Below are 57671 nucleotides of genomic sequence, written 5' to 3' on the forward strand. Positions count from 1 at the left end.
GTTATCTCCATATCTTACGACATGGCTTGATTCTCTCGAAAGTGTTTTGATTTGTCTCACGTTATGGGGTCAGTCCCCTATAAGTCGTGGTTGTAAAGGTTCTTTTGTTGTATGGATTCGAGTTCAGGGCCAGATACGAATTAGCGCAATAACAGCCAGATGTACGGGATAAAAACTGCGCCACAACCAACGCGGTACCCGACGATAAAATCCGCTCTCCCCTGTGGCAAAACATACAATCAGAATACTGGACAGCAGACTAAAGTGCTGAATATTCGCATGGTGTACCATATCATACACAACATTCAAAACAAAATGGACAGCAATCATCATATATGAACGGGTGTATCGATAGATGAGAACAAGCAGCAGACCATAGGCTCCGTAATCCATCTGGCTGAGCTCCATGAACAAGGCTGTGAGGACGTACAGACCCGATACAGCCACCCAATGCTTCATGCGAGATGCAGCAGCCAGCGCGAGCAACGACGCCAGTAGCGTCCAGATCACATTGGGTCTATGCACATCAAACGCCAGCATGTAGGGCACCTGGGAGATCAGGGCCAGTCCGAGCAGGCGAAGCATGTAGCTCCGCATATTTCGGGTACGGGTATAGCCCATATAGAGGGCATACGCGTAGATTGGAAAAGCAAGCCTGCCGGCAATTCTCCAAGCCGGATCTGTCGGAAAAAACACAAGTCCGACATGGTCAATCAGCATCGTCAGCATGGCCAACCAGTACATATAAGGCCCCCTTATTCATGTTTTAGGTCTTTTCTTCCGTCAAATTCAGAATGGCGTTCATAATATCCGTTTTCGTAACCCGCCCTACTAGCCCCTGAATTGGAGCCGAGGAGGTACATGGCTCGTCCAAAACAGGAAGACAATTAATCTGATGCCGGATCAGTCTCGATATTGCTTCCAGTAAAGAATCTCCTGGAGCAAGCGTCGTCATTTGGGCCCGGCGGGTCATAGCCATGGTCACCGGGACAGTGTGAAGATCAGTATGTCCCAGCATGACCTTCAGCAAATCCTTGCGGGTAACGATACCAATGAGCTCCTGCTCCTCCCCCGTGACCATCAGAGTGCCTGTATTTTGTTGAAATAGCATTAACACCGCATCATAGGCGGTAGCATCACCTGATATCAAAATCGGGTCACTCAGTATATCTGCCACAGTCAGCTTTTTGAGCATACTGCCGATATGGCTATCATAGTTTGGATAACGCCCTGGCAAGTAGCCTACCTTTGGTTTGGCATCTACTAGCCCGAGCATAACGAGCAAAGCAAGGTCAGAACGCAAAGTCGGCCGCGATAGTCCCAGCTCTTCAGCAATTTTATCCCCTGTAACAGGCGCCAGACGCTGGACAATATCTACAATTTCCCGCTGTCTTTCTGACAGTTGAATAATGATTACCTCCTTATGGAATGGGGTAGTATACATTATTAATGAGCTTAGGTCGGTCAATTTCAGCATGTTTCGACAATTCATCAAATTTTAATCAAAGACCGCTTGTTTTCAAATTTAAAATGTGTCACAATTAAAAATGTAATACATACTAATTATAAGTTTAACGTGTGCAATATGCTACATTTAAATGAGCTAATGTACGCCATATGATATGTATTATGTACTATATAACCCTAAGGAGGAAAATCAAATGAAATTTTTCTTGGATACTGGTAACATTGAAGAAATCAAACGTATTGAACGTTTGGGTCTGGTTGATGGTGTAACAACGAACCCTTCCCTGATCGCTAAGGAAGGTCGAGTGTTCAAGGAAGTCATTCAGGAGATTTGCAGTATCGTTGAAGGTCCCGTAAGTGCTGAGGTAATTGGCCTGAAGGCTGAAGATATGCTCGCAGAAGCTTATGACATCGCAAAGTGGGCACCTAACGTGGTGATCAAGCTTCCTATGACCGAAGACGGTTTGTACGCTTGTAACGAGCTGACCAAGAACGGAATCAAAACGAATGTAACATTGATTTTCTCCGCAGCTCAAGGTTTGATGGCAGCCAAAGCTGGTGCTACTTTTATCAGCCCGTTTGTGGGACGTCTGGATGATATCGCCGTTGACGGCATGAAGCTGATCCGTGATCTGAGACAAATTTTGGACATTCATGGTTTGAAATCCGAAATCATCGCCGCTTCCATCCGCAACATTAAGCATGTAGAAGATGCTGCTCTATCTGGTGCACATATCGCCACCATTCCGGGTTCCCTGCTTCCTTCCCTGTGGAAACACCCACTGACAGACAGCGGTATCGAACGTTTCCTTAAGGATTGGGAAACCGTACCTAAAGCTTAATTCGCCAGTCATGGCAAACTATATTGTACTAAAACCCGAACAGCCCGTTTTTTACGGGCTGTTTTTTTGCTCTTTTTCCCGCATAGACAAGTAAAAGTAAAGTGGAAAAGGAATGTATGTTTACAAAACGCTGCACAACTTCTTTTGACAAAACAACTTGTTGTCCATATAATTGTTATAACAACTAATTAATTTCAAAGTATCCTGTGCGGAAAATTAGAAAGGAGTGTCATATGAATAATTTGCCTCCCGATTGCTCTATTGGGATGTTGCTTGGAATCACCCATCGCAAAATGAGTCAACAGCTCTCGCATCGGCTTAAACCTTATGATATTTCCCCAGAGCAATGGTCGGTTCTGTACCAAATCTATCAGGCCGAGGGTTTAAATCAGAAAGAAATTGCAGCTAAGGCTGTAAAGGACCAGCCCACCACGACTCGTATTATTGATTTGTTGGACAAGAAGGGCTGGGTACAGCGTGTGAACAGCCCACAGGATCGCCGGGCTTATTTGCTTCATTTGACTGAAGCAGGCCGACAGCTTGTGAAGGAGACTCTCCCCGTCGAACGAGATGCCAACCACGATTTTGTAAAAGGAATTTCCTCTGCAGATCTGAAGCAATTCCGCCAAACGCTTTTACAAATTCATATCAACATGACTGAATCAGAAAAACAAGGAGAGAACGATTAATATGCAACAAGGCAAGCAACCTCTTTGGACCAAGGAATTTTTCGTTCTTACGGTTTCCAATTTATTTTTGTTTCTGGAACTACAGATGATTGTATCTTCCATTCCTTCCTATGTGAAAAATGCATTCCATGCTACCTCCGTGCAGGTCAGTCTTGTTACGACTTTGTTCGCATTAAGTGCAATTGTCGCAAGACTTTTTTCTGCCCGTATGCTGGAAAAAGGACATCGCAGCGCCCTGATCTTCGTTGGACTGCTGTTTGCATTAGCAGGAACGTTGGGATACAGTGTTTCACCGACAATTGCGGTACTCCTGCTCATGCGTATGCTGTTTGGGATTGGCTTTGGTATGAGCAGCACTGCCTTTCCAACAATGGTCACTGACGTCATCCCTCCCAAACGTCTCGGTGAAGGAATGGGATTTTTTAGTCTGTCCACTAGTTTAGCCATGTCTATTGGGCCAACCATCGGTATTTCGATGCTGCAATACGGCAGTTTTAACCTGCTTGCCTATTCGACATCTGCTGTCATTGTTGTCATTTTCCCTCTAGCCTACTGGCTCATTCGCACACTGCCTAAGGGGCATGTCGAACCACCTATGGTCCCTTTGGAGGAAGGGCGCAAACCGGCATTCAACCGTAAATTGTGGATTCCCGCCTTGTTGAACATGTTGATGTCTATCACATATGGCGGGTTGCTCGGTTTTATGGCGCTCTATGGAGATGAAGCTAATCTGGCGCACCCGGCTTACTTTTTCCTGTTTAATGCGGTATCTGTACTGATCGTGCGCCCCTTCTCGGGCCGTATTTATGACAAAAAAGGGGCAAAGGCACTGCTCATCCCTGGTTCCCTGTTTCTCATTGGTGGTCTGATTCTGCTTTCTTACGCACACAGTGACGCCTTTATGTATCTGTCTGCTCTTTGCTACGGTATCGGGTTTGGTGTTATGCAGCCAACCTTGCAAACCTGGATGATTCAGGTCGTGTCACCTAAACAGAGGGGCATGGCAAACGGTATGTTTCTCAATTCCCTCGATTTTGGAGTCGCAGCCGGAGCACTTATACTTGGCGTTATCGCCAAAGCCAGTGATTATGCATGGATGTATCGTCTTTCGTCGCTGTTTGTTGTGCTGTTCTTGCTGATTTACGTCATTCAGATTATCGCAAGCCGCAAGCCTAAAACAAATGTCCCTCTGGAGGGGTAAGACTATTCTTTAAAATGAGTATCCATCTATATTTGCTCAAATATCAAAAGCACCCGTTACCATGGCTTTACATGGAAAACGGGTGCTTTTTTTATTTCAAAGCTTTTTCAATTGCAATTTATTTATATTTCGCAGGAGTTTTGTGTCTTAGCTTAGAAGAAAGAGGCTTTTCTCGAGACACGTATGTCATTCCCTCAGTCTTATGGCTACGATCACTGGATTTGCCCCCTGCGGGTTCATCCTGCTCTGGCTTGACCGCAAATAGCATAAGCAGAGCCGCAATCCCCCCCACTGCGGCCATGACGCCAAAAAGCAGACCATGCCCACTGCTGCCGATCAGCAAGGATACAACCGGAGGGCCTAAAGATACTCCGACAAAGCGCATACTGCTGTACAAGGAAGTGATGGTTCCGCGCTCTTCTTTTTCAATTCCCTTAGTAATCAGTGCATCCAAACAAGGGAGTGCGAGCCCAATACCACCGCCCCCTAGCGTAAACAGGCCAATCACAGCATAAATATGTTGAAAAAATCCGAGAATAGCAAAGCTGATCGTCAATATGGCCAAACCACCGAAACCGATCCATTTCATACGCTTTTTGTGCTTGCCAATAACCTTGCCACCTAAATAAGAGCACAGACAGAGGGAAATAAGCGGTATGGCTAGCACAAATCCCTTCCAGACGCCATGGAGGTTGTAACGACTTTCCAGTATGTCGGATAAGTAGAACAAGACGCCAAAAATGACGAACATACAAATACCGCCCATAGCAAAAATAGCATAGAGCCAGCGTCCCTTTTCGGCAAGCACCTGCTTCACATTCCCCACAAATTCTCGAAACCTAATCGGTTGGTTTTTACGCTTGGGTACATGGATCAGCCAAATGACCAAAATAAGCGAAATCAGACAGAGGCCCGGAATCACTGCCAATGGCAAAAACCATAGTACAGCTCCCAGCGCAGCACCAAGAATCGGACTTAATACTTTACCGAATGTGTTGTAGGTCTCGACTACCCCCAGGTTCTTGCTGGCTTCATCCTCGTTCTCATACAGATCGCCCACAAGTGGAATGACTATAGGAAAAGCCCCCGCCGCTCCCGCGCCCTGAAGTAGACGACCTGCAATAATGGTCCAGTAAGCTGCCAGGTCATGTAGCAGCCATGCTCCAACCGCAGAAATGCCCCCTCCAATCACAGTCAGAATCAGACAGGGAACAATCACCGCTTTACGGCCAAAACGGTCGGATAGATAGCCAGCAATCGGTATCAGTAAAATGGCCACCACCGCATACACTGTAATCAACATGCTAATCCGAAAGGAGCTTACATGTAGCTTACGTCCGATTTCCGGTAAAACCGGAATCAGCATGGAATTACCCAGCGTCATCATCAGCGGGATGGAACCTAATGCAACCAGATTCCCTTTATTTTGTTGCATCCCGTTACCACCTTTGCAAAAGTAATAACACAGCTGTCCAGATTCGTTCAACAGATGTTATTGTGTTTACATTGGTGGGAATTTATACGACTATACTTTAAAACCACCGACCCTTGCGTTCAGCAATTGCGACATATCCGCCAGAGTGTGAATGGACGATGCAATTTCCTCCATAGAAGCCAGTTGCTCTTCAGCCGCCGCACTGACGCTTTGGGTTCCTCCTGCCGTCTGCTCGGCTACTTCACGTATGCGTTCCGCCGCCTTCACCATTCGCTCTGATCCATCGGACATTTGTTCTACAGACCGATTAACACTGTGAATCTGCTCGCTGACCTGTTGAATGGAACTTCCAATCTGGCGAAATGCAGTTTCAGCGGATTGCATGACCTTTACGCCAGATTGCACTTCAACTGTTCCAGACTGCATGGTGGAAGCGACATGCCCAACATGCTCCTGAATGTTTTGCACAAACTGTGTGATTTCTGCTGCTGAAACCGATACCTGCTCGGACAATCTTTTTACCTCAGAGGCCACAACAGCAAATCCTTTGCCCTGTTCTCCCGCTCTTGCCGCTTCAATGGATGCGTTAAGCGCCAGCATTCCAGTCTGTTTGGCAAATCCGGTAATAACAGATCCGATCATGCCAATCTGCTCCGCCTGTTCACTAAGTGAACGTACAGCACGTGCAGAGCTGTCTACACTTTCGCTTACCTTCTCCATCTGACGCATAGCCTGACCTATCGATTGTTCCCCTGCTTCTGCATCTTTAGCGGCGGTATCAGACAATTCATATACCTGCTCGCTTGTGGCAGCAATCTGTTCCAGCTCGTAGGCAAGTTCTTTCATGGTATCTGTAGTTTGTGTAATATCATCGACCTGATGCTCCATGCCCGTCGCAAGCTCTTCCATTACACCGGAGGTATGACGATTGGCCTGATTCATTTCCTCAGTACTGACGTTAACACGCTCTGCGGTTACCGTTAATGTACGAGCCGTATCCTGAGCATCCACAATGATACTGCGGAACCCTTCAATAAGCTTGTTGTAGGAGCTCGCAATCATACCGATTTCGTCTTTGGACGTAATATCCAGTCGACTTCGCAAATCTCCTCCACCTTGAGACATTTGCAACAACTGCTCATTCATATGGTGTAATGGACGAATCGAACGAATCAAAACGATAGATTGAGCAATGCTGTAAATAATAACCAAAAGCCCTACAATGCTCGTAATCAAAGTTGTATTCGTCATCGTTTGGTGCGCCTGCTGTATTTTCACCGTTACCATATCTTCCTGCGCCTTGACAAATGCTACCACCTTGGTATCCAGTTGCTTACGCAAAACCCGTTCGTTTTCAAAATCATCGAGCAATTCAGAAAATGGAGGGAAAGCATCATCTCTTGTACTCTTATACCCCGCTGTAGTCAGTAGACTATGAACCTGATTCATATAGGTATTAATCCCTGTTTTGAGATCAGTCATCTTCTTCTTTGTATCCTCATTACCTGTATTGAGTAGAGCTTCTGTCTCCTGTAGCAACTTTGCAACTTCACTCTGCTTGTTTCCGATCTCGTTCCCATACTGTTCGTCACGAGTCAGCAAATATGCCCGCTCATCATTGGATATCCCGTTTAATAAAAATTGAAGAGACTTGGAGTTATACGCAATCGTCTCTTCACGATTCATAATATCTTTGTACTCGTTCTCACTATGTATACTTAAAATGTAATTGGTCAGCAGCATGGCAGCAATCACACTTGGGATCAGTATCGCGCTGAGAATCATTTTGGCCTTAATTGTTAAGTTCATGAATTGGTCCCCCAGTTGTTTCAAAATAAAATGTTCAACTTACTATATATCGTTTTATTGGTCTGTTTTTTTAAATGAAAGCGGAAAAGTGTATAGATTTTTAAATGTATTTGTGTCTATTAAGTGAACATATATATGTTTTTTAATATCAAAAAACAAAAAAATTCAAATTAGGTAAAAGATAAGAACTATTATCCGTTTGTACTTGTCGGATTCGGAAGATTAAAAATGATATACTATGTAATGGTATGCTAAAAGCCTCAAGGAGGAACTGCATGAAAAGTCTGGAGCTCAAACCGCTTATTCACGTACTTAACGAGTTGGAAACCCGCAGCTGTCTTATTGAGCAGCAGGGAAACATGATCATGGATTACTACCGTGAACCTCAAATTGCCAACCAACTCTATAAAATAAATTCCTGTACCAAGAGTGTGATTTCCGCATTAGTTAGTATTGCTATGGATCAACGACTGGTACCCAAACCAGAGACACCGATCCTCGAATTTTTCCCCCGGCTGGCCAAAGATAGTGACCCTCGAAAGCGTGATATTACGATTGAACACCTGCTGACGATGTCTGCTGGCTTTAACTGGACGGAATTTGGGGGACAAAATTCTTTTCCTACCATGAGCAAAACGTCCGATTGGGTGCAATTTGTGCTTTCACAGCCATTATCGGATTTACCAGGTACGCGAATGGAGTACAGCTCTGGCTGTTCTCAACTTTTGGCCACCTTGCTGCGTTCTGCCTCTGGACAAGCCGTTGCTGAATTTGCCGAGGAGCAATTATTCCAGCCGCTCGGTATCGATAACTATCATTGGGAAACCGATCCGCAAGGCACTCACACCGGAGGCTTCGGGCTGCATCTCAGACCGCTGGACATGCTCAAATTCGGACGCCTTTATCTGAACGAAGGAAGCTGGGAAGGACGGCAGATCATCCAGACGGAGACCGTCCGATATTCGACTCGTCCATTTCTTCCAGCCTCCAAACCACAAAAAGCATATTATGGCTGTCACTGGTGGGCTTCTTCCTTTTCTGATGAAGAGACTGGAACGGAAATAGACTATTTTTACGCACTAGGCTTTGGTGGGCAATATATTATTGTCGTCCCGTCCTATGACTTGGTAGTTGTCCTCACGGCTGATACATTTAAAAAGAAGCGGACTCCTGTGGATATTTTCCGGCAGTACCTTATACCACTACTACTTCAGCAGAATGCATAGGGTTTGATATCAAAGCTAAAGTTGAAGATATTATCGGAATGACACATCAAAAAGGGCCTGCCTGGTTTGTATCAGGCAAGCCTTTTTTTCGCAATATAATCGCTATATTATAATCTATCCATCTACAGATGGACTCCTGATCTAGCCCAAGTGAATAGTAAGCTCTTGTTGTCCGCTGGAGGCTGGTGTAATGATTACCCCCTGTTCTCCTGCCAGACTGCTGCCTTCCTCCACTTGAACATCCTTATGGATACCGCGCAGTACTAACGACCACGGTTTAACGGCACCTTCTGCCTTCACCGTAATGACAGAATCCTTACGGCTGGCAGTAACCGTGAGCTCTTCTTCGCCTGATGTATTCACGATAACCGAACGAGCCTGTTGCCCTTCGCCGAGCTCAAACAAATGAAGCGTCACTTGATCTGCATAATCATAATCCGGACGACGATCCTCATGACCGATGGCCAACAATGTGTTTGGCTTCACGAGCACAGGTAAGGTTGTAAAATCATGATGCTCGTTGACCCAACGACCACCAGACACGATTTCATTCGTTAACAAATTCGTCCATTGTCCCTCGGGTACATAATAGGTTACATTGCCTTCTTTATTAAAGATCGGGGCTACCAAAATGGAATCCCCCAGCATGTATTGTAAATCCAGCGTTGCACAGGTTGGGTCCTGCGGGAATTCCAATACCATAGCCCGCATCATCGGCAGTCCCCTCACCGAGGATTCCACAGCAGAAGCATACAGGTGTGGCATCAGTGAGCATTTGAGTTTGGTAAAGCTGCGCACCACGTCGACTGACTCTTCGTCAAACAGCCAAGGAACACGGTATGACACATTTCCGTGTAGACGGCTATGGGAGGATAACAATCCAAACTGTACCCACCGTTTGTATAAGTCCGGCGCAGCCGTTAGTTCAAAGCCGCTAATATCATGGCTCCAAAAGCCAAAGCCACTCAAACCAAGCGATAATCCGCCCCGCAAGGACTCTGCCATCGACTCATACGTGGACGAGCAGTCTCCGCCCCAGTGAACTGGGAACTGTTGTCCCCCGGCTGTGGCAGAACGTGCAAATAATGCGGCTTCATTTTTGCCCAGCTTTTCCTCCAGCACATCAAACACAGCTTTGTTGTACAAATGCGTATAGTAATTGTGCATTTTCATTGGATCAGAGCCATCATAATAAACTACATCTGTTGGAATACGCTCACCAAAGTCGGTTTTGAAGCAATCCACGCCTTGATCGATCAGCACCTTCAGCTTATCCTGATACCAGGCAACTGCAGCCGGGTTCGTGAAGTCAACCAGCCCCATCCCCGCCTGCCACATGTCCCATTGCCACACGCTGCCATCAGCTGTTTTGACCAAATAGCCATTCTCCATACCTTCATCGAACAAAATGGACTTTTCTGCAATATACGGATTGATCCATGCGCAAATTTTGAGTCCCTTAGCCTTCAATCTCTGCAACATACCTTCTGGGTCTGGGAACATATCTTGATCCCACTGGAAATCGCACCATTGGTATTCCTTCATCCAGAAGCAGTCAAAATGGAATACCGAGAGTGGCAGATCCCGTTCAGCCATCCCGTCGACAAAATGGTTTACTGTCGCTTCATCATAATCGGTCGTAAACGAAGTGGTCAGCCACAAACCAAAGGTCCAGGCCGGTGGCAATGCAGGTTTGCCTGTCAGCTTGGTATAATTGTCCAGTACCTCCTTAGGATTAGCTCCACCAATAATAAAATACTCTAACGATTCGCCAGCAACGCTAAACTGTACCTTCGAAACGTTTTCCGATGCAATCTCGTAAGATACCTTTTCCGGATGATTGACGAATACACCGTACCCTTTATTGGATAAATAAAATGGAATGTTTTTGTATGCTTGTTCACTGCTGGTCCCGCCATCTTCATTCCAAATATCAACGACCTGACCATTTTTCACAAATGGAGTGAAACGCTCTCCAAGGCCGTATACGTACTCCCCCATACCCAGCTCCAGCTGCTCCCGGAAAAATGGCTGGTCCTGCGGGTCTGTAATATAGCCGGGTCCCCGATGCCCACTGCCCGTGACTTTACGATCCTTGACATAGAAGCCTACGTCCCAGCTCTTTCCACGACCGACTCGCACACTCAGATCGCCGCTCTTCAGTACTGCTACGTCCTCACCCACCGTAATATCCACCTCTGTCGGCAAGGTGTGAATTTCAAAATCTGGTCCATGATGCACCCGTCCCTTATGGTGGTTCAGACGCACCCGAATAACATTCGGCATGGGAGAGCTGTAGGTCGCTTTCAGTAACGCTCCATTTAGCGTATCCCCTTTGTGCTCGATCCGGTGGGTTGCTGCATATACCGTCATGGAAGCATCGTCCGTCACGATATCACGGATGTCAGCAGGATTTTGTATTTCATAGCCCTTGCGAACCAACCAATAGCCATCAGTAAATTTCATCTGTCTCTTCCTCCATCTCGACTTTTATATTCCTTGTTCCCAAATCGCTGATTGGATTTTTTCGAAATCCTTACTATAATAATATTGATTTATGTAAGGGTTTACTTCTTTTATTTTGACGTTTAGTATCAATATTTTGATGTTTTCTATATAAATCAGTGTGCCGAAAGGAATCAGTGAAATGCAAAGGGAAATGTTAAGAGAAAACCGTATTCACGGCAATCCCATGTATCCAGTCAGCGTATATCCGAGCGTAGAGCAATTGAACGGAAATAGTATATTGGAGTCCCATTGGCATGAGGAAATGGAGTTTATCGTAGTAGAACAGGGGAGCGCTATATTTCAGACGGATATGGTCTATACGGAGGTTAGCGAAGGTGAAGCCCTTTTTGTACACAGTGGCGAGCTTCACGCTGGTTATTTACAAAAAAGTCCTCGCTGTGTATTTTCTGCGGTGGTGTTTCACCCGGATATGCTGCACAGCCGCACGCAAGATACAGTTCAGACGCAGTTTATTGAACCATTTATCAATAAAAAACTCGTCCCTCCCCCTCACATTCGCGGTGTGCAGCCTTGGGAGCAGGAGCTATTGACCGCGTTGAAACGTATTATCACTAGCCATGAACAGAATGCGCCTGCCCGTGAACTGGCGACCAAGGCGCAGCTCTATAGCATAATTGCCTGCCTGTTCCCGCACATGACTCCGGCTAGCGGAGAGGACGTGGTTATGGCGAGTCAACGCAACAAGGTCGAACGGATCAAAAAAGCACTGGCGTACATCAACAGCCATGCGCATGAGCCCATTCGTTTGCGAGAGATCTCAGATGAGGTTGGGATGAGTGAGGGACATTTCTGTCGTTTCTTCAAGCAGATGGTGCAGAAAAGTCCGGTTGAATATATCAACTATCAGCGGATTCAGAAGGCTTGCAGGTTGCTAGAGCAAAGTGACCGCAAAGTAGTTGATATTGCGCTGGATGTGGGATTTGAAAATCTAAGCTATTTTATTGCAACCTTTAAAAAATGGAACGGTCTGACTCCTTCGCTATACCGCAAGCAGCACGAAGCAGATCAGGCGCTTGCTGTCCTTTCTATAACAGACGGAAATTTATGATTTTGTTTTGAATAGCTGCGCGTAAAGTTACAAAAAGAAAGAACGAACAGAAGATCAAGTTCTCCGTTCGTTCTTTCTTTTGGTTATACATGTCCAATTCACCGAATAAGCAAATCATTTATTTTTTGGGCTTCATAAGTATAAGGACAATTTTTCTTCGTTTAATATAGTAGAATATATACCCCCCTACTCCTCCTAAAACAGAGGGAATTAACCAGCCTAATCCTACATCATATAACGGAAGAATTTGAGTAAAAAAGTCATTAATTACTTTAATTTTTATTCCAGCAGCATTCAAGCCGTCAAATAGACTAACAATGAAGGTTAATATTAAACTGCCTTGATATACTTCTGATTTTCCTTTAAACACGGAATGTAAAAATGTTAAAAATATTAGAGAAATCGCAATAGGATATATTGCAATTAACACTGGTGTTGAAACCTTAATGAGCTGTGTTAAACCTATATTGGCTACAATGGTACTAAATATGGATAACATGAGAGCAATTCTTTTATAAGAAACTTTCGGAAACAAGGTATGAAAAAAGGAAGAACAGGACGTAATAAGCCCTACGCTTGTCGTTAAACACGCTACTGTAATCATTAAGCCTAATAAAATGGAGCCGTAAGATCCAAAATAATAGGATGAAACCTTGGCTAACACCTCAGCACCATTTTCTAAAACACCCAGTTTTTCAACGCTAGAAGCTCCCATGTAGGCAAGAGACGTATAGATAAATGCTAAGAGGACAACCGCAATGGTTATCGATTTGGCACAAATAATCATCAGCTCTTTTTTGGCAGTAACTCCTCTTTCCTTAATTGCATTCACAATAATAATTCCAAAAATAAAGGCTACAAGAGCATCCAATGTTAAATAACCTTCTTGAAAGCCTTTGAAAAAGACGTGCGAAGTATAGCCTTCGGCAGGTGCTTGGAAGGCTCCTATGGGGTGAATAAGGGCTACGACCACCAGAATCCCAATGAATGTCAATTTAATGGGTGTTAAAAACTTTCCGATCACATCAATAATTTTTGTAGGGTTAAGTGATAACAAGCATGCAACCCCAAAAAAAAGAATGGTAAATACAAAAAGTGCGACAGGATGATCTGTATGGTTTGAAAAAAAAGGCTTGACTCCAATTTCAAACGACACACTACCGGTTCTTGGAATTGCATATAACGGGCCAATGGCTAGATAAAGAATCGTTGTAAAGACAATCCCGAATACAGGATGTACACGACTCGCTAAAGTTTGTAAATTGCTTTTGCCTGAAAAAACAAAGGCAGTGATGGCTAGTAACGGTAAGCCAACTCCGGTAACCAAGAAACCCGCATTGGCTATCCACACATTCTTTCCAGCCATTTGACCAAGCATAGGTGGGAAGATTAGATTCCCTGCACCAAAAAATAAGGCAAATAGCATCGATCCTATAATAATAATAAAGGACGAAGAAACACTTTTTGACATAATAAATCCTCCAACCATGAAATCACAACAGTTTGTTATCATTCATTTTCTTTTTATTTTGTGTAGTACATGCTCATAGGGTTATAGCAGCACCAAGTAGGGATAGCCATCCGCTAACCCTTCGCGATCGGTGTGAAACGTTATTCAAGATGTGGGGTTCGATAACTCATCATTACACAATACTCTATATACGTTCACGGTATCAAGTAACTTTGTACTTGCGAAAGAACCACTTCATCCCCTTGCTTTAGCAATTTATTGTGCTATCAGTATGACCATGTCAGCCAGACCTTAGAACAATTCTACTTCTTGCCGTGTTTCTCCTCCTACTAAATGAGCTCAATGAACTATAAAGAATTTTACACGTAGGACTTATTTCTTACAAGATGAGAAAAGTTATGTACAACCCAACCTGGCAATTGATTGCAATAAGCACAGGAAATCTTGGGAAAATGCCCTATGGATTCAATTCAATCCTCCTTACAATTAATAGTACAGACAATGCTTAATGACGTTGTCAACACATTGAGCAGCTACAATTTGAAGGGGTGCTTATACATGAGGAATTTGGCAAAACGCAACTACTGGTCTTTGAGCGTTTTTAACTTCGCTTATCTGTTTACATGGTCTGCCGCCATGTCTTTTTTTGTCATTTGGCTAGGACAAAGCCTGGGGATTTCAGAAACCTACACAGGGTTTTTATACGCGGCAAACTCTATCGTCGCCTTGATCATGCAACCCCTGTTTGGGTACTTATCCGACAAGCTGGGCTTGAGAAAACATCTGCTGTACATACTTTTTACGATTCTTTTGCTCGTCGGACCCTTCTTTATCTATGTGTACGGTCCATTGCTTCAAACACAGTTCGTCATTGGTGCCATTGTCGGCGCCCTATTTATCGGCCTGGTGTTTAATGCAGGTAACGGTGTCGTCGATTCCTATATGGACAAAGTGTCACGCAAATATGGGTTTGAATACGGACGAGTTCGTATGTGGGGCTCACTCGGATGGGCAGCTGCTACCTTTGTTGCGGGACGGGTCATCAATATTAATGTAAATCTGACCTTCTGGATTGCCTCCGTATCTGCCGTTGTTGCCATGATCTGCATCTTCCTGACCAAAGTCGAAATTTCCGGACAGGAGCAGCAGAAAACTGAATCGTTGAAGCTCATTGACGTACTGCATCTCGTACGCACCACAAAGTTCTGGTTTCTAATGCTATTCATGGTTGGCGTGACCCAAATTTATGAGGTATATGACCAGCAATTTGCCACCTATTTCGTATCTCAGTTCAGTTCTAAAGCAGAAGGAAATCAATTCCTTGGCGACTTAAGTGCTGTGCAAGTATTCCTGGAATTTGTGTTCCTGTTTGTTACCCCATGGTTTGTGAACAAAACGACTGCCAAATGGGCATTGATTATTGCCGGGACGATCATGTCGTTGCGTATTATCGGTTCTTCACTGCCGTTCGGTTCCATATGGGTGGCTGCGATGAAAATGATTCACTCTCTGGAGAAACCGCTGATTCTGGTCGCCATCTTCAAGTACATTACCGTCAACTTTGACCAGCGCTTATCGTCCACCATGTACCTGCTGTATTTGTTTATGGGCTCCCTGGTGGTATCTGTGTTCTCACCTATTGTCGGACATATGTATGAAGTTCTGAATTTCCCGATCACTTATGTTATTTTGGGTTCCATTGCCGGTCTGTTCACCATCATTTCCTGCTTTACGCTGACAGCTGACAAGAAAAATGGAGAACGGTACCTAGAGGAACGCCGTAAACAGGATCTGAAAAGATCTGCTAAAAAAGCTGAAGCCGTTCACTCGTAATCTAATGGTAACAGCGGTAGTCTAGGACTTGTTTTTCTCGTCCAAGGCTACCGCCAACTTACTTTAAATTTTGAATACAGACACCGTTTGATTCATCTCTTCCGCCCGCTTGGCAAGCATGTTAGCACCTGCAGACACTTCCTGCATGGAAGCAGTAGTTTCCTCGACTACGCTTGCGACTGTTTGAGTAGAATCGGCTGCACGTTCGGAGATTTCGGCAATTTTCTTCATAGATTCCACCATAGAAACGGTTCCTTCATTTACGGATCTTGCTTCTACAGCCGCAGTGTCTACCTCACCGCTCACTTCTTCAACGGCACCGACAATTTCAGAAAAGACGTTACCGACACCTTCGACAAGCATCATACCTTCATTTAGTGATTGAACACCTTCATTCATCGAGATGACAACTTCGTCTGTTCTTAATGCGATTTCGTTGACCAGAGAGGAAATCTTACCGGTTGCTTCACTTGCTTGTGCCGACAAATTGCGTACTTCATAAGCGACAACCGCAAATCCTTTTCCCTGCTCTCCCGCTCTTGCAGCTTCTATACTCGCATTGAGTGAAAGCAAGTTGGTTCGGGCTGCTATATCACTGATCATAGCTGTGATCTGTCTAATCTCCGCTGACTTTTCTCCTAGAATATTTACTACTTCAGCGGATTGAGTTACCTTGGTATGCACATCTCTTATTTGAGAGACAGTGGAAGACATTTGGGTTTTCCCGTTGTTTGCTTTTTCTTGTGCTTGGATTGTGAGATTAGCTACATTCACAAAGCGATTGGTTATGTTCTCTACACTTTTAGAAACACCTACCGTGTAATTCAGCGTTTCAGCAATATCTGCAAGCTGTGTCTGAGATCCCTCTGCGACTTGAGTGGCACTTATAGCTATCTGCTCGGTAGCAATGCTTGTCTGTTCTGCACTGGCTGTTAGCTGTTCAGCCGTAGAAGCAACCAGTAAGGAATTATCCACAACTTCCTTTAAAAGGTTGCGCAGTGAATCGCACATTTCATTAAAATCGGATGCCAATTCCCCGACCTCATCTTTGGATCGGACCCTAAGAGGTTCCACTTGCAGGTTCCCCCTCGTTACCAGCTTTATCTGTTCCGCTATCCTTAATATGGGCTTAGTGAACGATTGAGCCAGTAAAAAAGAACCGATAATTCCCAGGATCGTACATATGATAGTCAAAGAAATCATCAAAAGTCTACCTGAATGGTAAGATTGACTCGATTGATTAGCTGCCTCAGTGGCATACTGCTCATTAAGCACCTTCAGTTTATTTACATCGTCTAATGCCGCCTTATAAATAGAAGAATTTCCATGAACGATCATGTAGGCCATCACTTTGTCGTTTTCTTCCATGGCAGCGGAAACCACCTTTAGATGGCGAAGATACATTGCCCACTGACCATAAAAGTTGGTGAACAGTTCTTTTTCCTCCGCTGTAGAGGCTAAACTTTGATATTTATTTACACTCTTATCCATTGAAGCTGTAGCTTTGGTTAGTTCTTCTTGATAAGTGGTGCGAATAGCCTCATCCTCTTCGAGTATCAATCGAACAGTTAGTCTATCGATTTCTGTAATCTGCTTATCCATACCCTGAAGAAGAATAACCGCAGGTAAAGACCTGTTATTTACCTTATCAGAAGCCTCTCCCATTTCCGACATCTTAATGACGCCTATAACACTTGAAAGGGACAGTACGACAACCAGTATGAGAGCTGCACTAATTATTTTTTTCTTTAACGTTAATTTAAACATCCTTATCTTCCTTCCCGTGACTGGTCTCATATCATCCCCGCTGAGCTTTCCAGTATATGCGTATTTGGCGCAACAGCTCAGTCTTATCTATCTTTCCACTAATGTAGCTTTGGATAGATGCTCCTGTGATGGCCCCATGATCAGGTGGAAGTGTTGCCATAAACGGCAGCGTCTTTCCGCTCGACAAATATGACTTGATCGATTTACTCAAGGGATCGGTAGGCACCAAGTCAATACTCTTGAAGGCCGGTATAACATTGGCCTTGTTGACCAAAAGTTCCTGACCGGACTTTTCGTATACCAGCCAGTTTAAAAATTTCTTGGCTTCCTCTTGCTGCTGAGGCGTGGTAGCTGTGGAGTCGATGAATACATACTTTGTCACACCAACTGTGATCTTTGAATTGTTTGGATCATTCGTATTATCATTTAACGGAAGAGGCAAAAAACCGTATTCCTCATTTGCCGTATCATTGCTCTTTATTCCATTCCAAGCCCAGTTACCCATAAACCAAAGCCCTACCTTGCCCTCTCCCAAAGCTTTGGCTCCATCGTCATACGTACTGTCCAAAGGCGAGTGCTTATTGATGCTGTTATCCTTGAGCAGGTCTAAAGTTTGTACCCATCCAGACATTACACTGTTTTGGGACAAATCGATGGAGTTGTTCTGCATACCTTTAACAAACTCTGGAAAACCTTCGGGTTGAACAGAATAAGACAGAGCTAAAAGATGAGAGCCGAGAGACCAGTCCATTGGTGAAAGCATGACCGGTGCTACTCCCGACTGCTGAATCTTAGCCATTAATGAGTTAAGGCTGCTTCTACTTTGCACCGAAGAAGGATCAAAAGAACCCCCTGTTGCCTTGTCCAATACTTTTTTGTTATAGATTAATCCATAGCCTTCCACTGCAAATGGAAATCCCAGCACAGCATCGTTTTTCTTAACAGCGTCAAGTCCATTTTCTATCGTATCGGCTACCCACTTCTCTTTACTTAAATCAACGGCTTTATCCAGGAATGTCTGCGTGTCTCCCGGGTCAAGCATCGACATCGTTGCTGGACTTCCTGAGCCGTACATCGACATCAGCTTTTGATATGCAGACGTTCCCTCTGGAGCAGTAATAATTTCTAAAGATACTTCCGGATGCTCTTGATTGTATTGTTTTGCCACTTCTTCCAATTGGGTTTTTATTTCAGATTTGGAATTCAAAAATGTAATCTTAGTCGTCTGCTCTGATACTGGTGATGCTGAACAACCTATAAACATCAATAAACATGCTAGAGAAATCGCAACTTTTAGCTGTTTTCTCATTAACTTTCCCCCTAAAGATTTACTTTGTAAATTTTATGAACAATATTCAATGTTATCGACATAATTCCCCAGGGAGATTAGAAGTTTTTAGTTGGTAAATATCGGAAATCAGATTGAATAGTACAAACTGGTTGTTACGTTCAGTTAATGAATAGGAAAGCGCAACGAATTTTATCCAGTCGCGTCTGAATATGGTGAAAAGTTGCTACGCAACAAATTTATTTAAAAAAGGAGAAGTCATTTATGAACAAAGCATTCTTTGTTTTTTTTCTTGCTATCTTTTTATGTATTTCATCGTCCACTACATATGCAGCACAAAATCAAATCAAAATTGACGGTGTGGCTATTGCAACCGGTGCGAAGCCAGAAATGAAGAACAAACGTACAATGGTACCTTTACGTGTTATTAGCGAAAGTTTGGGGGCTAGCGTCGAGTGGTCCGATTCCGGGGTTATTCTCGCTAAGAGCGATATGAAAGTAAAATTAGCAATAAACAGAAGCATAGCGGAGAAAAACGGTAAAAAGATACTGCTTGATGTAAAACCATACGTGAAAAATAATCGCATATATGTTCCACTTCGTTTTATTGCAGAGGCGTTCGGATGTAAAGTCAATTACAGCAACCTTATAGTGACTATTACTACTGAACCATTGTTCATAAACGGTGTACAAGTAAAGGCAGTTCAACAGGAGTACCATATGATCATGGGCGGCGTAGTTCAGCAAATTCACGGCAATGCATATAACAAAACCATTTATAATATGTTTGCAAAAAACAAAGGTGAAAAGGTTGAAGCACCTGAAAACTATTCTTGGAGCTTCACTATTGACACTCTTGGGTCTTATTATAAAAATGCACAATACGATTTCTTAGACCAAAAGGGGAAAAGCTTAGCTCGTTTTGACGTGTATTCTTTAATCCAGTCCTTTCCATCCGAAGTTTTAGTCGGGTATCCCAAGTTTTTGATTCATGACGTATCCAAAGATGAGTGGTACTTGTTTAGCGATAGCGCAGCAAAATCTATTAATCAGTTAATTAATAATGCAACAAATAATGGATTTCTGAAGGTTATAAGTGATACCGTTGTATAATGCGATTTTGTCTTATTAGCGTCTTTAATAGAAAAAGGCGAATTCCCAGCTAATAGAAAAGCCTGGGAACTCGCCTTGTATAAATCCTATACAAGCTGAACTTTTTTACATAGTAAGGGAGTATGATGGGTTATTTGTCCATCTGTAGCATTTCGGACTCATAGGACTGAAATGCATTTTCCATCCCCATTACTACATCTTTAATCTTCATGTACCCTTTAGTATACGGCTCCGAATCACGAATTTCTTCCCACATATAGTGATATTGCTTCATATCCTCTGTTTCGCATACAACGAAATCTGTATAGTCCTTTCCAGGCAGCGCTTCTGCATCAAAAAAACGAACCTGTACATGCTCACTATATTTCTGAATGCGAGCCTGCAAGGCCCCCGCATGTTTTCGGCGTTCTTCCCTGGGTAGAGCCAACCAGGAAGGGTAGAATTCCAACAATACAATCATCATATAACGCATATGCCTATCTCCTTTTTTGTGAAGCTTGAATGGATTTACCGTTATTGTACGCCACTTGTCTGCCAAACCGCATTAACATAGGTTAATGCGGATCGCTGCGCAGCAAACGACTAAGTGAGACGGGGGATACGCCTATGTACGAAGCTATATGGTATTGTGCAACTCGTTTATCCAATCCGGGGTACTTGAGAAGAAAGGCGTTATAACGTTCCCTAGCTGAAAGATACAACAATTCACGTTCCCGTTCCTCTTTGCGAATGTATAGTCTCTCCACGCTGTTACGCACGAATCTTTCCCACATATGGCTTGTATCCATAAGCTCCTTCAGGACATGATATGGAATTTCAATAACAACCGAATCTTCCATGGCCTCAATCGTAAAAGTGGATGGTTTACCTTGAACCATAGCGCCATAAGAGGTTACATAATCATTTTCTGGTGAAAAACCAACATTATATTCTCTACCATCTGCCAAAGTATAAAACAACCGGAATAATCCCTCCGAACAAAAATAAGCATGTTTCACAGGTTCCCCTGTTTCAATAAGATATGTACCCTGCTGAACATGCCTCACACGGGTTTGCTCTACAAACCTGTTCCAATCCTGATCTATAATTGAGGCTTGATGAGCCATTTTTTCTAATGAACGATAATATAATTGCATCTGCTCACCACCCCACAAAACGTTGATTAAGGAATTAAAGATACCTTTCGGACTATATAAGAAAACAGGGGCTATCCCTCAGGTCTGGGTAGACCTGCAGGACAACCCCCAGCGACGTATTCTATCAGGCTTCCGTAGCATCCTCTTCCACGAAAAGAGACACCTTGCGTATACCGTCGGCTCCGATCACGACAAGTCCCTGATCCGACAGGCGGATTTCAGGGATTACGACCAGTGCGAGCAACGACAGTGTCATCAGCGCGTTGTTCAGCATGCAGCCGGATTGCTGAAGTGCCCGGCTGATACTTTCGGACTGCGCAGCCACCTCTGCAAACGGAGCTGGGGACATCAGCCCAGCGATTGGGAGCGGGAAGCGCGTATCACCCGAGGCGGATACAACCACCACGCCGCCACGCAGAGCAACGGCCTGCTTCGCCGCCTGGGTCATGAGCTCGTCATCATTACCAATGACAAGCAGGTTGTGGCTGTCATGCGCTACGGTCATGGCAATTGCAGCCGGCTCGGTGAAGCCGACGCCTGTCACAAGCGCCACCGCGTGGCTGCCACTGGCATGATGCCGCTCGAAAACGGCGATTTTGCACAAATCCTGCGCAGGATCTGATGCAACTTCACCATCACGCACCGGAACGGTCATCCGCACTTCCTTCGTATCCACATGATTTTCCGTGACACGAATTACCCGTACAGGTACATTCCCTTCCTGTACTGGAGCCGCAATACGAAAATCTGCAGCACTCAGCTCTCGACCCAAATGGACCGTGTCCATCACTTCCGCAGGATAAACAAAGCCTTCCCAGTCGGCGACCATTTGTCCGTACTCAGCCACCAGTTGGCCCGCTGCGATGGTAGCCGTCACATTCACTTCGGCTAAGCGGCCATCAAGCAGGATAATATCGGCAATCGCACCGGGAATAATCGAGCCAATGTCCCGTGCTACGCCGAAGCGCTCTGCCGTATTCAGCGTTGCCATTTGAAAGGCAGTCACGGGTTTAACGCCCTGCGCAATCGCATGACGCACCACGAAGTCCATCTGCCCTTCATGGAGCAGGGATTCCGCACTGCGATCATCCGTCACCAGCATCATGCGGCGCGTGTCGAGACCCATTTCCGTGCTGGCACGGATCGTCTCGGCCACATCATGCCATGCGGAGCCTTGCCGCATCTTGGCATACATGCCGAGCCGGATGCGCTCGGCTACATCCTCGGGCGTGACACATTCGTGATCGCCCGTAATTCCTGCGGCTGCGTAGACCGGCAGCCGCCAATCATCGGAGGCCCATGTAAAATGGCCGTCCGCCACCTTGCCGGCGCGCAGCGTGGCCTGAATTTCCCCAATCATCACGTCGTCACCATAGACGACGCCAGGGAAATTCATTACTTCGCCCAGTCCAATCATATCTGGGCCCCAGCTTAGAGCCTCTGCGACTTCCGCCGGACCGAAAGAGGCACCGGTCGTTTCCAGCTCTGGGCCTGTGGAAGGCACGCAGGAAGCTACCTGCATGTAAGCAGCCAGCGGTGTCGTGCGGGCTTCGTCCAGCATTAGACGAAGCCCTTTTAGACCGAGCACATTGGAAATTTCATGTGGGTCAAAAAAACCGCCCGTCACGCCCAGCGGCAGTACAGCCAAAGCAAATTCAGTTACGGTGAGCTGCGTACTTTCGATATGACAATGTCCGTCCAGTAAACCCGGTGCCATATAGCGGCCTTCCGCTTCAATGATTACGGTGTCCTCTCCAATCGTATGGCTAACGTCTCTACCGACGTAGGCGATACGAGAGCCTTGCACAGCAATAGACATGCCCGGTAACAATTCGCCCGATACCACATTGACCAGCGTTCCTCCGCGGATCACCAGCGATGCCTTGCGCTCCCCTCTAGCTGTAGCTACCAACTCGGGCACACAGTCCGCCAGCGGTGGGCGTTGAAATACTCTTTTCATGTCCATTACGTTTGTAACCTCCGTTTATGCTTCTTACCTGTTTGGCTTATTTGCTTATGTTACTGGAATACGCTCAATATTGCCAGCCGCCCCTAAAGAACCTGGTCACTTTATTCCACTTTACGGATATACGTCTCCGATTCCTGCGAACTCACGAATGGCGTAATCTCCCCTATGCTATAGATATGCAGCAAATGCATCGCTCGCGTACAGGCCGTGTAGAACAATTTACGCTCACTCTCACGCTGGTATACTTGGGCCGATCCGTCATAAATGAGAACCGCATCAAACTCCACGCCTTTCGCCAGATAGGCCGGAATAATATGAATCCCCTTTTCAAAAGCGGGAGTTGTTTTCTTAATTAATTTTGGCTTTACTGGCAGTTGTCCTTCTAGTGCTTCGTAGGCTGCCGCGCTTTCATCAGCATTTTTACAGATCACCGCTATGGATTCATAACCCTCTGCCAGCAATTTTGTAACATTCTCAGTTATCAGTTGATGCAGCTTTTCACGCGAGTTCACCTCGGTTACCAGAGGCTTCTCACCCTTACGGTTAAACGGAACAATATGCTCCCCTCCTGCTACCATCCCCCGGGTAAACTCTACAATCTCCTGTGTGGAACGATAGCTGCGTGTCAGGGAAATCATCTCAGTCTGTTCTGCTCCATACAGGTCATACAATGGTTCTGCATCCTGAAGCACCGAAGCATGGGCATAGATAGCCTGATTAAAATCGCCCAGTGCTGTCATTTTAGCCTGTGGAAATAATCGTTTGAAGAACGCCAGCTGGAATGGTGAATAGTCCTGTGCCTCATCAATAAACACATGACGGATGTTGCTATTGGAGCGGAAGCCCAGCATCAGCTCACGCAAATATAAAAAGGGCGTCACATCCTCATACGCTAGTTCTCCAGCCTGAATGCGTTTCAGAGTTTGCCGACTAATTTCACTCCAGTTGACGGGCAGCTCTGCATGATTCGACAGTTCGCTTAATAACGTCTCGTTCATAAACAGCTCGCTGTATAGACGGGTTGTATCCACGAAGCGAAGTGCCTTAATCCACTTGCGCAGGGGCTTTAAGCGATCACTGACCACCATACGCGCCAATATTTCTCTTTCACGCGTAAAGTCGTCGAAGGTATCGCCTTTATTCTTGGATTTCCGGCGCATGCGGTTATATGCACGCTGATAATCCTCCGGCTCCATCAGATCCATCTGCTGGTCCACCCAAGGAGCGGAGCATTCTTCCTTACCAAAGCGAGCCAGTTCTTTGAGCATCCAATCACGCAGCAGCTCCAATCTGTTCGCCAGCCGCACAGCCGAGTCAAATCCATAAAACTTGCTTGCCAATTGCTCTACTGAAATCACCTCACGTCCCTGAAAACGAACCGCTTTAAAACGCATTCCCTTTTGTTCCAGGTGCGCTTTGTAGCCTGTAATCACATGTAAGAACGTCTTGGATGACTTAAAGCGGATACCTTCCATCCTAGCCTCATACCCAGGCTGTGACGACGCTGATAACACATATTCCAGCTGCTCAAAAGGATCTTCTAGCTGAAACTCCCGGCCCAAACGCCGTTCCAAATATTCCTGAAATGTGGCCTGAAGCATATTTTCCTCACCCAATTCAGGCAATACTGTCGAAACATAACTGTTGAACATGGGGTTTGGCGAGAATAACACGACCTGATCTGCTCGCAAGTGATCCCGATACTTGTATAGCAAATATGCTACTCTCTGAAGCGCAGCAGAGGTTTTGCCGCTTCCTGCCGCTCCCTGAACTATCAGCATCCGGCTTCGATCATCACGAATGATGCGATTCTGCTCCTTTTGAATGGTGGCGACAATGCTTTTCATTTGAGCATCCGAGCTCCGGCTTAATACGGCTTGAAGGAGTTCGTCTCCAATGGTGACGCCGGTATCGAACATAAAGCGGATCTGTCCGTCACGGATCGAGAATTGGCGTTTGAGCGTCAGTTCTCCTTCCATCTCTCCTGCTGGGGTCTTATAAGAAGCGGGACCTGGCATGTTATCGTAATAAAGATTCGAAATAGGCGCGCGCCAGTCGTAGATCAGAAATTCCTCATCCTGGTTATCCAGCAGGGAGGCAATCCCCAGATAAATACGCTCCGCAGTCTGCCCTTCCTCAGCAAAATCAATACGTGCAAAATAAGGTGAGTCAAGCAACTTTTTCAAACGACCTAACGCCTCAGTGGAATGCTTGTGTCTTCGTTCCCGCTCAGACAAAATCTCAGACTGCTGACGCAAACTGGTGGACGTCTCTCCCACATCATCCGCCTCACTGAAATTGATCGTTACCTCATCCCAGAAGTCTTTACGCATATCGACGACATCGCCTCGCACAGAACCAACCTCTGTCTCCAGCTTCCGAATACGCCCGCTAATGACTGCGGTCACATCTTCTACTCTTCGTTGTTCCTCATTCCATTGCTGCTCAGTAGTCACTGACATCGCTCCTGTTCCGTTTCCTCCTGCTCCGCGCAGGGCTCCCTTGCGTACAAACTATGCTCTATTATGGACCCGGGCATACTCATCGCATCCCCCTGATCCGGGAAAATTGACTATTCCTTTGAAGCATGCTATAATGTAACAAGTAGTGTGTTAACAACTTATGCAATACGGTTTTACTATGTAAAACATAGCATCCTCTATTGTAGCAAGTTCAGTCCCTGTTCGCAACCAGTGGGCTTTTTTTGTGCTTTCTGGCAACCTTCCATTAGCCTGTTCCTACTTTATTAAATTCATTACATAAAAAAGCGACCGTCCATCTGATTGATGAATACGGTCGCCTTTTCTTTTTTCCGAAATCGCCTATCGGCTCTCTTCCACAGGATGAATATGGTCGGCCAGTCTGCTCAATCGCTCCAGTTGATGACCATAGTCGTACATCGTCGCAGCTACGATGGAAAGCCGTAGCATTCCCTCCTGACAATGGTCAAAACGTGTAATTGCATGCTTCATAAAATCACCGTTAGCCTGCTGAAACAATTCACTTTCATCCTCATTTGGTTTCAGTTTATTTTCGAATTTCAGCAGAGCGTGCTCGTGGAAACGAATCAGCCGCTCCAGATGATCGTCAAAAAACGCATCTGTTCCCTCTGGACGTAAAGATTGGAAGTAGTGCCTTTCCACCGCATCCAAGACCTCGTAACCTTTGTGCAAACTTTCGAGCATTTGTTTGTATACGACCATTTGTCTCGTCTGACTGAACTTGGTGCGCTTGAGCTTTTTCTGCTCCTCTTCGAACAAATGATATTTATCCGAGAGTGATTTAATAGCTCCCTCCAAATTTCCTTTTTCCTCTCTAAAGACAGACTCCTTAATCTCATCGGAAATGGCAGTTCGCAGCAGCAAGGACATGCTGTTAAATACATTTTGAATCTGATTGATAAACTGCCTTTTCGGTTTGGGAGGAAAAACGGTAATGTTGATGACAAAAGCCGACACAATCCCGATCAGAGTCAGCGCAAAGCGGGTTACCGCAAATTTCCAGTCCCCTGAAGCTTCCATGACAGAAACAACGGTCACAAGTGTCAATCCAACCGTATCAGCCATGTTTATTTTCAGACATATCATAAGTACCAATACACATACCAGTCCGACCGCAATCGGCTCATTCGAAAATACCATTCCGCCCAGCAACGCCATGATTGCACCTAATGTGCTTGTTTGGAGTTGATCCAGAAAATAACGCCACGACCTATATATCGACGGTTGCATGGCAAAAATAGCGGCTATCGCTGCCCCCACAGGCGAATGGGTGTTCAAAAGCGTGCTCAGAAAAAGGGCGAGCGTCACTGCGATTCCCGTTTTTAACACCCGTGCTCCAAAAGCCACAGCCATCCCTCCTGCTTACCCTTCAAATTTATTCATACCGAATTACTATAATGAAATTTCAAGACAAAGTCCATGTTTTATTATTACCCAAAACCATCGGAGATCAGGAATATTTATGAAATGTACAGCTCCTACTAGGATACATATCAACAGAATTAACCTATTTGCATCAACCTCACAAGAGGAACTTATCGTGTCATGGATTAGTAAAATCTGAGAAGAGCGCCTGTCCGCAGGCCAACTTTTACAAAACCCAGCAAGCCCGTAAACAAAATCATGACACAATAAAAGCCGGAGCCTCCAAGCGGACTCCCCTGGAACATCATAGGATAAATGAGAATGGCGGAGGAGGAATGAAGGCATGCTTCGAGTCGCATTATTTACAGACACGTATACGCCTGATGTCAATGGCGCTGCTCTGACACTGGAACGATGGATTGGCTATTTGGAGACACATGGGGTATCTACGCTTGTCTTCGCACCGGAGGCAGATCATCATCTGTCCTCGGGGCCGGGCGTGGAGCGATTTCGAAGTATTCCCTTTTTATTGTACCGGGAATGCAGACTTGCGATCCCTAATGCCAAACAAATCAACGAGCGCCTGTCAGCCTTTTCCCCGCACCTAATTCATGTCGCTACTCCGTTTAACCTTGGCTTGTATGGAACAAGCTACGCTGCCAAACACCATATTCCACTCGTCGCCTCCTATCACACCCACTTTGATAAATACCTCGAATATTACAAGCTTCGCTGGCTTGAACCTGCATTATGGAAATACATGCTCTGGTTTCACAGACATTGTGAAAGGGTATATGTCCCCTCTCGGTCAACCATGGAATTGTTGCGCAATAAAGGAATGGGACAGCTCGAAATCTGGGGTAGAGGAATTGATACCGACCGCTTCCAGCCCACAGTGAATCGCGAAGCGATATGGGAAAAATGGGGCGTTCATGCAGACGCATTTGTGATTTTATATGTGGGCAGACTTGCACCGGAAAAGGGGATAGACACGTTACTGGATTCCTATCTCCAGTTACCCGACGACGTCCGCGCAGCCTCAGTACTGGTCATTGCAGGAGATGGCCCATTGTTTAAGTACAAAACTGCAGCAGATATCGGGGTGCCAGAGCACACAGTTCACTGGCTTGGTTTTGTAAAAGGAGCGGAATTAGCTGAACTCTACGCTGCAGCCGATGTATTCCTCTTTCCCTCCACTACAGAAACCTTCGGTAACGTCGTGTTGGAGGCTATGGCCAGCGGCACACCCGTGATTGGCGCGAATGAAGGCGGGGTCAAAGACAATATAATCGATGGGAAAACAGGGCTACTGTGTCCAGCTGGGGACGCCGCTGCCTTTGCCAAAGCTGTACTCCTGTTGTACGAGGATGCCCCACTTCGCGACTTTCTGTCCAGAACCGGTAGAGCATACAGTCTGGAGCAGACATGGGACCGTATTTTTGAGCGGCTGCTGGACAGCTACATGGATGCAGCGACCCTACATCTCGACAGCTACCCTGTGACGCGAATATAACCCTCAAAAATATTGGACTTTCAAGAAACCCTGCTACACCTTTAGCTGCTTGAGCAGCTTGTTATGTACCCCGCTTAATAAAATCACCGCTGTCAGGGCACCGATGAACGCAAGAAGCATATCCCATTGAGTATCCCATATATCTCCCTGTGTTCCCAAAAAGGCCTCTGCCGCTGTACCGGTTGCCTTGGCAACGGCAAACTCAATCAATTCGTACACAGCACTGATCGCAAGACATACACTAACCGTTAGAAAAGTGAGCCAGCTCCCGCTTCCCAAAGCCGTCTTACGTAACAGCACTTCCCTGACAATGAGTGCAGGCACAAAACCTTGCGCAAAATGCCCAAGTCGATCATAATAATTGCGCTCCAGCCCAAACGTATCCCGAATCCAGTTGAATAGCGGCATTTCAGCATAGGTATAGTGCCCGCCGACAATCAGGATCAATGCATGTAGCCAGATGAGGGTGTATACCAGATTGGTAAAACGAAATCGACGGTAAATAGCCGCCAGCAGTACAGCTCCCAAAACGGCTGGGAGAACTTCCAGTACCCATGTAAAATAATCCGCCGGACGAACCAAGGACCAAATGAGAGCAAGCACCAGCAGTACAAGTAAAACAAGCGGGTAACGATCATTTTTAGACCATGCCGTTGCCTGATTCATACATCATCCCTCCTAAGCCTACAGCTCTATCCTTCTTTCATTACAATATGTTTGACACGTCCAACCTGCCCGTCTGCCAAACGTACTTTGATTCCATGCGGATGACGCGGGGAATTGGTCAAAATATCCTTCACCGTTCCTCGCGTCAGCTTACCCGTGGGCTGATCCTTTTTAAGCACAATATCCACCTGAAGACCAGCGCGGATATCAGATCGATTCTGTCCGTTCATTGTAGCTATTCCTCCTTTGCCTTTACATTTTATCTTATGATGATATTTAGCCACTCAGCCCCATCGTAATCACCAGCGATGCCATTCGTCCCGGCGGCTGTTCCCCATCCAGACCACGCACATCGTGGATACATAGCTAACGAGCATAATCACGAATACCATCCCGCTAAACTCCACAAAATGCGTGCGTTGCAAAGTGTCTGCCCATATGGAAGATATTTGTGTGTACAACTGGGACGGCGCAGACACAATATCCCATGTGTTTCCTCGAAAGAAACGACCAATATAAATCCCCAGGCTACTTAGCAGAAGTACCGCCAGCATAAACAACCAGCTGACAAGCCCGCCTCGAGCACGCTGCACCAATTGTCGTACGGATTCAAGCGATACAACCCCCATGGTGAGGCCAAGCACAGCTACCAGCAGCATCCCTAATACATGATTCCAAAAGTACGGATTGCCCCAAAAACGCTGCTCCCCGAGAAATGGATATCTGGCGAATACATGCAGCAAATCTGTAATCAAATAGGGTATATTGGGATAAAAGAAAAGCCAGCCAGCCCCTATGATCCAGAGCATAAATGTCCTCGTTCCCCGTCTCCACGAGCAATGAATGACATCTAGCAAAAGCGTCAGCAGCATAGGAATCCAGGCCAGCATCATATTCCACCAAATAAAAAAATAAGGGCGGCCCCCTGAGGGCAATCGCACGTTAATGATCCACAATGTACTGATTACGGAGCATAAGGCCAGTGCAATAAAAATATAAAGTTTGACTGGATAATTTAACGATCTTAAACGGTCATACATATGTTACTTTCCCTCCTTGTAACCTTCCATCCTTCCTGACGTTCCAATTTACACCTGTTCTGGACAGTGTACACCACAATGGCTTCAAGCTCAATGGAAGCGCTCCACTCTGCATAAAATGAAGATAAAAAAACATCTGTTCTCCCGAAGTTGACCTCATGTCCCCGGGAGACAGATGCTTACTGTATTCAAGGCGGATAAGCTTTTACCGTCCTCTACCCTTGTATCCAATTGACCAATGATTGTACCGTCAATGCACCTGGCGCAGCTGCCTCAAATGCGGAGGCACCGTTACGCAAGGTCAAAAATTCCACCGTTTTGGGAATACCGGGAGCCAGATCCAGGTGGTTGTCACTGAAAATCCCCTCCTGTTCTGCGGTCAACCACACATGTCTAGCAAGTGTATCCGAACAGAGCATGAATCTACTGCCCCCACTTCCCTGTATCTCTGTCACTTCAATTTTCGCCAGAGGTAAATCCATCTCTTTCGTGCCTGCAAAATAAATTTCGCTGGAGGCCACCTGTTCACCGTTTTGTATCAGACGTGCGACCAGCATATGCTCCGTACGATCCAGGCCATTCAGCCATTGGTCGGTAGGCAGTATATGTACGATCCCTGCGCCGCCCGCCGGCTGTTCTACCTTAACGTTCTCATCACGAATAGCCTGACTGCCACGGATATGCAAAAGCGTCAGCCGCAGCGTACCTGCTATCGGCTCTAGCGTATCGTTAACCAGATGCAGTTCTTTACACCCCTGTTCCGTATCTACTGCACTCAAGAGCACATCGGCAAAGCTGCGTTTAGCTGTATATTGAAGCGCCTTCCAACGACCAAAATAGTCCATACTCGACCAAGAGGCAACGGGCCAGCAGTCATTCATCTGCCAGTATAATGTCCCCATGCAATAGGGCTTGTGACGACGATGGGCCTCTATAGCCATTTTCATCGCCTCTGCCTGTAAAACTTGGCTCATGAGAAGAAAACATGTAAAATCCTTGGGCTGCCGCATGTACCGTCCCATGTATTCTTGAATCAACCGATTGCCTGAACCGTTTTTTTGATGTGCCAGCATCACCGCAGATTCCAGTTCCAAATCCTTCTCTTCCGCATACGTGCGAACAGACTTGTATTCAGGAAAGGACTGAAAACCATACTCACTCATAAAACGGCCCACATGTATGTGATAATTCTCAAACGGCTCAGACGCATGCCATACTCCCCAATAATGAATGTCTCCTGCTGTTGAGGACGGATGAGCATGCTGGTTTCGATCTCCGGTCAGGTCAATTAGCGGTGAGGAGGGCCAATATGCCGTCTGCGGAGCCCAGGTATTTACCGCCTCCGGTAAAATCCGGTGAAAGAGCGTCTCATAATCATCCCATAGGCGTTCCCGTTGCTCAGGCGTGTAGGCCTTTTTCCAGCCCCAGCCCGCATTTTCTTCATAATGGGCCCACGCAGAATCAATCTCATTATTGCCGCACCATAACGCAATGCAAGGATGATGGCGCAATCGCTTGATGTTATCTTCGGCTTCCTGCGTCACATTGTCCAAAAAAGTCTGATCCCCCGGATACATGCTGCATGCGAACATAAAATCTTGCCACACGAGCAAGCCGTGTTCATCACACAAGTCATAAAATACGTCTTGTTCATAAATACCGCCACCCCACACCCGCAACATATTCATATTGGAGGCGGCTGCACTGGCAATTTCATGCCGATATCGTTCCAACGTAACTTCGGTAGCAAAGCTGTCATTCGGAATATGGTTGGCTCCTTTAGCAAACACGGGGATTCCATTCAGCTCAAAATAGAAGCTTTCGCCTGCCATATCCCGCTCACGTACAAGACGAATCGATCGCAGTCCCGTTTTCACTGATTTTTCCGCAATCACCGCTTCCTGTACCTGCTCCTTCAATTCGGCTACAAACGTATACTGATGCGGCTCTCCCAGTCCACGACACCACCACAGCTTCGGCTCCTTTATCACCAGCCCCAGCTCCACTGTTTGCTTTCCCTTCCGCAGGCGAACCGGTTTGGACCATACCCCGCCGTCAACAGAAATACACAACTCGACATCTCTAATCTCATCTGCATTTTCAATCTCTACTACTGCCGTGAGTTCAGCCCTCTCGGTACTCACTTGGTCCTGTCGAATAAACAGGTCTCTCATAGTCAGACCAGACCAAGCTTCAAGCCGAACCTCTCTCCAGATCCCGCTCGTCACCAGCCTTGGTCCCCAATCCCAGCCATAGTGATAGGGAGCCTTACGAGCGAAAACGCTTACTTTTTTATCGAACAAGCCACCTATCTCGGACTGATCATTCGGTGCGGGAAGTCCATAGCCCAACCTTTCCAGCTTAGGCACATCTTCCGTAATCGGAGAGCGAAAATGGATTTCAAGCCGATTTTTCCCTTGCTGAACAAATGCCTTCACATCCTGTCTCCATACCCGAAACATATTATTGGCCGATAAGACAGCTTGACCATTTACTCTTACATCTGCGTATGTGTCCAGGCCTTCCAACACCAGCTCTACACATTGACATTGAAGCTGATTTGCATCTATCTTAAAATAGGCTTCGTATATCCAATCCTGCTTATCAACCCACTGTACCTCTATCTCGTTCATACCGATAAAAGGGTCAGGAATTTTACCATGTTGCAAAAGATCGGTATGCACACAACCCGGCACTTTCGCACTGAGCCACTCATCAGTTTGTGCTTCCCTAAACCTCCAGCCATCCAATCCTATTACATTAATCATCGTCGCAAGCCTCCCTATAAGGATGATTGGGAACATCTGGATCACTCATTAACATAACAAAAATAACATTAAGCTAACAAGTTAGTCAATTGTTTTTTTGGAACAACCGGTAAAACACAAAATAAAAGTCGCCCTCTACCCCTAAACAGGCTAAAAGCGACTTCCCTCGTCTTCACTGTGGATCGAATTCATCCCACATATCCGGACATCAACTATATTTAATTGTGCTAAAGGAACGATCACGATCATCATTTTCACGGCTGATCCGTGGCGCGTGAACTTCCCGTATGAGTAGATCAGCGTGCAGCAGCTTTTTTTCCACAGGCGAGCTTGGATTCATGATACGCCATAATAACTGGTCCACCGCTCGCATCCCCAACAGTTCCTTATCCACTCTCACCGTGGCATAGATCGGCATTTGATCATTCGTATCGTCAAACCCAGTCACCCCGCACCGCCTCGGAACGTCAATCCCCTTTCCTTTCAGCACTTCCACGACTTGCGAAGCAGTCACGTCATTAGCGCAAACAAAAACCTCTGGCAGCTCATCCTCGGGCAACTTGTCCATTTCCTCGGCAAGTGCCTGCGCTCCCCCATAAATAAGGGCTTTGTTCTGCCGTAATTCTACTCCGCTCATTTCCAGTGCGGACCGAAAAGCTTCCCAACGTTCATAGAAACTGTGAGCGTCGTCAATATGACCCACAAACTGAAAGTGGGCATAACCCCTACACAGCAAATCCTTCATTAATTCATTCATGCATGTGCGATTATCCGTAAACACCGCATCACTTAAAAATGCAGAGTCCCAATGATCCACCATGACGACTGGAATACCCATTCGATAAATGTTCAGCAACAACGTAGTTGAAATTGTTCCTACTGTGATAATCCCTTTAATGGCCTCCGGGTTCAGCAAAGAAAACATATCATCAGTTGAAGGCTCCGTTAACGTGATCATATCCAATCCCTTGCGGTTCAGACGCTCGGAAATCCCTTCAAATACAGGTCCCCAGTACCTGGACTCCCGATTCTGGTGTCGAATATTCGGAAATAACACCAGCACGGTACCCGACCATTCTCTGGCATCTGTGTCCCGAGGCTCTACCCCGGTCATTTTGGGATGACTGCGAAAATAACCCATCTGGGCAGCAAGCTTAACCAGCAGCGCCCTCGTCTCTTCACTTACACCGGGTTTGCCTGACAGTGCACGTGAAACAGCGAACTTTGAAACACCCGCCGCATCCGCAATTTCCTGCAATGTTACTTTTCCACGCATCTCCTCACCCAACCCTATTCGAAATCTTTTTCTACCTTAGTCTTCTAAATATACAGGTATGCCTATAAACTGGTACCATCGTAGCATACTTTGTTTTAGATCATCAAACGATGGATTTGCACAAATCCACACCTTTCATTAAATATGTTTGCTTAATAAAAAACAAAACACATAACAAATAAACATAAATAACTTGACGTAAGGTTCTTTATTTCCTACAATTTACTAATGAAAGCACTTACATTGTGTAAATCATACTTATTAAGGGGGATTTGCAGATGTTCACGAACAGGTCGGTACAACAATGCTCCATCCTGCTTCTGGCTTTGCTGCTGCTCGTTACAACGGGCTGTGCGAATAGCAAAGGCGGTACGGCAGAAAAGGAAGACCCCGATGACACCAGTCCCATTACATTAACGTTCTTTGGCGGTGACTCAAGCTCCAACTGGAATAACATGAAGGACGCTGTCGGGCAGGAAATTATCAAGAAAACGGGTGTTACACTAAATGCCGAACATGCTGTTAACGGTCGAGGTGAGGAAAAGTTTGCCTTAATGGCTGCTAGCGGAGAGTACCCTGATCTCGTGTACCCCAAAGGAGACATTGGAAAGCTGGTCGATGCCGGAGCACTCATTGACTTAACCGACCTGATTGATAAATACGGTCCTAACATTAAGAAAGTGTATGGAGATTATTTTAATCGTATTAAATACAGTAGTGAAGATCCCGCCATTTACACCATCCCAACCAATTTGGGCGTAGATCACATCGCGTTTGATGCACAAGCAGGCTTCGAAATCCAGCATCAAGCCCTTAAGAAACTCGGATACCCCAAAATTCGCACCGTTCAAGATTTTGAAAAAGCACTTAAAGATTATGTTGCCAAATACCCTACTACCAATGGCCAGCCTACCATCCCCTTATCACTCGATGCCGAGGACTGGAAAATGCAGATTACTGTGACAAACCCGGCAGTTACAGCTACAGGTGGACCAGACGATGGAGAATATTATATTGATCCTAAAACACACAAAGCCATTCTTCACTACAAACGCCCGGAGGAGCGAGAGTATTTTCGTTGGTTAAACCATATGTACAATGAAGGTCTGTTGGATAGGGATACTTTTGTACAAAAAAGTGATCAATACAAATCCAAAATCGCCGCAGGTCGTGTCATCGGACTGATTGATCAGGAATGGAACTACCAGGATGCCGAAAATGCGCTCAAGGCAGCAGGTAAGGATGAATACACCTATTCCCACTTTCCGGTCACTTTAAATGAGCAATACGAGGATCATTCCCTCCAGCCCATTGGTTTCGATACTGCGTCTGGGATTGGCATCACAACTTCATGCAAAAATCCGGTGCGAGCGATCAAGTTTCTGGACTTCCTGGCCTCCGATGAAGGGCAAATTTTACGTAATTGGGGAATCGAAGGCCAGCATTACAATGTAGAGAACGGCAAACGAGTCATTCCTGCAGCTGTGCAAGAACGCAAAAACAAAGATAACGCTTCTTTTAGCAGAGAATCAGGTATCGGTTTGTATTGGATATGGGGACCACATTACGGCGATAGCGTGAAGGACCCTACTGGCAACTATTACACAACCAATTATCCGGAGATGATTACCGAAAATTATAGCCAAGCAGAAAAAGAATCCCTTCAGGCATATAAAGCTCGGACATGGAAAGACCTGTTCCCGAACGAAAAGGATTTTCCGGTAAAAGAGTGGGGTGCTGCCTACAACATGCCTGTTCCGACCAATACAAATTACAATGTTATTTATCAGAAGTCGCAGGACATTGTACGCAAACGGATTCCTGAGGCTGTACTCGCCAAGCCAGATCAATTCGATGCCGTGTATGACCGCATGCTCCAAGAGCTGGATCAGGCGGGTGTACCAAAGGCTGAAGAAATCTTCACTGGCCTGATTCAAAATCGTCTGAAGCTATGGTATGGGGAGAAGTAGAGATTGATTGCCACTAAAAGTATATAAGGGCTGACAGTCAAGACCTGTCAGCCCCTTTTTACACTAAACATTCTGTTTTGTTACTTTTTCTTTCCAGCTATTATTTTTCCTGGACACCCGGTGGACATAAAGCAACAAAAAGATTGGAATCAATGCAATCCCGCCACACAGCACCCAAGATATCTGAATAGGTGTTTGATCTGAAGCAAGATTGGTAAAATTACGGCTTACGACTCCTGTCACGATTAAACCTATACACATACCTAGTTGGGAAATGGCAGAATCCAGAGATAGCAGTGTTGAACGATACTCATTAGAGATTCTTTTGTTCAGAAAAATTTGTTTGGCAACCGGGTACATCCCTCGCCCAATTTCATAGATTAAAAAGGTGAGCAGTACAGGATAAAACGTGTTGAAAGCACCCGCTAAAATGAGCCATATCCCAATCATCCCGCAAGCATACATGAGTATATGTACATCACTATAACGTGCGCCTAGCTTTCGAACCAAATAGCTTCCCAAAGTCATACATAGTGAATAGCCCGCCTTGATCAATCCCATAATCCAAATTCCTTGTTCAGAAAGACCGACCAGACGTGGCTGTTGAAATGTATTCCCCGCCGAATTCGAAAAGCTGATAAATAAACCAATAACAAACACAATCCAGATCGACTTATTTTCAAAACCGATACGGACACTTTCCCCGATAATCGTTGTAATGCGAGTAGCAGATGTTTCTCGATGGGTAATATTCTTCTCTTTCATATAAAAGCAGCATAGAATAATACATAAGATAATAGAGACAATGCTGGCTGCCCAGGGAAGTGAATAGTTAAATGTTGCAAGGAAGGCCCCCAACAGACCACAAATAAATCCCGAAATGTACTGTATACTGTTTGAGGTTGTAAAAAGAACTTCCATGGGCTTATCACTGTTTTCCACAACCCAGGATTCCAACGAGCCTGATTGCAAGCATATTGACAGCCCCCCAAAAACTTGTGCGAACACAAGCAGCCACATGCGATCTGTCCAAACGAACAATACACTGTAGACTAGAAAACAACAAAGCCCCAAAACAACAGAAATTTTTCTTCCATATTTGTCTGCAATAGCTCCAGTTGGTATTTCAAACAGAAAAATACTTACAAAGAATACAACCAGCAAGAAGTTCGCACTTTGCAGAGAAAGTCCTTTAGCTAACAGAAATAAGATGAGCGTAGTTCCCGTGATTTCACTCATAAAAAATTGAAGAAAGCTGACGGAGTAAAATAGCTTATGTGGCCTCACTTTCAGGGCTCCTTCGCTTGCTCTACAGCCTCATATTCACTTCGCAACATCCCCATCTGAATGATGTCATAGTACTGTCCTTCCCTGAATAGCTTTTCTCGTAGTCGGCCTTCCTCCTTAAAGCCACATGCCAGATAGCAACGATATGCACGTTCATTGAACGCATAGACCTCCAGCTCCAGCCGATGCAGATTCAGTGAATGAAATGCAAATTTTTGTATCAATCGTATCGCTTCCCGCCCATATCCTTTGCCCAGATCACCGTCGCGCCCGATTACAATACCCAGGGTGGCGTGCCGATTTACCCAGTTGATTTTGAATAAATCGAGTTGTCCAATATAGTCCAGTGTATCTTTATGTGCAATGACAAAGCCCTTGATCTCAGAGTTGCCGTCAATCATCATCTGTACAAAAGATTCACTATTAGCCTGTGAATGCGGATAGATAAATACGTCGCTTAATCCATGTGTGATTGCCGGGTCATTAACCCATCTTCGGATATCAGGTATATCCTCCTGACGGTACTCTCTTAATACAATTCGTGCTCCAATGATATGTGGCATCGTCAGCTTCCTCCCTATTATGTATTGGTTCTGGTAATACTCTATCACCCTGTCCCCCTTTTACGCTCCCATTAATCTCACAAACTCCAGGAACCGTGTACCTTTATAATGAACCTCCCCGCGATCCCCGATTACAATCATTCCGAAGTCCGTATCCTTCACCTCCAGCTCCTTACGCTCCCCCCTGTCAAATTCAAAGGTGATATAGTAATCGGTCGAAGCTGAAAAATTGCCTGATCCCCCACGCACTCTCGTTCGCTTATCCACAACCTTGCAAGAACGTTGGACCTGTTCGGCTGCTTGATTGGAAAGACCTGCACTTATCGATTTGACAATTCCCATAATGATTACAAAAGCAATGAGTCCAAACACGACAAAAAAGATAATACTAAACGGTTGAAATGCCATAAAACCACTTCCCATTTGCTTCATCCTTTCTACAGTAAAATGTAAATTTTCCATTCTATTGCCCATTGACAAATGGTACATCCTCAGCTTAAAAAACTCCAATACTTTTTTAACATACTTACGAAAAAAAAGTTCTTTCGCTCTTTTCCGCACCCTGCTTGGACTTACACCCGATCTGGGTCCTCTGAGCCTCTCTAGACCGATTGACAAAACTATATATAGATATAAAATAGAAAATGTACTCTAAATATAGTGTAAAAAACGTATTTATGCCCGATATCTTGAAGATAAAGGTATGAAAATACATGTAAATATAGAGTCAAAAATCTTAAATGGCGCAGCCAGCAAGGGATTACAGCTATGATGGGTCTCTTGGCAATGCCGTTTTCTTTTTTTCGTTAATTGTTAAGGAGGTTGCACACCATGCTGATTGCTTATGATTCCAAGACCGGCAATGTAAAAAGATTTATAAACAAGCTCAAGCTTCCGGCGGTTCAGATTGAGGAGCAAATGACTATAGAAGAACCTTACGTACTCATTACATATACAACCGGGTTTGGGCAGATACCTGAGAGGGTATCTTCATTTTTGAAAAAAAATGCACAAAACCTTGTTGGTGTAGCTGCAAGCGGCAACCGTAACTGGGGTGAGAAATTTGCCAAAAGTGCGGATTTGATTGCCGACCATTATAATGTCCCCGTGATTAGCAAATTTGAATTATCTGGAACGTTCGGAGATGTGGAGCGTTTTAAACAGGAGGTGAGCCGAGTTGCGGCATATTGAATTGAACAACATGTTGATGAAACGCGATACAGACGGCTTTTTCCAATTGGAAAAGGACCAAGAGGCTGTAGCAGAATTTATGAAGGAAGTTCAAGAACGGAGTTTGAAGTTTGCTGACACAGCTGCTCAAGTGCTGTATATGATTGAGAATGATTATTACGAAAATTTCTATAACAGCTATACAGCTGATGAAATTAATGATATTTTCCATATCACTCATAGCTATAATTTTAAATTCCCTTCCTATATGGCAGCATCCAAGTTTTATACTGATTATGCAATGAAGAGTAACGACCGTAAAGTCTATCTGGAACACTATCCTGACCGGGTGGCTGCTGTCGCCCTGCATTTGGGACGCGGCAACGCCGATACGGCGCGCCTGTTGTCCCGCTCGATGATGGAGCAACGTCTTCAGCCAGCTACACCAACCTTCCTGAACGCTGGCAAAAGCCGCCGTGGGGAATTGGTGTCCTGCTTCTTGCTCGAAATGGATGACTCTCTGAACTCAATCAACTATGTATTGAACACTTGCATGCAATTGTCCAAAATTGGCGGCGGTGTTGCGGTTAACCTGTCGAAGCTGCGGTCACGCGGCGAGGCAATTAAAGGTGTAGAAGGCGCAGCAAAAGGCATTATGCCTGTGCTGAAGCTGATGGAAGATGGTTTCTCCTACGCGGATCAAATGGGTCAACGTAAAGGCTCTGGCGCTGCCTATTACAACATTTTCGGATGGGACGTGCTGGAGTTCCTGGATAGTAAAAAAATCAATGCTGATGAAAGAGTACGTCTCAAGACACTTTCGATCGGATTGCTGGTGCCAAACCGCTTTTACAAGCTGGCACAAGATAATGAACCACTGCATGTATTTGCACCTTATAGTGTGTTCAAGGCTTATGGAACACATTTGGACGACATGGATCTGGATGAAATGTACGATACGCTGCTCGCTGACGATCGAGTGAAGAAAAAAATAGCGATGAGCGCACGTGATATGCTGACGAAAATTGCCATGATTCAGTTGGAGTCTGGCTATCCATATATTATGAACAAAAGTAACGCAAATCAGGCGCATGCTCTTAAAAACGTGGGCCAAGTCAAGATGTCGAACCTATGTACGGAAATCTTCCAGTTGCAGGAGACTTCCGAGATTACAGATTATGGACAACAGGATATCATTCGCCGGGATGTAAGCTGTAACCTGGCTTCCCTGAACATTGTAAATGTGATGGAACACGGCAAAATCCGTGAGTCCGTTCATGAGGGTATGATTGCTCTTACCTCGGTCAGCGATATGACCCAAGTAGCTAATGCCCCAGGTGTTGCAAAAGCGAACCGTGAAATGCATTCCGTTGGTCTGGGTGTCATGAATCTGCACGGCTACCTTGCCAAGAATAAAATTGCATATGAAAGCAATGAAGCGAAGGATTTTGTCCGTACCTTCTTCATGACGATGAACTATCATTCTATTGAAAAGAGTATGGAAATCGCAAAAGCAGCCGGACAAAGCTTCTATGGATTTGAGGAATCAGATTATGCGACAGGTCTATATTTTGACCGATATCTGAACACGGATTATCGTCCAACAACGGCACGTGTGCAAGAACTGTTCAAGGACATTTATATTCCAACTCAAGCGGATTGGGATAAACTAAAAGCAGACGTCAAGAAGAACGGTCTGTACCACGCTTATCGTATGGCGATTGCTCCTACTGCCAGCATTTCGTACATTCAAAATGCAACGTCCAGCGTTATGCCAATTGTTGAGCAAATCGAGACTCGTACCTATGCGAATTCGACGACTTACTATCCGATGCCGTATTTGCAAAAGGATAATGTATTCTTTTACAAATCCGCTTATCAAATGGACCAATTCAAAGTGCTTGATCTGATTGCCGAAATCCAGCCTCACGTGGACCAAGGAATTTCGACTGTACTTCATGTGAACAGTGACGTGACTACACGTCAGTTAGCACGTTGCTATCTGTATGCCGCACATAAAGGACTTAAATCGTTATACTACACACGTACCAAAAAACTGTCTGTGGAAGAGTGCCTCACTTGCTCCATCTAATGCATATATGGTAACAAGCTATAAAATAAAATTAGATTTTGAATAGATATGAATGCTTGGCATTAGAAGCTGTATCCAGCGCGTGGTTCAGACCTTTACAGGATTGGACAAAGCCCTCACGGATACAGCTTCCGTATGTCAAGCATACGATGACTCTCCGGTAACATCTTACGTGTGTTTCTAGGGAATCTCGCAAGCTGAAGGGAGAATGCTAACAATGACAGGTATACAAGCCGTAAACTGGAACCGCTCGGACGATGATTTCACACTGATGTTCTGGAATCAGAATATTATGCAATTTTGGACGGATGATGAAATTCCGCTGTCTGACGATAAAATGTCCTGGGTAACCCTCAGTGATATCGAAAAAGAAGCCTACATGAAGGTGCTGGGCGGCTTGACTCTGCTAGACACCATTCAAGGCGGTGTGGGGATGCCGCAAATTATGGAGCATGTAGACGGACTGCAACGCAAAGCGGTATTAAGCTTTATGGCGATGATGGAGCAAATTCATGCCAAGTCGTACAGTAGCATCTTTACCACCCTGGCTTCCACGGAAGAAATTGACGGTGTATTCCGCTGGGTGGAAGAAAACCCCCATCTTCAGACCAAAGCAGAAACCATTCGTCAGTATTATATGAACATCCATACACCGAAAGACCTGTATCTCGCAATGGCTGCGTCGGTGCTGTTAGAAAGCTATTTGTTTTATAGCGGCTTCTTCTACCCTCTCTATCTGGCAGGTCAAGGCAAGCTGACATGCAGCGGGGAAATTATCGACCTGATCCTGCGTGACGAAAGTATTCACGGTGTCTATGTAGGTGTACTGGCACAGGAGATTTATGCAGAACTGGACGAGGAAGAACAACGTGACCTCTACCAGACGCTGGTAGGCTTGCTGCGCTACTTGCACAATAACGAAGAACAATATACCGAGCAAATTTATGCCCCTATTGGACTTGTAGACGATGTTAAAGTCTTCTTGCGCTACAACGCCAACAAGGCCATGATGAACCTGGGCTTTGACCCACTTTTTGAAGAAGAAGAAGTCAATCCCATTGTATTCAACGGCATCAGCACCCACACCAAGCAGCACGATTTCTTTTCTAAAAAAGGAAACGGCTATGTACGGGCAATGAATGTAGAGCCGCTGACAGATGATGATTTTAACTTTGGCGTTTAAGTACACATACGTAAAATTAATTTAGCAAGGCGTTACTGTAAAATAATAGGGTTTCAGAACTTGTTCCTAAGTTCTGAAACCCTATTATTTTCTTAAAACTACCTGCTATGCAGGTGATTACGGGAAGCTTCGAGCGGTAGTTTACATATTCACATCCGTTCTCTTATATAAAACGGGTATTGCCACTGCTATAAGAATCATCCCCATAAAAGCGGGTGTGGCATGACCAAGTGATACATAGATTTGACCTCCAATGATAGGCCCAATCATTCTTGCCAAAGCCTGAATAGATTGACTACCACCTTGAATCCTTCCTTGTTCACTAGAATCGACAGACTTGGAGAGCATCCCATTAAATGAGGGCCCAAAGATCGAATCACCAAAACCAAATATAAACATTCCGGCGATAACAAGAGGATAGAATGAGAACAAAGCAGATAGCGCAATAAGACTGTAGCCTATAATCTCCGAGAACATTCCAAGAATGGCTATCTGTTTATCATTAAGTTTTTTTAAAAGCTTTGGCATGATGAAACCTTGTGAAATGATGTCTTGGAAACCCATAATTGAAAACATAAGTCCGATTAGTGCAGGCTTCCAACTGAAGGTATCCATTGTAAATTGAGAGAAAACTGCCTGTAAAGATCCGTTGGGTATCCAAAGTAAGAACGCTGAGACAAGTAGCCTTTTCACGTTTTTCATGGAAAGTACGTTTGCAAGCTGTGTAAATGGATTCAGTCTTACAAAGGTAATCTCTTTCAGTCTATGTTTCTTGTCAAGGCTCTCAGGCATAAAAAAGAATCCATAAACAACATTCAATAAAGTGATTATTGCTCCAAAATACATAGGTACAGAATAACCAAACTTGGAAAGTAATCCACCTAGAGTTGGACCAATGACAGTGCCGACACCTACAACTGCACTCAACCATCCAAAGTATTTAGTTCTCTGTTCTGGAGGAATGATGTCTGCAAAATATGCGAAGATCGTGCTTATGCTCCCACCTGTTACACCTTCTATGATACGCCCAGCAAATAGTACCCATACAGCTCCTCCTATACCAAAAACTAAGTACCCGATTGCGGAACCCAAAAGGCAGACTAAGAGCAAGGGTCGACGGCCATATTTGTCGCTCAAAGCTCCAAGTACCGGAGCCGCAAAAAACACGCAGAATGCATAAACAGAGGTCAGCAGCGTAACAACTATAGCTTGTTCTCCTGGATTGCTTGTATAAGGCTGCACTAAGAATGGGACGACAGGTATTATAATACTGAAGCTTATTCCGCAAAGAAACACAGAGATAAGGCCGAATATTAAAGCGTGTTTATCTACGGTTTGTTCTGTGGTCTGTTTATGGTGTGATCTAAATTTGAACACTTAAATTCTCCCCTCAAAAGTTGCGATTTTACTTCCTAGGAAACAAAATTATCGTATCACATTTTTTCTTCCCTGGAAACAAAATAATAATAAAAAAATGCAGCCCGTTCTCAATAGAGCCCGGCTGCCTGTGGTTTGATTTTCATTATTCAAATTTATTTCGACTTGATATCTATATCCTTTTTCTTTATTTCTGCATCCAAATGCCTGCTATACTTTTCCAAAAAGCTAAGCATACTGTCAAATTGCTCCTCGGTTACCTGCTCAAATACGGCTTTATCCCGCTCTTGAAACTCCTTGTGCAGTTCCTCATGGATTTTATAGACTACTTTCCCTTGCTCAGTAAGCCTAAAATAAATTTCTTTCTTGTTATCCGGCTTCTGGTAGCTTTCGATAAGGCCTTTTTTTATGAGCTTCTTAGTTATTTTACTTATGGCACCGCTAGTCATATAAAGGGACTCCGCAAGTGTTGTCACGTTGGAATCTACATTTTTTTCAATGTATTCCATGCAATGTACTTCAGAAGGCTTATAACCCTTAAGACTGTCTTCCATCTTGTCCTTATTAAGCGAAACCATCTTGTTATATAAGTCCCTGAAACCCATTATGACCTGTTCTTCTTTGTTCATGGACTGTCCTCCCACCCGTTGGTGCATTAACAATTTAATATAATATATTTGGGTTTCCATTTCAACAATATTAAAACAATTATTTTAGGAATTGAGCGATACATGAAAAAAGAGATCCGAACACTCCCCATGTTTTATGTATGTATATTTATTTTTCAGACAAGGACATGCACGCAAAAAAACGGCCAGATCGCTAAAGTAGCGGACCGAGCCGTTTTCCATTTCTTAAGACCGAGCCTCTGTGAACATTTGAAAGGTGACACCAAACTTGTCTGTTACATTCCCATAAGCTGGACTAAAATGGGTTGCCTGCAAAGGCATTCCCACCTGCCCTCCTTGCTGTAAAGCATCAAACATTTTTTGAGCTTGCTCCACACTATCGGTTGTAATACAGATACTCACCTGATTTCCGCTGCTAAACGGCGATCCGGGAAAGGTATCCGAAAACATGAGCTCTGTTTCGCCCACTTTAAGGGTGGCATGTCCCACACGTTCCTTGACCTCTGCGGGAATGGGAAAATCGGGGTTTTCCGGCATTTCCCCAAAGGTTTGGATAAAAAGCAGTTGAGCATCCAATGCCTTTTCATAAAATTCGATTGCTTCTTTTGCATTTCCATCCATCGTGATGTAAGGAATCAAACGTTTGGACATCTTCAACACAGCTCCTTTAATTCGAGGTAATTAGCCCAGCCATTTCTCCTGTATTATATACAAAACTTGTCAAGAAAAACAAATCTGTATTCTTAGCTTTCATGCACCTGAACGCCAAGCTGTTTTAGCTCCTTTATCGCTTCCCTAACGTTACGCTGTGGATGAAGCGCAGAGATCATCTGTGCAGTGATCGGAACGCCGTTGAAAATCTGGCTTACCACCCCTAGAGAAATCGGCAGCTCATAGTAACTTTCAGCCCAATCATGATATTCCTCCGGTGTAACTATAATTTTCCCCAGCAAAAAGGATGAGCCATCGTCATATTCCTCAGGAATGTTCACGTTGCCCGTACGCCACTCCTTATCTCCCGCTTCCCTCCACATACAAAAGGTAACGTCCTCCTTCTCCAGCGCTTCATCTTCTAAAAGCCCCATCATATCATCAGGTACACCGTCGTACATGCCCGGCCAGATCTCATATTCGTCTCTTGCATGAGGACTTACAGGGGATTCGTGGTCAAAACCTTTTAATAGCACACCTCCACGCGTCCATAGCATATGAATCGTATCTCCAGCGCCGTTGTTCACCTCACCCAGGCACACATCACCAGACCATTCAGACTGCATACGATACGTGCGCAACCAATCTTCTGGAGACAATATAATATCCAGTGCTGACAGCAGCATCATTCTGTCTTTTAAACCATTCGGCGTTACCTGTGCATCAAGCATCCTATTCTTCATCATTCCTCCACCTTGTCCACGCGTACTAAAATTTCATTTGTCTCTGCTTTGTCTTTCAAGCTTCGCTTGCTCAACCACCTGCCGAATGAAAGGTCCCTTGGCTTCGGTATACGCTGCACGGTCATGATTGAATTGGTGAGCCAAATCTTTTTTTAAAGTCTCATACGCTCCCAGGCTCTCAGGATGCGCTTTCAAGTAATCTCTGAATAATAGATGGTTTTCCCAATGCTCTCCTTTATACTTGTAAATATGCAAATGATGGGTCCCAGCTCCCCATTCTCCACGGCGAAAGAAAGCTCGCTCTGGAAAATCAGGCTTATGTACATATTCATATTGAATACCTAGCAAACGCTCTCGCTGTTCGGATTGAATCATCGCCAAATCTTCTACTCCAACCATAATGTCGATAATAGCCTTGGCTCCCAAACCAGGAACGGATGTACTACCGATATGCTCTACGCCGACACACACGTCTCCGAGAGCCTCTATCAATTTGGCTCGTTCCTGTATGTACTCTGCTACCCACTGCGGATTATATTCGGATATCACTACCTGCGCGGACATGAAGGCACCTCCATTCGTTTTCCAAAAAAATGCCTTCCCAGTGCGCTTGGCACAACTCAGAAGGCATTCTCTTGTTTAAATTAAAAATCATTTAGTTGCTTCATCCCTGTTATTTGGCTTCTCAATTACGATCAGACAGGTACTGTCTGGCAAAGGAACCGGCTGACCTTGCTCATCCATGAACTCAACACGACTGGACAGCGCTTCGGCATAGCCCTCCTGCAAATAGTAGCGGCTCAACCGGATAATCGCCTGTGGTCCAAGTGTGTTACGAATACACTCTTCATACTGTGACGGAGTAAAATAACCAAACTGCTCCTGTACCTCATGCACATAGGCTTCCGCCCCCCATGTATAGGTATACAGAAATTCCATTGCATCATTTACCGGCAAAACAGCCTCATGCTCACCTATGCGCTCTATTTCAATGGGGCGACCCGCAAAATCCTGCGCATACCGCATCAGCCATTCCATTCCGTCCGGCTCCAAAAATCGAATGCGTCTGCGCTGCTCTACTGGTTCGGTCATAATACCGTCACGAATGATAATGCGCCCGCCGGGTGCAAGTACACGGTAGGCGCTATGCAAAGCAGCCTCCACTGTTTGTGAATTGAACCTTTTTCCATCTCGTTCAATGTAGGAATACAGCTCGTGAAGAATCGAAGAGAAAATAACCGTATCCATGCTCTCCGTTTCCACATACTCTTCTAATTGAAGCGCATCACCTTTGATGACATCCCAACGACGGTGCTCCAATTGCTTTTTACGTTTAAGGGCCTCAATCACATTCACAGAAATGTCAAGACCCAACGGCTTCGAGTCCGGTCTTTCTTGCTCGATCAGGTCCAGCAGTACGCCCCCGCCAGGTCCGATATCCAGTATACGGGTTCCAATCACATAATCCAGAATGACCCTTTTGAAATCTGCGGTCTGGTTCATATCTGTAAGATATGTCTCCTCATTGTGAAAGCGATCATAAGCATCGCGCCGTAATCCGAACAGATCAAATAGCAGCAGGACTGCTTTGTCATACAGAGGCGTCTTTTCTGCTTCAATACAAAAGTCGATCAATTTTTCAGCAGCTGATGAAAATACAAAATTAAAAAATACAGTACTTGGCAGCTCGTCTTTATGCTCTACAATTACATTCAAATGAGGGTTATGCTTCCGTTTTCCTTTTGAAATGTCCTGCCAGGATAGTGAGCTTAAATATTTTTCTATCATTCTCTTTTTGTATACGTTAATTTTTTTAACACCACGATAGTCATAATACATCGTATTCATAAGCGATTCAAAACTAATATGCCGTACCGTTGCAGGCTGTTCCTGCCCTGTGCCATCCCTCAACGTGAGTAAGAAAACCTTGACCAATTCTTGGAGTGAAAAATCCTGCAAAGCTGATTCTACATACCAAAGTGTCCGATTCTCCAGCGGAGCCAGTGCTTTTTCTACATTCAGCTCTTGCTCCAGCTCGGCGTAAGCCTGCTCAAACGGCTCCCCTTCATGAATCGAAACCGAGCGCAATCTCTCCAGTCGCTCCTTTACACTCCAGACTACAGGGGCGTTATCCCAGGCAATCCAGCCGATTAACTGCTCCACTTCACCGCGTACTTGCTCCCATAATGCAGGATCTACACCAGCGATAATGCATTCGTTCAGTGCTCGTAACACAAGCTCCAATTCCTCCGAGCTCAGCCAGCCTTTACGAGTAATTTCAAGCAGCAGTCGATTTTCCGCAAAAGGTATTTCTCCCCGTATATACTGCCCGATCAATCCATGCGTCTCAATCAGAATCCGGGTCATGCTGTTACGCGGGTATGCAGGGGACTCTGCTTGAGCCTGTCTGACATACAGCTGGGAGGAGCCAATATTATGTACAAATAAATTAATGCCCTCATGCTGCCAGCGTAGCCGTTCGCGGACTGTGCCTCCTTTGGCGGTCTCAGACCATACCAATACATCCTCCAGTAGCTCTTTAACCCAGAATGACAATGGAAGTCCGTCCAAAATAAGCAATGTGCGCTCCACATAATCCAGTACAGGATTAGCATCCTTTAACTCACCTATGGATCGAATGCGCTCCAAATTTACAATACGCTCCTCAGCCGAAACAAGCAGCTTTAGCCAGGTCGGTGTATCCCAGGCCAGATCACTTTCTTTCCTGTAATTAGCAATGGCTTTTAACGATTGTAACATTTTTCTCACCTCGTGTGATTCGATTCGGTATGCACAGGAGACTTTTGAAAATATCTTGTATACCCTACACTTTACCATACATTTGTAGCTTCCATCTCGTGGAAAATATTAAACATTTGTATCAATTATTCGCTTGACATGTTCTGTGTATCGCATCCCATGATTTAAAGTACCCGTAACTTCGCTCCGTCTCCCAAAAGCAAAAAGATACCTTCCAACCCTAAGGTCAAAGGTATCTTATTACGATTGTTACACGCAGCAAAATTACTTTCCTACGTTGTTTATAAAATTATAGTGTCGCTGTGTGACACGTTAATCATCTAGCATATATTTCGACTGGATTAACCAACAGAAACGCCATCTGGTACCGGGATACCAAAGTCAGGTGTTCCATCCTCATTCCAGTTCAAACGCTGAACACGTGTATGACGATTCGGATCATACAGCGGGTCACCTGTAATTTCCTTGTAATTACGAGCGTGATATACGATAACGTCACTACCATCCTCAGCAACAGTAAAGCTGTTGTGACCAGGTCCGAATTGACCTGTTTCCTCATTCGTGCAGAATACTGGCGCAGGAGACTTTGCCCACGATTTCGGGTCAAGTAAGTTGGCATTCTCGTCTGCCGTTAGCAGACCCATGCAATAATTGTGATCTGTAGCACTAGCTGAATAGCTGATAAAAATCCTTCCGTTCCGTTTCAGAACGGCTGCTCCTTCATTTACCTTAAAACCGATAACTTCCCAGTCATATTCTGGTGTTGAGATCATGACCTGCTCACCACGCAGCGTCCACGGATTGCTCATTTCTGATATATACAAATTGGAATTACCTATGATGTCCGGGTCTTTCTGAGCCCATACATAATATAGAACGCCATTATGCTGGAAGGTTGTCGCATCGAGAGCAAACGTCTCCCAGCGAGTTTTGATCTGTCCCTTTTCCACCCATTCACCTTCCAGCGGATTAGCTGAAGCATTTTCCAGCACAAACATCCGATGGTCGAACAGACCTTCCTTCGTTTCTGTAGTACGAGCTGCTGCAAAATAAATGTACCATTTGTCGTTAATATAATGAATTTCCGGTGCCCAAATGTTCGCGCTTAACGGACCCGTTTCATATTTATGCCACACTGCCACTGGTTCTGCTGTATTCAAGCCTTGAATAGTACGTGCCCGCCGAACCTCAATGCGGTCATACTCTGGCACAGATCCGGTAAAATAATAATACCCATCACTATGCTTGTAAATCCAAGGGTCTGCACGTTGCTCAATGACCGGATTATTAAAAGATACAGGTTGATTCATGGTTTTTCTCTCCTCTATGTGTAATATGTAGTTCATATGATTAATCGGTGATACGTTTTCCCCAGATGGAAATTCCTTTTTCATTCATACCCGTGAAAATTAGAGTATGACGACCGAGCTCCCAGTCCCATGAAGGAAGCAATAGCAATTCCTCCTTTGACCCTTCGGACGCATTGCTCCAATCCATTGTTAGCGTACGTCTACCATCAAAACTCCAGTGACCTTCCAGAGAACCACTGGTTGCCCGCCCTCCAGCTTCCAGACGAAGCGGTTCAGCTTCCACCTGACCGTCTACTTCTTGCCTTATCACGATGCGCTCCCAGTTGCCGGATAATAACCTTTTGGGTATATCCTGCTCCTTTTCACCCGCATACCGCTCCGGCGATACGACAGGCCAACCATCAGCCGTCCACAATATTTTGCGCACATGCAAGTAAGGCCAGCTCTTATCCGTTTCTCCCCGCGCATGATGAACAATGTAGTAATCGTCTCCGTCCTTCAGCACGGAATTATGACCTGGCGCAACCCAGCCTTCTCCTTCGCTGAAACGATAACCACCCAGCACCTTGTTCCCAATCTCATATTGAGGCAAATAACTGGTATCCGCCATATCATGTCCATTTATATCCACGTACGGACCTGTGATAGAATCCGAGCGGGCTACGCGAACATTGTAGTCCTCGAATAAAGAATCATACGAGACGAACAAGTAGTATTTACGGAACACAGGATTGTACACAATGTACGGTCCTTCCACAGCTCCGTCCTCGGTTGCCCGATCTCTGGCAGCGATATTTTTACCATAGCCTGGCTCTTTGAGCTTTCCAGTCTGCGGATCGAGCGGTGTGACATAAATCCCGCCAAAAAATGATCCGTATACCATCCATAGATTTCCTTCGGCATCCAATACCGGATTAGCATCAATTGCGTTCAGCTTGTCATGCTCATCCGTTTTAATAACCAGCCCCTCATCCTTCCAAGGACCTTCCGGGGAGTTGGATGTCTGCAACCCAATAGCTGATCGTGTGCTGCCAAATGTGGAAGCAGAATAATACATTCGATAGGTATCGCCCATCTTTATAATGTCCGGGGCCCACAGATTCGTTGCTGATGACCATGCCCCCGCTTCCTTTGGAATACCGGGTAAAGCATATTGAACCCAGCTCCAGTGAATCAGGTCGGTCGATTTGCGCACCATAACACCCGGCCTCAATTCTCCACCTGTCTTTACATCCGTCGAATAGACATAATATCCCTGATCAGTTTTGATAATCGCTGGGTCATGGGCATTGTTAATAGTCCAGCGCTGTTCATCGTCTATCGTACTTTGATCATACAAGTGATCAGGAGGCGGAGCCTGCGGATATACAGGGTCCGGAGTGTTATCCCCACAGCCGGATAGACCCAGCATTAGCAGCATAACCATAACTGTTATTCTCCTCCTTCCTTTACTCAGTGCATAGGGTGACTGCGTTACATCATTATCCGAATCGTCCAAGTGCAAGTGTCAATTAACCCTTGACACCAGAAATGGCAACCGACTCAATAATTTGTTTCTGGAAGATTAGGAATATAATCAACACAGGTAACAAGGCTATAATGGAAGCCGCCATAATAAGTGGATAGTCCGTCTGAATGGCGTAAGTCGCATTAAAATTCGCGATAACCAGCTGCAATGTCTGCGTTTCTGGTGAGTTCAAGTAAATAATCGGTGCCAAGTAATCGTTCCAAATTCCCATAAACCATAAAATTAGCTGTGCCGCAACTGCCGGCTTAATGAGCGGAAACGTAATCGATGAATAAAGTCGGAAATAAGAGCTTCCGTCAATTTTAGCAGCTTCGATAATAGCATCCGGTACACTGAGCAAATACTGCCGCAAGAAAAAGATCATGACTACATTACCGAACAAGCCGGGAACGATCAGAGGCAACAGCGTATCTACCCAGCCAAGTTTGGAGAACATCATAAATTGTGGAATCATAACTGTTGGATAAGGAATCATCATGGATGCGATGAGTGCCAAAAACAGTTTATTTTTATGAGGGAATCTCAGCTTTGCGAATGCAAAAGCGGCCACACTAGAGGTGAAAGTACCCACAACCGTGACACTTACAGCCACAATCACACTGTTCTTAATCCCGCTTAACAGGGGACCTGCCTCCCAAATTTCCTTGTACTTACCAAACTGAAACACCTCTGGTATCCATACTGGTGGAAGTGCAAAGACATCCTGCTTTTCTTTTACCGAAGTGGACAACATCCAAAGCAACGGCGCGATCATCGCAATCGCTCCAATCGCCAGTACAATAAAGATAATGATATTGGTAACTTTCGTTTTTTGACTATGGGACATAACCAGCTTCACTCCTTTCCGCGAAAATCAATCCCCATCAAAGGATGATTTTTCATTCATTTTAAATTGAATCAAAGTTACGATAAAAATGAAGATGCCGAGAATCATAGCCATCGCGGAGGCATATCCCATTTGCAGGTTTTTAAATGCCTTATTCCAAATATAAAAGACGATTGAGGCGGATGAATATTCCGGCCCCCCTGTAGGTGTCATAATGTTCATTTCAGTAAAGATTTGCGAACCACCAATGATATTAGTTACGACCAAGAAGAAGGTTACTGGTTTCACCATTGGCCATGTAATATTGCGGAACATCTGGAATCCGCTAGCACCATCTAGCTCTGCTGCTTCATAATAAGAGCGAGATACGCTTTGTAGCGCAGCCAGATATAGCAACATTGTATATCCGAGACCTTTCCATACGGTCATGAGAATCAGGGCCGGTTTGACTGTATCCTTATCCATCAGCCAGTTAGGTCCTTTAATACCGAACAATTCAAGGAATTGGTTCACCAAACCATAATCTCCGTTGTAGGCCCAGTTCCACATAATAGAAACGGCAGCCAACGAAGAAATGACCGGAATATAATAGATCACACGAAATGTTGTCGTACCTGGAATCTTGCGATTCAGTCCCAGTGCCAGCAGTAAAGCTAGTACAAGACCGATTGGAATACCCAACATTAAGAAAAGAGTATTGTACATCGATTTGTAAAAGAGTTCGTCGCTAAATAAATCCTTAAAATTATCCAACCCAATAAAGTTCATTTGTCCTAATCCGTCCCAGTCTGTAAAAGAGCCGTATAACGAATAGACAAACGGGAACAACGTAAAGATTAGCAGACCGAGAATAGGTGGAAGAATAAATAAGTATCCATATATCTTCTCTTTGCGGTAGAGATTAGATTTGGTTATCACAGGGCTCACCTCTGTTTCTGATTTGGAATGAAGATGATGTTAGCAGCATGATATTCAGCCACTAACATCATCCTTTTTCCTCTATTTACGCATTATTTCTGTGATTTTTTCTCTTGCTCCACCGCTTTATCCAGCAGTTTCTGCATCTTCGGTTGTTCTTGCTTCACATAATCTGCTGCCGTAATTTTGCCATCCAGCACAGGTTGGATATCTGTGAAGAAAATATCGTACCATTCTGCGTTATACGTATAGTTACCTGGTAATGAACGTCCATAGTCATTTACGATATCAATAAATTCCTGTTTGTTGTTAGGCTTGGTTTTTGTATCTTTGGCCCATTCATCAGCCATATCCAGCAGATTCGGAATCTGTACCTTTGCATCCACGAGCTGCTTCATGCCTTCTTTGGAAGTGGTCAGATAGTTAACCAATTCTACAGCTTCATCCGGATATTTTGTTTTAGAGGAAACACCGATACCCAGAGAACCAATCCATGTTGCCGGTTTGCCAGTCGATCCAGTTGGGAAAGGCAACAAATCATATTCGAATGGCAGTTTTTCAAATGTACTCATATCCCAAGGCCCTACTGGGAAGAACGCCATTTCGCCTTTCATCCAGCGTTGATATGTGTCCAATGTTTGTGATTGTTCAATGCCAGGTGTAATTTTATATTTGTTTTGCATATCAGCAAAGAACTGAAGCGCTTCCGCAAATTTTGGATCATCAATCGCTACTTTAGTTTTGCTCTCATCCAGCCAATCAGCGCCATTACTCCATACAAAGGCTTGCAATGCCCACTGAACGTTAAAGCCTGTTCCGTATTGATCTGGTTTGCCATCACCGTTAGTATCTTTGGTCAGCTCTTGGTTAACCTTAATGAACTCATCCCATGTATAAGGTTTGTCTTTGTCAGGCAATGGAACACCTGCTTTTTCAAACATGGTTTTGTTATAACCCAAAGCGAATGGACCCAAGTCCTTCGGCATACCGTAAATATTTCCTTGACCGGCCATTTTACCGTCATAGCGATACAAATCCACACCGTATTTCCAGATGTTATCCAGATTTATATCCTTGCTCTTCTCAATATAAGGTGTCAGATCCTTCAACACACCACTGTTAACATAAGCTTTCAAATCCCCAGGGGCAAAATAAAAGATATCTGGAAGATTGTTACCTGTAATTGCAGCTCTAAGCTTTGTAGCATATTGGTCTGCTGCCGTCACGACCATTTTAACCTTTACACCAGGATGTTCTTCTTCAAATTTCTTGATAACATCCTTATAAGCCTTCTGCTCATCCGTTCCTCCACGGAACATGAAAGTCAATTCCTTGCTTCCATCGCTACTGGAACTTCCTCCACTACAGCCTGCCAGTGCAGCAACCATCAACAACAGAACAACCATTGTTAGTGCAAAACCTTTTTTCTTTGTCAACGCGACCCCTCCTAAAATTAAAATGAAACCGCATACATTAAGTGTTAAAATAACTTCATACCACTCGGCCTAATCTTTAACTGTGCGGTACACAACCCGTTGTTGATTGCCGCTGTGATTATCATCCCTCTCATGTACCATATAATTAACATTTACCTTTATCAATAATGAATTCGTTTACAAATAAAATATAGCACGCCATTCTACGGTTCGTCAATGCATTTTTCAATCTTTTTAAATAATTATAAAACATAGATTGGAGTAACTTAAAAAGCAAAATTAAATCGCATTTAAGTATATTTTCGCAATTAATACTAAATAAAATACTTAAATACGATTTATATTATAAAAAACACCTTATTTTAGAACGTCATTTCCTCTCTTCTTCTTTTAGTAAAAAATATTTACAGAAAAACAGTTTACTTCTTTATGATTTTATTTTAACATAAATCAAAGTAAAAATATAAGCGCTTACATTACATTTTTTATAGATAAGGATGGGCTATAGCTATGATTTATATTAAGGACTTAATGTCGGGGTTAGATATTTTCAAAGCACTGGGCTCGGAAATTCGCATTCAAATTCTTGAGTTACTTGCTGTTCAAGGACAAAGTATGAATGATATTGCGAGCAAGCTAAATTTGAGCAACGGCACCATTACGATGCATATTCGCAAACTGGAAGAATGCGGGCTTGTGGAAATCAATACGGTAAGCGGTAAACACGGGACCCGAAAAATGTGCTATTTAAATAAGGAAAAGCTAATGGTAGATCTGCGCAGCAGAGAACAAAAAAATGTGTATGAGGTAGAAATTCGTATTGGTCATTATAGTAACTACCAGGCGGTTCCTACTTGTGGATTAGTGACCAAAGACAGCATTATCGGCGATTTTGATGATCCACGCTATTTTGCAGATCCCGCGCGACTGGACTCTGAAATGATCTGGATGGCAGAAGGCTTTCTGGAATACCGCATTCCTAACTACTTAAAAGCGAATCAATCCTTTACCGAAATTCAATTTTCCGCAGAGCTGGGATCAGAAGCACCGTGTTATTGTGAGGACTATCCGTCTGATATTTGTTTTCATATAAATGGTATTGCCATCGGTCACTGGACGAGCCCAGGCGATTTTGGAGCTGTTCCCGGGGTCCTCAATCCTGATTGGTGGCCCCCACACTTGAATCAATACGGCATGCTGAAGTTAATTCGCATCAACCAGCATGGAAGCTTCATTGACGGGTGCCGTATATCAGAAGTCACCATAGACGATATTGGACTTGATTACAAAAGCGATATTACACTGCGTTTATCCGTATCTGATCAATCGCAAAACAAAGGAGGACTCACTATTTTTGGTAAAAGATTCGGAAATTTCGGCCAAGATTTGCTTGTGCGCGTGCTTTACGATGTACACGAAGAAGATAACTCCAACTCCTAATTCGCCACAGATAAAAGGCCGAAGTCTGTATTCATTGAATACATGTCCTCGGCCTAAATCCTAATCTTCACTTAAAGAGATATAAATAAATAGATAAAAGATGATTGCCATCCCAAACACCAGCCAGCTAAAGGACAGCAAATGAAGCTTCTCCCCTGCATGTACTGCCCATCTCCAAAGATCCGCAAAAAGCACCAGCGGTTGCAGCAACACATCCCAGCTATTCCAGCGGGCAAATCTGCCTATATACACACCTATGCTGGCCAGCCATAACATCACAAAAACTACAGCCCATGCAAGCCAACCTGAACAAATCTTCCTCAACATACGGTGGGTCATCAATACACAAAGGGATGTAAGAAAAAGACCAATTCCAGCGGCCGAAAAGGACGTAAATAAGATTATCCAAAATTGAGTATTCAACCAAAAACGCGTACCAGGATTCACATCGTACAAACGGAATGCATGTAGTAGTTCGGTCACTAAATAAAGAGCATTCGGCAGAAAAAACAACCATACCCATGCGGCGAAAAATAATAGAATATTTCTTACTTTTGCATTTCGCAATCTGAATAACGCCACCATGAACAATGAAATAAACACCGGAACCCATGCCAGGAATATATCCCAGTACAGAAATTGATATATTCTCGTCCCGCTTGTGGACTGTAGATACATAATGAGTCCGAAACAGCCCAACGTAGCTACAAGCATCACCCCCAACAAACCGGGCAGCTTGTAACCCTTCCTTCTTAACAGCAAACTTCCATCTACCTCCTGCCTAATAACGGCGTATTTACGTCTCTTCAGTTCTCTCTTATAGCGCTTTCACATTTAGAAAGAGGGCTTTTATTTATTCCACGTTTCGTATATCCTCGAACACATGGTCTGTTATCGTCAAAGTATCAAAGGTAACATTACACCCCTCCCCTACCGGAGACTGTGCGACAACCCCAACTTTTAGCTGGCTGGGAACATTCATGCCAAAATATCTGGCCAGTTTCCAATGTTGACCATCCGAGGAATAATGAAAGGCAAAGCAATTTCCAGCTCGTGTTACTCGCAAATATGGATTAGAAGCATCCATCGCCCCCGATATACAATCATCGGATGTATCCCGTGTGACCACACTAAGGATCGAGGGGGTATTCTCAAAGTATTCAAAGCATACCTTAGCCCAATGAGTATCATCCGCCATCACCATCAAACATCCTGAATCATAGGGCTGCTTCATATCGACACGAACCCTCGTCCAGATTGTAAAATCTCCATGTAGGGTGGTATGCAAAAAAGGAGCGGACGATTTGATAACTGCGCCGGACGGATCTCTAAAAAAATCTGCCTGTGAAGGTGCAGAGACTTGTAAAGCCTTGGATTCATCGAAGCTCCATACAGTTGGTTCGTTGATCCACCTCCATCCTTGAGGCAAAACCTTTTCGTTAAAGCCTTCAAATACATTCATATGGACACCATCCCTCTCTAGCCAATATAGTCTTAACACAGTGAAATTTTGGGGCAGAATTCCCCATGATACCACTATATACGTAATCTTCCAGTCGTCAATGATGATGCTTCTGTCTTCCAGAATTATAAAAAAAGACTTGCTATTCTGAAATGTTGTGCTTATAATTACACCTAAATTGATACGGTAACAAATTTCAATGACGAGAACGAGTAAGCTATACAGCGGATTTGCAGAGAGTTGGGGCAGGTGAAAGCCAACATTCCGAGGGTAGCTGAACGCCATCTCTGAGAAGCGGGCTGAACCTGAAGTAAGCTCTGCCGCCTTTCCAGCGTTAACCGGAACACGTATTGATGGATACGTGAACAGAGTGT

Annotated in this window: 47 protein-coding genes and 1 other annotated feature (1 of these 48 running past the window's edge); of the genes, 13 read left to right on the forward strand and 34 right to left on the reverse strand. The window is 44.7% G+C overall.

All coding sequences use genetic code 11. The features are described from left to right. Window positions 1-123: 123 nt before the first annotated feature. Together G9G57_RS16700 and G9G57_RS16705 are read right to left on the reverse strand one after the other, a co-directional pair. The gene (locus tag G9G57_RS16700; protein WP_117289677.1) at window positions 124-744 is read right to left on the reverse strand and encodes a TraX family protein; all 621 of its coding nucleotides are present in this window, start codon (window positions 742-744) and stop codon (window positions 124-126) included. Between the two features lie 22 nt (window positions 745-766). Further along, complete coding sequence (locus G9G57_RS16705; RefSeq protein ID WP_017425779.1) at window positions 767-1477, reverse strand: CBS domain-containing protein; 711 nt, start codon at window positions 1475-1477, stop codon at window positions 767-769. A gap of 184 nt (window positions 1478-1661) precedes the next feature. Between G9G57_RS16705 and fsa the strand changes: the two genes are divergently transcribed. From fsa to G9G57_RS16720, 3 genes are all read left to right on the forward strand, one after another. Further along, window positions 1662-2309 carry a fructose-6-phosphate aldolase gene (gene fsa, locus G9G57_RS16710; RefSeq protein ID WP_013370592.1) on the forward strand — a complete coding sequence of 216 codons (648 nt, stop codon included), beginning with the start codon at window positions 1662-1664 and terminating at the stop codon, window positions 2307-2309. Between the two features lie 233 nt (window positions 2310-2542). After that, a complete protein-coding gene (locus G9G57_RS16715) occupies window positions 2543-2998 on the forward strand; it encodes a MarR family winged helix-turn-helix transcriptional regulator (RefSeq protein WP_025364621.1) in 456 nt (151 codons plus the stop codon). Between the two features lies 1 nt (window position 2999). Next, complete coding sequence (locus G9G57_RS16720) at window positions 3000-4199, forward strand: MFS transporter (protein WP_164965270.1); 1200 nt, start codon at window positions 3000-3002, stop codon at window positions 4197-4199. Between the two features lie 118 nt (window positions 4200-4317). On the opposite strand, the gene G9G57_RS16725 is transcribed toward G9G57_RS16720, so the two are convergent. Continuing rightward, window positions 4318-5634 carry an MFS transporter gene (locus G9G57_RS16725; RefSeq protein WP_016819206.1) on the reverse strand — a complete coding sequence of 439 codons (1317 nt, stop codon included), beginning with the start codon at window positions 5632-5634 and terminating at the stop codon, window positions 4318-4320. 90 nt (window positions 5635-5724) lie between these two features. Beyond that, on the reverse strand, window positions 5725-7443 hold the full coding sequence (locus G9G57_RS16730; RefSeq protein ID WP_017425780.1) for a methyl-accepting chemotaxis protein: 1719 nt from the start codon (window positions 7441-7443) through the stop codon (window positions 5725-5727). Window positions 7444-7718: 275 nt separating this feature from the next. On the opposite strand from G9G57_RS16730, the gene G9G57_RS16735 reads away from it, so the two are divergent. Further along, window positions 7719-8669 carry a serine hydrolase domain-containing protein gene (locus G9G57_RS16735; protein WP_045243878.1) on the forward strand — a complete coding sequence of 317 codons (951 nt, stop codon included), beginning with the start codon at window positions 7719-7721 and terminating at the stop codon, window positions 8667-8669. 141 nt (window positions 8670-8810) lie between these two features. Here the strand turns inward: G9G57_RS16735 and yicI are convergent, their stop codons facing one another. Further along, a complete protein-coding gene (gene yicI / locus G9G57_RS16740) occupies window positions 8811-11135 on the reverse strand; it encodes an alpha-xylosidase (RefSeq protein WP_017425782.1) in 2325 nt (774 codons plus the stop codon). A 181-nt stretch (window positions 11136-11316) separates the two neighbouring features. Between yicI and G9G57_RS16745 the strand changes: the two genes are divergently transcribed. After that, window positions 11317-12246: a helix-turn-helix transcriptional regulator gene (locus G9G57_RS16745; RefSeq protein WP_016819202.1), complete on the forward strand. Its 930-nt coding sequence runs from the start codon at window positions 11317-11319 to the stop codon at window positions 12244-12246. Between the two features lie 118 nt (window positions 12247-12364). On the opposite strand, the gene brnQ is transcribed toward G9G57_RS16745, so the two are convergent. Next, window positions 12365-13717 (reverse strand): branched-chain amino acid transport system II carrier protein, encoded by a 1353-nt coding sequence (gene brnQ, locus G9G57_RS16750; RefSeq protein WP_016819201.1) that lies wholly within the window; start codon window positions 13715-13717, stop codon window positions 12365-12367. A gap of 558 nt (window positions 13718-14275) precedes the next feature. On the opposite strand from brnQ, the gene G9G57_RS16755 reads away from it, so the two are divergent. Next, entirely contained in the window at window positions 14276-15550 is a 1275-nt protein-coding gene (locus G9G57_RS16755) for an oligosaccharide MFS transporter (protein ID WP_017425784.1), read from the forward strand. 63 nt (window positions 15551-15613) lie between these two features. On the opposite strand, the gene G9G57_RS16760 is transcribed toward G9G57_RS16755, so the two are convergent. Next, window positions 15614-17317, reverse strand: coding sequence for a methyl-accepting chemotaxis protein (locus G9G57_RS16760; RefSeq protein WP_017425785.1), 1704 nt, complete (start codon window positions 17315-17317; stop codon window positions 15614-15616). 31 nt (window positions 17318-17348) lie between these two features. Beyond that, window positions 17349-18626, reverse strand: a complete 1278-nt coding sequence (locus tag G9G57_RS16765) for an ABC transporter substrate-binding protein (protein ID WP_017425786.1) — start codon at window positions 18624-18626, stop codon at window positions 17349-17351. A 243-nt stretch (window positions 18627-18869) separates the two neighbouring features. Here G9G57_RS16765 and G9G57_RS16770 point away from each other — a divergent pair, with 243 nt between their 5' ends. Further along, entirely contained in the window at window positions 18870-19718 is an 849-nt protein-coding gene (locus G9G57_RS16770) for a copper amine oxidase N-terminal domain-containing protein (RefSeq protein WP_164965271.1), read from the forward strand. A 130-nt stretch (window positions 19719-19848) separates the two neighbouring features. Here the strand turns inward: G9G57_RS16770 and G9G57_RS16775 are convergent, their stop codons facing one another. The 5 genes from G9G57_RS16775 to G9G57_RS16795 all read right to left on the reverse strand — a co-directional run bounded on the left by G9G57_RS16775 (window position 19849) and on the right by G9G57_RS16795 (window position 26677). Next, complete coding sequence (locus G9G57_RS16775; RefSeq protein ID WP_013370578.1) at window positions 19849-20190, reverse strand: darcynin family protein; 342 nt, start codon at window positions 20188-20190, stop codon at window positions 19849-19851. Window positions 20191-20272: 82 nt separating this feature from the next. Beyond that, window positions 20273-20854, reverse strand: coding sequence for a Crp/Fnr family transcriptional regulator (locus G9G57_RS16780; protein WP_017425788.1), 582 nt, complete (start codon window positions 20852-20854; stop codon window positions 20273-20275). Window positions 20855-20978: 124 nt separating this feature from the next. Further along, entirely contained in the window at window positions 20979-22820 is a 1842-nt protein-coding gene (locus G9G57_RS16785) for an adenine deaminase (protein WP_017425789.1), read from the reverse strand. Between the two features lie 104 nt (window positions 22821-22924). Further along, window positions 22925-25285, reverse strand: a complete 2361-nt coding sequence (gene helD, locus G9G57_RS16790; protein WP_238799310.1) for an RNA polymerase recycling motor HelD — start codon at window positions 25283-25285, stop codon at window positions 22925-22927. A 360-nt stretch (window positions 25286-25645) separates the two neighbouring features. Then, complete coding sequence (locus tag G9G57_RS16795) at window positions 25646-26677, reverse strand: FUSC family protein (RefSeq protein ID WP_031463284.1); 1032 nt, start codon at window positions 26675-26677, stop codon at window positions 25646-25648. A 355-nt stretch (window positions 26678-27032) separates the two neighbouring features. On the opposite strand from G9G57_RS16795, the gene G9G57_RS16800 reads away from it, so the two are divergent. Beyond that, a complete protein-coding gene (locus G9G57_RS16800) occupies window positions 27033-28202 on the forward strand; it encodes a glycosyltransferase family 4 protein (protein WP_164965273.1) in 1170 nt (389 codons plus the stop codon). Window positions 28203-28235: 33 nt separating this feature from the next. Here the strand turns inward: G9G57_RS16800 and G9G57_RS16805 are convergent, their stop codons facing one another. From G9G57_RS16805 to G9G57_RS16825, 5 genes are all read right to left on the reverse strand, one after another. Beyond that, on the reverse strand, window positions 28236-28868 hold the full coding sequence (locus tag G9G57_RS16805) for a DUF2238 domain-containing protein (RefSeq protein ID WP_016819190.1): 633 nt from the start codon (window positions 28866-28868) through the stop codon (window positions 28236-28238). Between the two features lie 26 nt (window positions 28869-28894). Then, window positions 28895-29098 (reverse strand): YwbE family protein, encoded by a 204-nt coding sequence (locus G9G57_RS16810; protein ID WP_016819189.1) that lies wholly within the window; start codon window positions 29096-29098, stop codon window positions 28895-28897. 69 nt (window positions 29099-29167) lie between these two features. Further along, window positions 29168-29908 carry a DUF1361 domain-containing protein gene (locus G9G57_RS16815; RefSeq protein WP_164965274.1) on the reverse strand — a complete coding sequence of 247 codons (741 nt, stop codon included), beginning with the start codon at window positions 29906-29908 and terminating at the stop codon, window positions 29168-29170. Window positions 29909-30123: 215 nt separating this feature from the next. After that, the gene (locus G9G57_RS16820) at window positions 30124-32676 is read right to left on the reverse strand and encodes a beta-mannosidase (protein WP_164965275.1); all 2553 of its coding nucleotides are present in this window, start codon (window positions 32674-32676) and stop codon (window positions 30124-30126) included. Between the two features lie 208 nt (window positions 32677-32884). Further along, on the reverse strand, window positions 32885-33952 hold the full coding sequence (locus tag G9G57_RS16825) for a LacI family DNA-binding transcriptional regulator (protein WP_016819186.1): 1068 nt from the start codon (window positions 33950-33952) through the stop codon (window positions 32885-32887). Window positions 33953-34230: 278 nt separating this feature from the next. Here G9G57_RS16825 and G9G57_RS16830 point away from each other — a divergent pair, with 278 nt between their 5' ends. Next, window positions 34231-35922 carry an ABC transporter substrate-binding protein gene (locus G9G57_RS16830; RefSeq protein ID WP_031463280.1) on the forward strand — a complete coding sequence of 564 codons (1692 nt, stop codon included), beginning with the start codon at window positions 34231-34233 and terminating at the stop codon, window positions 35920-35922. A gap of 63 nt (window positions 35923-35985) precedes the next feature. Here the strand turns inward: G9G57_RS16830 and G9G57_RS16835 are convergent, their stop codons facing one another. The 3 genes from G9G57_RS16835 to G9G57_RS16845 are packed head-to-tail and all read right to left on the reverse strand — an operon-like array spanning window position 35986 to window position 38195. After that, on the reverse strand, window positions 35986-37209 hold the full coding sequence (locus G9G57_RS16835) for an MFS transporter (protein WP_126665727.1): 1224 nt from the start codon (window positions 37207-37209) through the stop codon (window positions 35986-35988). A 2-nt stretch (window positions 37210-37211) separates the two neighbouring features. Next, entirely contained in the window at window positions 37212-37772 is a 561-nt protein-coding gene (locus tag G9G57_RS16840; protein WP_025364604.1) for a GNAT family N-acetyltransferase, read from the reverse strand. Between the two features lie 60 nt (window positions 37773-37832). Then, the gene (locus G9G57_RS16845; protein ID WP_025364603.1) at window positions 37833-38195 is read right to left on the reverse strand and encodes a DUF2500 domain-containing protein; all 363 of its coding nucleotides are present in this window, start codon (window positions 38193-38195) and stop codon (window positions 37833-37835) included. Between the two features lie 408 nt (window positions 38196-38603). On the opposite strand from G9G57_RS16845, the gene nrdI reads away from it, so the two are divergent. The 3 genes from nrdI (at window position 38604) to nrdF (ending at window position 42217) form a co-directional block, all read left to right on the forward strand. Beyond that, a complete protein-coding gene (gene nrdI / locus G9G57_RS16850) occupies window positions 38604-38963 on the forward strand; it encodes a class Ib ribonucleoside-diphosphate reductase assembly flavoprotein NrdI (RefSeq protein WP_016819181.1) in 360 nt (119 codons plus the stop codon). Continuing rightward, entirely contained in the window at window positions 38950-41034 is a 2085-nt protein-coding gene (nrdE, locus tag G9G57_RS16855) for a class 1b ribonucleoside-diphosphate reductase subunit alpha (protein WP_017425799.1), read from the forward strand. Before nrdI ends, nrdE begins: the two co-directional genes overlap by 14 nt. 217 nt (window positions 41035-41251) lie before the next feature. Next, window positions 41252-42217, forward strand: coding sequence for a class 1b ribonucleoside-diphosphate reductase subunit beta (nrdF, locus tag G9G57_RS16860; protein WP_013370558.1), 966 nt, complete (start codon window positions 41252-41254; stop codon window positions 42215-42217). 141 nt (window positions 42218-42358) lie between these two features. On the opposite strand, the gene G9G57_RS16865 is transcribed toward nrdF, so the two are convergent. The 11 genes from G9G57_RS16865 to G9G57_RS16915 form a co-directional block, all read right to left on the reverse strand. Beyond that, the gene (locus G9G57_RS16865) at window positions 42359-43594 is read right to left on the reverse strand and encodes an MFS transporter (RefSeq protein ID WP_164965276.1); all 1236 of its coding nucleotides are present in this window, start codon (window positions 43592-43594) and stop codon (window positions 42359-42361) included. 155 nt (window positions 43595-43749) lie between these two features. Beyond that, window positions 43750-44223 carry a MarR family winged helix-turn-helix transcriptional regulator gene (locus G9G57_RS16870; protein ID WP_044785533.1) on the reverse strand — a complete coding sequence of 158 codons (474 nt, stop codon included), beginning with the start codon at window positions 44221-44223 and terminating at the stop codon, window positions 43750-43752. 225 nt (window positions 44224-44448) lie between these two features. Then, window positions 44449-44874 carry a VOC family protein gene (locus tag G9G57_RS16875; protein WP_019686939.1) on the reverse strand — a complete coding sequence of 142 codons (426 nt, stop codon included), beginning with the start codon at window positions 44872-44874 and terminating at the stop codon, window positions 44449-44451. Between the two features lie 92 nt (window positions 44875-44966). Continuing rightward, window positions 44967-45617, reverse strand: coding sequence for a hypothetical protein (locus tag G9G57_RS16880; RefSeq protein ID WP_164965277.1), 651 nt, complete (start codon window positions 45615-45617; stop codon window positions 44967-44969). Between the two features lie 33 nt (window positions 45618-45650). Next, entirely contained in the window at window positions 45651-46181 is a 531-nt protein-coding gene (locus tag G9G57_RS16885; RefSeq protein ID WP_016819175.1) for a GrpB family protein, read from the reverse strand. 87 nt (window positions 46182-46268) lie between these two features. Then, window positions 46269-48377 (reverse strand): class I SAM-dependent methyltransferase, encoded by a 2109-nt coding sequence (locus tag G9G57_RS16890; protein WP_164965278.1) that lies wholly within the window; start codon window positions 48375-48377, stop codon window positions 46269-46271. A 341-nt stretch (window positions 48378-48718) separates the two neighbouring features. Then, window positions 48719-49687 carry a glycoside hydrolase family 43 protein gene (locus G9G57_RS16895; protein ID WP_025364598.1) on the reverse strand — a complete coding sequence of 323 codons (969 nt, stop codon included), beginning with the start codon at window positions 49685-49687 and terminating at the stop codon, window positions 48719-48721. A 40-nt stretch (window positions 49688-49727) separates the two neighbouring features. After that, window positions 49728-51113: an arabinan endo-1,5-alpha-L-arabinosidase gene (locus G9G57_RS16900; RefSeq protein WP_164965279.1), complete on the reverse strand. Its 1386-nt coding sequence runs from the start codon at window positions 51111-51113 to the stop codon at window positions 49728-49730. 85 nt (window positions 51114-51198) lie between these two features. Further along, the gene (locus tag G9G57_RS16905; protein ID WP_019686936.1) at window positions 51199-52041 is read right to left on the reverse strand and encodes a carbohydrate ABC transporter permease; all 843 of its coding nucleotides are present in this window, start codon (window positions 52039-52041) and stop codon (window positions 51199-51201) included. A 27-nt stretch (window positions 52042-52068) separates the two neighbouring features. Then, on the reverse strand, window positions 52069-52959 hold the full coding sequence (locus tag G9G57_RS16910; protein ID WP_164965280.1) for a carbohydrate ABC transporter permease: 891 nt from the start codon (window positions 52957-52959) through the stop codon (window positions 52069-52071). A gap of 92 nt (window positions 52960-53051) precedes the next feature. After that, window positions 53052-54395: an ABC transporter substrate-binding protein gene (locus G9G57_RS16915; RefSeq protein ID WP_017425807.1), complete on the reverse strand. Its 1344-nt coding sequence runs from the start codon at window positions 54393-54395 to the stop codon at window positions 53052-53054. A gap of 510 nt (window positions 54396-54905) precedes the next feature. Here G9G57_RS16915 and G9G57_RS16920 point away from each other — a divergent pair. Continuing rightward, window positions 54906-55835: an ArsR/SmtB family transcription factor gene (locus tag G9G57_RS16920; RefSeq protein ID WP_017425808.1), complete on the forward strand. Its 930-nt coding sequence runs from the start codon at window positions 54906-54908 to the stop codon at window positions 55833-55835. A gap of 60 nt (window positions 55836-55895) precedes the next feature. Here G9G57_RS16920 and G9G57_RS16925 read toward each other — a convergent pair whose 3' ends face one another. Together G9G57_RS16925 and G9G57_RS16930 are read right to left on the reverse strand one after the other, a co-directional pair. Further along, complete coding sequence (locus G9G57_RS16925; RefSeq protein WP_164965281.1) at window positions 55896-56597, reverse strand: DUF1361 domain-containing protein; 702 nt, start codon at window positions 56595-56597, stop codon at window positions 55896-55898. 91 nt (window positions 56598-56688) lie between these two features. Next, window positions 56689-57297, reverse strand: coding sequence for a DUF1349 domain-containing protein (locus G9G57_RS16930; protein WP_025364594.1), 609 nt, complete (start codon window positions 57295-57297; stop codon window positions 56689-56691). A gap of 190 nt (window positions 57298-57487) precedes the next feature. Further along, window positions 57488-57671, forward strand: a binding site (T-box leader) (it continues 55 nt past the right edge of the window).

The organism is Paenibacillus sp. EKM211P, from assembly GCF_011066175.1.
In the GTDB taxonomy this organism is placed as follows: Bacteria; Bacillota; Bacilli; order Paenibacillales; family Paenibacillaceae; genus Paenibacillus; species Paenibacillus polymyxa.

Excerpts from the sequence above, each read along its gene's own strand:
- G9G57_RS16700 (WP_117289677.1), bottom strand. The coding sequence starts at position 744 with ATGTACTGGTTGGCCATGCTGACGATGCTGATTGACCATGTCGGACTT.
- G9G57_RS16705 (WP_017425779.1), bottom strand. The coding sequence starts at position 1,477 with ATGCTGAAATTGACCGACCTAAGCTCATTAATAATGTATACTACCCCA.
- fsa (WP_013370592.1), top strand. The coding sequence starts at position 1,662 with ATGAAATTTTTCTTGGATACTGGTAACATTGAAGAAATCAAACGTATT.
- G9G57_RS16715 (WP_025364621.1), top strand. The coding sequence starts at position 2,543 with ATGAATAATTTGCCTCCCGATTGCTCTATTGGGATGTTGCTTGGAATC.
- G9G57_RS16720 (WP_164965270.1), top strand. The coding sequence starts at position 3,000 with ATGCAACAAGGCAAGCAACCTCTTTGGACCAAGGAATTTTTCGTTCTT.
- G9G57_RS16725 (WP_016819206.1), bottom strand. The coding sequence starts at position 5,634 with ATGCAACAAAATAAAGGGAATCTGGTTGCATTAGGTTCCATCCCGCTG.
- G9G57_RS16730 (WP_017425780.1), bottom strand. The coding sequence starts at position 7,443 with ATGAACTTAACAATTAAGGCCAAAATGATTCTCAGCGCGATACTGATC.
- G9G57_RS16735 (WP_045243878.1), top strand. The coding sequence starts at position 7,719 with ATGAAAAGTCTGGAGCTCAAACCGCTTATTCACGTACTTAACGAGTTG.
- yicI (WP_017425782.1), bottom strand. The coding sequence starts at position 11,135 with ATGAAATTTACTGATGGCTATTGGTTGGTTCGCAAGGGCTATGAAATA.
- G9G57_RS16745 (WP_016819202.1), top strand. The coding sequence starts at position 11,317 with ATGCAAAGGGAAATGTTAAGAGAAAACCGTATTCACGGCAATCCCATG.
- brnQ (WP_016819201.1), bottom strand. The coding sequence starts at position 13,717 with ATGTCAAAAAGTGTTTCTTCGTCCTTTATTATTATTATAGGATCGATG.
- G9G57_RS16755 (WP_017425784.1), top strand. The coding sequence starts at position 14,276 with ATGAGGAATTTGGCAAAACGCAACTACTGGTCTTTGAGCGTTTTTAAC.
- G9G57_RS16760 (WP_017425785.1), bottom strand. The coding sequence starts at position 17,317 with ATGTTTAAATTAACGTTAAAGAAAAAAATAATTAGTGCAGCTCTCATA.
- G9G57_RS16765 (WP_017425786.1), bottom strand. The coding sequence starts at position 18,626 with ATGAGAAAACAGCTAAAAGTTGCGATTTCTCTAGCATGTTTATTGATG.
- G9G57_RS16770 (WP_164965271.1), top strand. The coding sequence starts at position 18,870 with ATGAACAAAGCATTCTTTGTTTTTTTTCTTGCTATCTTTTTATGTATT.
- G9G57_RS16775 (WP_013370578.1), bottom strand. The coding sequence starts at position 20,190 with ATGCGTTATATGATGATTGTATTGTTGGAATTCTACCCTTCCTGGTTG.
- G9G57_RS16780 (WP_017425788.1), bottom strand. The coding sequence starts at position 20,854 with ATGCAATTATATTATCGTTCATTAGAAAAAATGGCTCATCAAGCCTCA.
- G9G57_RS16785 (WP_017425789.1), bottom strand. The coding sequence starts at position 22,820 with ATGGACATGAAAAGAGTATTTCAACGCCCACCGCTGGCGGACTGTGTG.
- helD (WP_238799310.1), bottom strand. The coding sequence starts at position 25,285 with ATGTCAGTGACTACTGAGCAGCAATGGAATGAGGAACAACGAAGAGTA.
- G9G57_RS16795 (WP_031463284.1), bottom strand. The coding sequence starts at position 26,677 with ATGGCTGTGGCTTTTGGAGCACGGGTGTTAAAAACGGGAATCGCAGTG.
- G9G57_RS16800 (WP_164965273.1), top strand. The coding sequence starts at position 27,033 with ATGCTTCGAGTCGCATTATTTACAGACACGTATACGCCTGATGTCAAT.
- G9G57_RS16805 (WP_016819190.1), bottom strand. The coding sequence starts at position 28,868 with ATGAATCAGGCAACGGCATGGTCTAAAAATGATCGTTACCCGCTTGTT.
- G9G57_RS16810 (WP_016819189.1), bottom strand. The coding sequence starts at position 29,098 with ATGAACGGACAGAATCGATCTGATATCCGCGCTGGTCTTCAGGTGGAT.
- G9G57_RS16815 (WP_164965274.1), bottom strand. The coding sequence starts at position 29,908 with ATGTATGACCGTTTAAGATCGTTAAATTATCCAGTCAAACTTTATATT.
- G9G57_RS16820 (WP_164965275.1), bottom strand. The coding sequence starts at position 32,676 with ATGATTAATGTAATAGGATTGGATGGCTGGAGGTTTAGGGAAGCACAA.
- G9G57_RS16825 (WP_016819186.1), bottom strand. The coding sequence starts at position 33,952 with ATGCGTGGAAAAGTAACATTGCAGGAAATTGCGGATGCGGCGGGTGTT.
- G9G57_RS16830 (WP_031463280.1), top strand. The coding sequence starts at position 34,231 with ATGTTCACGAACAGGTCGGTACAACAATGCTCCATCCTGCTTCTGGCT.
- G9G57_RS16840 (WP_025364604.1), bottom strand. The coding sequence starts at position 37,772 with ATGCCACATATCATTGGAGCACGAATTGTATTAAGAGAGTACCGTCAG.
- G9G57_RS16845 (WP_025364603.1), bottom strand. The coding sequence starts at position 38,195 with ATGGGAAGTGGTTTTATGGCATTTCAACCGTTTAGTATTATCTTTTTT.
- nrdI (WP_016819181.1), top strand. The coding sequence starts at position 38,604 with ATGCTGATTGCTTATGATTCCAAGACCGGCAATGTAAAAAGATTTATA.
- nrdF (WP_013370558.1), top strand. The coding sequence starts at position 41,252 with ATGACAGGTATACAAGCCGTAAACTGGAACCGCTCGGACGATGATTTC.
- G9G57_RS16870 (WP_044785533.1), bottom strand. The coding sequence starts at position 44,223 with ATGAACAAAGAAGAACAGGTCATAATGGGTTTCAGGGACTTATATAAC.
- G9G57_RS16875 (WP_019686939.1), bottom strand. The coding sequence starts at position 44,874 with ATGTCCAAACGTTTGATTCCTTACATCACGATGGATGGAAATGCAAAA.
- G9G57_RS16880 (WP_164965277.1), bottom strand. The coding sequence starts at position 45,617 with ATGAAGAATAGGATGCTTGATGCACAGGTAACGCCGAATGGTTTAAAA.
- G9G57_RS16885 (WP_016819175.1), bottom strand. The coding sequence starts at position 46,181 with ATGTCCGCGCAGGTAGTGATATCCGAATATAATCCGCAGTGGGTAGCA.
- G9G57_RS16890 (WP_164965278.1), bottom strand. The coding sequence starts at position 48,377 with ATGTTACAATCGTTAAAAGCCATTGCTAATTACAGGAAAGAAAGTGAT.
- G9G57_RS16895 (WP_025364598.1), bottom strand. The coding sequence starts at position 49,687 with ATGAATCAACCTGTATCTTTTAATAATCCGGTCATTGAGCAACGTGCA.
- G9G57_RS16900 (WP_164965279.1), bottom strand. The coding sequence starts at position 51,113 with ATGGTTATGCTGCTAATGCTGGGTCTATCCGGCTGTGGGGATAACACT.
- G9G57_RS16905 (WP_019686936.1), bottom strand. The coding sequence starts at position 52,041 with ATGTCCCATAGTCAAAAAACGAAAGTTACCAATATCATTATCTTTATT.
- G9G57_RS16920 (WP_017425808.1), top strand. The coding sequence starts at position 54,906 with ATGATTTATATTAAGGACTTAATGTCGGGGTTAGATATTTTCAAAGCA.
- G9G57_RS16930 (WP_025364594.1), bottom strand. The coding sequence starts at position 57,297 with ATGAATGTATTTGAAGGCTTTAACGAAAAGGTTTTGCCTCAAGGATGG.